Source organism: Streptomyces sp. NPDC020807 (assembly GCF_040641575.1).
Taxonomy (GTDB): domain Bacteria; phylum Actinomycetota; class Actinomycetes; order Streptomycetales; family Streptomycetaceae; genus Streptomyces.
On the sequence record NZ_JBFADU010000030.1, the window covers coordinates 1 to 56445 of the forward strand.

Below are 56445 nucleotides of genomic sequence, written 5' to 3' on the forward strand. Positions count from 1 at the left end.
GGCCGCCCTCGGGCGGCGGAGGGGGCGGCGGGGGCGGCTCGGGCGGAGGCGGCGGGGGCTCCCCGGGAGGCCCGGGCGGCGGCTCGCCCGGCGGCCCCGCCGGTGACGGCTCCGGCGGCGGGTCCCCGAAGGGCGGCGGCCCCTGGTGGCGCTCCGTACCGAAGGTCGCCTCGGCCACCGCCGTCCTCGTCGCGGGCGTGGCCCTGGCCGTGGTCCTGACCAACCAGCCCGGCGACAAGGGCGACACCTCGGGCTCCGGCGGCGGCGAGGTCTTCCTGCAGAACGCCTCGGCCTCGGGCCCCGACCCGTTCACCCAGTCCACGGCCCGCACCGACGGAGGTTCCGCCTCCCCGGCCTCGCTGCCGCCGCGCTCCTCGTCCGCCGAGGCCGGCACCCCGAAGGTCTCGGGAGCGGCGCCGGGGCTCTACGGCGGCACACAGAACGTCGCGAGCTGCAACGTCGAGCAGCAGGTGCGGTTCCTCGCCGCCGAACCCGCGCGCAACGCGGCCTTCGCCTCGGTGCTGAGCATCAAGCCCGACCAGGTCCCGGGCTACCTGCGCTCCTTGACGCCCCTCCAGCTCCGGGTGGACACCCGGGTGACGAACCACGGCTTCAAGGACGGCGCCGCTACGACGTACCAGGCGGTGCTGCAGAGCGGGACCGCCGTCCTCGTCGACGAGCGGGGCATGCCCCGGGTGCGCTGCGCGTGCGGCAACCCGCTGACCGAGGCGGTCGCCCAGAAGGCGCCCCGGACCTCGGGCACGCCGTGGCAGGGGTACGACTCGAGCCAACTCGTGGTCGTGGCGCCGTCGGTGACGGTCGTGAACGTCTTCGTCGTGTACGACCCCCAGGACGACGACTGGTTCGCCCGGAAGCACGGCGACCACGGGCGGCACGACAAGCCGACCCCTCCGCCGCCTCCCCCGCCGACCCGTTCGACGTCGCCGTCCGTCTCGCCGTCGACGTCGCTGTCCCCCTCGCCGTCGGAGTCGACCCTGTCGCCGATCCCGTGCGTGACGGTGACCGGTACGGAGACGCCGGAGGCCCGGAACGGCATCACGCCGTCGCCGTGCCCGTCGACGCTCTCGCCGACGCCGTCCACGTCGACGCCGTCCACGGACTCGTCCTCCCCGTCCACGGACTCGTCCTCGCCGAGCTCGCCGTCCGACTCGACGAGCCCGTCCGACGAGTCGCCGTCGACGGACTCGTCGGAGCCCTCGCCGCAGTCGCTGGCCCCGGAGTCCGGCCCCGCGACGGACGGCTCGTCCTCGGCCGCCGGTACGGAGTCGCAGCCCGCGCCCCGCTCGGCGTCGCCGCTGTCCCCGTCCCCGCTGTCGCCGACGCTGACGCTGTCGACCTCGCCCACCCCGACGGGGACGGCGACGACCTCGTCCTCGGCACCGGCACCCGGCCCCGGCCCCGGCGGCGCCGCTGTCGCCTGACGGGCCCGAGGAGACGCCCCTAGCGCGCGTCGCGTCCGCGCGGCGCGCGCAGGGCTCGGAGCCAGGCCCCGATCGACCGGGGGCCGAAGGTGCGCTCCTCGGCGCGCCGCTGCCACATCCGCTCGTCGCGGTCGGTGAACTGTCCTGACACCGCTCGTCTCCCCTCGTGATGGTGCGGCCTTGCGGGCCACCGAGAGGAACTCTGTACTCTGATTGGCCCGGACAGCAGAGCCAATGAGGAGTGATTGGCATGGCAGTGGCACGCGTGGTCCACACAGCGGACCGGACCCTGACGGGCCGGCAGCTCGCGTCGCTCCTCACCCGTCCCGCCGAGGGCCGCTTCGGCTACCGGGACCTCGCGCGGGCCGTCCGGGAGGCGCTGCTCGACGGCCGTGTGGCGCTGCGCCTGCGGCTGCCGGCCGAGCGTGAACTCGCGACGGTCCTCGGGGTGAGCCGCACGACGGTGACGGGGGCGTACGACCTGCTGCGGGAGAGCGGGTACGCGCACAGCCGCCGGGGCGCGGGGACCTGGACCGCGCTGCCGGACGGGCAGGTGCCGACCGCGCTCGGCGGCGCCCTGCAGGACGACGCCGGGGCGACGATCGACCTGGCCCTCGCCGCGCCGCACGCTCCGGCGGAGGAGCTCGCCACCGCGCTGGCGGCGGCCGCCGCCGAGCTGCCGCGGTACGCGGGGACACAGGGTTACCACCCGTTCGGACTGCCCGTCCTGCGGGCTGCCATCGCCGACCGGTACACGGCCAGGGGTCTGCCGACCCTGCCCGAGCAGATCCTCGTCACGACGGGCGCGCAGCAGGCGCTCTCGCTGGTCCTCACGCTGCTCGGCCGGTCCGGCGACCGGGTGCTCGCGGAGAACCCCTCGTACACGAACGCCCTCGACGCGATGCGCGGGCGGATGCTGCGCATCACGCCGGTGCCGGTGACAGAGACAGGCTGGGACTCCGGGCTCGTGGACGCGGCGCTGCGGCAGACGGCGCCGCGCCTGGCCTATCTGATCCCGGACTTCCACAACCCGACGGGGCACGTGATGCCGCCGGAACAGCGGCGGGAGCTGGCGCGGTCCGCGCGGGCCACCGGCACGTGGGTGGTGGCGGACGAGACGCTGACGGACATGTCGCTTGACGTGCCGCCGCCGGTGCCGTTCGCGGCGGCGGCGGGCGGGGGCGACGGGGAGCAGATCGTGTCCGTCGGCTCGCTGAGCAAGAGCTGCTGGGGCGGGCTGCGGGTGGGCTGGGTGCGGGCGGCCTCACGGGTGGTGACCGAGCTGGCGCGGGTGCGGATCACGGCCGACCTGTCGGGTTCGGTCCTCGACCAGCTGGTGGCGGTCTCGCTGATCGGTGCGCTGGACGGGATCCTGCCGCGGCGGCGCGAGGAGCTGCGCGGCCGGCGGGAGGCGCTGGCGGCGGCGCTCGCCCGGCACGTGCCGGAGTGGCGGTGGGTGACGCCGCCGGGCGGGATGTGCCTCTGGATCGACCTGGGCCGCCCGGTCGCCTCGACCGTGGCGACGCGTGCGCTGCGGCACGGGGTACGGGTGGAGGGCGGCGCCCGGTTCGGGGTGGATCCGGGGACGCACGAGCACCGGCTGCGGATCCCGTTCACGCTGCCGGAGGAGGTCTACGAGCCCGCCGCCGAGCGGCTGGCGGCGGCCCTGGAGGGGGTGCCGGGCCGGTTCGCGGATCCGGCGCTGCCGGACTGGGTGGCCTGAGGGGCGGGAACGCCCCACGGAGCCGTCGGGTCGCCCGTCCCCCGGAGTTATTGGGATGCCCGTCCCGAAAAGTGCCTGTACGGTCCACGGGGTGAAACCGCTGACCGACAAAGAGATCCGCTCGTCCTTCGTGAACTGCACCAAGGGCGAGGCGGCGCGCATGAAGCTGCCGCTCGACTTCGCCGAACTCCCGTGGGAGGACCTGGACTTCCTGGGCTGGGTGGACCCGGGGGCGCCGCTGCGCGCGCATCTGGTGCTGCCCCGCGAGGACGGTCCGGTCGGTGTGAGCCTGCGGGTGCCGGCCACCGGCCGGACGAGCGCGGTGAAGTCGAGCATGTGCCAGGTCTGCATGACCGGGCACGCGTCCTCGGGCGTCACGCTCCTCGTCGCGCCGCTCGCCGGGGCCAGGGGCCGCGAGGGGAACGCGGTCGGGATCTACTTCTGCGCCGACCTCGCCTGCTCGCTTTACGTGCGGGGCAGGCGGCAGCCGAAGCTGCGCGGGCGGCGCCACGAGGAGTCGCTCACGCTCGACGAGCAGGTCGCCCGGCTCACGGGCAACCTGGACGCCTTCGTGAACCGGGTGACGGCGGGCTGAGCCGCCGCCACCGGTCCGGTGGCCCGCACGGTCAGCGGAAGGCCTGCTCGCCGGTGAGCGCCTTGCCGATGACGAGGGAGTGGACCTCGCTCGTGCCCTCGTACGTGAGGACCGACTCCAGGTTGTTGGCGTGGCGCAGCACCGGGTACTCCAGGGTGATGCCGTTGGCTCCGAGGATCGTGCGGCACTCGCGGGCGATGGCGATGGCCTCGCGGACATTGTTCAGCTTGCCGACGCTGATCTGGTCGGCGGTGATGCGGCCCTCGTCCTTGAGGCGGCCGAGGTGGAGGGCGAGCAGCATGCCCTTGCCGAGCTCGACGGACATGTCGGCGAGCTTCTGCTGCGTGAGCTGGTAGGACGCGAGGGAGCGGTCGAAGACGACGCGGTCCCTGGCGTAGGAGATGGCGGTCTCCAGGCAGTCGCGGGCGGCGCCGAGGGCGCCGAAGACGATGCCGAAGCGGGCCTCGTTGAGGCAGCCGAGCGGGCCGGAGAGTCCGCGGGCCTCCGGCAGCATGGCGTCGGCGGGGAGCCGGACGTCCTCGAACACGAGCTCGCTGGTGACGCTGGCGCGCAGCGAGAGCTTCATCTTGATCTCGGGGGCGCTGAAGCCGGGGGTGCCGGCGGGGACGAGGAAGCCCCGGACGCCGTCCTCGGTGCGGGCCCAGACGACGGCGACGTCGGCGACGGAGCCGTTGGTGATCCACATCTTGGTGCCGTTGAGCACCCAGTCCGAGCCGTCGCGCTTCGCATTGGTGCGCATCGAGCCGGGGTCCGAGCCCGCGTCGGGCTCGGTGAGGCCGAAGCAGCCGATGTACTCGCCCGCGGCCATCTTCGGCAGCCAGCGCTGCTTCTGCTCCTCGGAGCCGTACTTCCAGATCGCGTACATGGCGAGGGAGCCCTGCACGGAGACGAGGGAGCGCAGGCCCGAGTCGACGGCCTCCAGCTCCAGGCAGGCGAGGCCGTAAGCGACGGAGTTGGTGCCCGCGCAGCCGTAGCCCTCCAGGTGCATGCCGAGGACGCCGATCCCGCCGAGCGTGCGGGCGAGCTCGCGGGCGGGGATCTCGCCCTTCTCGAACCAGCCGGCGACGTGCGGGCGCAGCTCGCGGTCGGCGACGGCGCGCACGGTCCGGCGGATCTCGCGCTCCTCGTCGGTGAGCAGCCCGTCGATCGCGAGCAGATCGAAGGGGTGGACGGGGGTGGACGGCGACTTCACGGACGGCCTCCTGGCGACGGGCTGGCAACACCGAGTGGGCAACGCGGCGAGCGGCAGCCTAGCGGGAGATCGGATATTGGATCCAGTATTGAAAATCCCCCGGCCGCCCCCTACGGTCCCGATTGGATCCAATATTCGGATCCCATGTTCGGATCCAATTTTCTGGATCCGATCCCCCTGGATCCCATCACCTGGATCCGATCTGCGGAGAGCGAGGAACCGACGCATGCGCGCAGACCAGCCGGAGACCCCCGAGGCGCCCGCCCCCGAGGCGCCCGCCCCCGGGGCGCTGTCGGGGATCGTCGTCGCCGACTTCGGCCGGGTCCTCGCGGGCCCGTACATGACGATGCTCCTCGCCGACCTGGGCGCGGACGTGATCAAGATCGAGCGGCCCGGCTCCGGCGACGACACGCGCGCGTGGGGCCCGCCGTTCGCGGGCGGCGAGGCCACGTACTTCCTCGGGGTGAACCGCAACAAGCGCTCCGTCACGCTCGACCTCACCGATCCGGACGACCTGGCGACGGCCCGCGCGATCGTCGGCCGCGCGGACGTGCTCGTGGAGAACTTCCGTCCCGGGACGATGGAGAAGCTGGGGCTCGGGTACGAGGACGTCCGCGCCGGCAACCCCGGGCTCGTGTACTGCTCCGTGACCGGCTTCGGCACCGCGGAGGGCGCCCGTCTGCCCGGGTACGACCTGCTCGTGCAGGCGATGGGCGGCCTCATGAGCGTGACCGGCGAACCGGAGGGCCCCGGGACGAAGGCCGGGGTCGCCCTCGTCGACGTCATCACCGGCCTCCACGCGGGCATGGGCGTCCTCGCCGCCCTGCGCCACCGCGAGCGCACCGGCGAGGGCCAGCGGGTCGAGGTCTCGCTGCTGACCTCGCTCCTCTCCGCCCTCACCAACCAGGCCGCCGCCCACCTCGGCGCCGGGGTCGTGCCGCGCGCGATGGGCAACCGGCACCCGAGCATCGCCCCGTACGAGGTCGTCGAGGCCCGGGACCGACCGCTCGCCCTCGCGGTCGGCACCGACCGGCAGTTCCGCACGCTGTGCGAGCGGCTCGACCTGCCCGCCCTCGCCGAGGACGTCCGCTTCGCGACCAACACCGCCCGGGTCGCCCACCGCGAGGAGCTCCTCGCGGCCCTCGCGGGACCACTGGGGACCCGTACCGCCGACGAGTGGTTCGAGGAGCTGACCGCCGTCGGCGTGCCCTGCGGGCCCATCAACGACCTGGCCGACGCCTTCGGCCTCGCCGACCGGCTCGGGCTCGCCGCGCGCGTGCCCGAGTCCGCCGCCGGACCCGGCCAGGTCGCCAACCCGATCGGCCTCACCGCCACCCCCGCGGCCTACCGGAGCGCTCCGCCGCGCCTGGGCGAGCACACGGACGCGCTGCTCGCCGCGCTGGGGCGGCCCGCGCGCACGCCCTGATCCGTAGGAAGATGGGGGCGTCGGCGACGGGAACCGCCGACGCGCGACGCGAGGGAACGGAAGGTCACAGGCGATGAGCAGCGCGGTGCAGAAGCGGCGGCCGCAGACCGCCCAGCAGTTCGTCCTGGAGGAACTGCGGCGCGCCATCACCAGCGGGGAGCTCAGGCCGGGCGACCAGATCCGCCAGGAGACGCTCGCGGCCCGCCTCGACGTGAGCCGGGTGCCGCTGCGGGAGGCCCTGAAGTCCCTGGAGGCCGAGGGCCTCGTCGTGCACCGCATACACCGCGGGTACTTCGTCGCCGAGCTGTCGCTGGCGGACCTGGAGGAGATCTACCGGATCCGCGAGCTCCTGGAGACCGAGGCGGTCCGGACGGCCGTGCGGCGCATGCCGGACGGCACGGTCGACGCGCTCGAGGCGATCCAGCGGGAGGTGGAGCGGGCGGCGGCGGACGGTGACGTGACCGCGATGGCGGCGGCGAACCGGCGGTTCCACTTCACCCTCGTCGAGGCCTCGGGGATGCCGCGCCTCATCCGGCTCATCGCGACGCTGTGGGACTCCACCGACGCCTACCGCTCGCTGTACTACACCGAACTCGCCCACCGCGAGCAGGCCGTGCACGAGCACCGCGCGGTGCTGTCGGCGCTGCTTCACGGCGACGAGGACGCCGTCGTGCGCTGGCTGGACGAGCACCGCGCCCACGCCGTGGCGGCCCTGCGCGAGGTCCTGGACCTGGACCGGGGCTGACGCCCGCGCGGGGTCCCGCCGTTCCACGTCGCGCGCCGGACGTCTTACCCTGACGCCTCGACGCGAGGAGGAACCATGGCGCGGATGCCGTCGACCGAACGACGTGCACAGCTGGTCGAGGCGGCGATCAGGGCGATGACCAGGGACGGGGTCGCGCGGACGACCACCCGGTCGATCTGCGCCGAGGCGGGGGTGTCGCTGAGCGTCTTCCACTACTGCTTCGACTCCAAGCAGGCGCTGCTCGAAGCCGCGATCCAGGCGATCAACGCCACCTACGTGGCCCGGGTCAAGTCGGCGGTGGAGCCGAAGGCGACCCTGCGCGAGACGGTGCGGGCCGGCCTGCGGACGTACTGGGAGCACGTCACGGCGCATCCCGGGGAGCACATGCTGACGTACGACCTCACCCAGTACGCCCTGCGCGAGCCGGGGTTCGAGCATCTGGCACGCGCGCAGTACGAGCAGTACATCGCCTCGGCCGCCGTCCTCGTCGACCGGGTGCGCGAGACGCACGGTGCGGGGAACCGGCTCCCGGCGGACGTGGTCGGCCGCTACCTGGCCGCGGCGATCGACGGGCTCACCCTCCAGTACCTCGCGCTCGGGGACGAGCAAGGGGCCCTCCACAACCTCGACATGACGGCGGATCAGCTCGTCGCCATGCTGGAGGAGTGACGAGCTCCCGGCCACCTTACCCATGAGTCACTTTCCCAACAGGTCATTTGACCCGGACTCTTGACTCACTGGCTCCGCACCGGGATTCTCGGGTCGCCCGGCACACCCCCCAACGACCGGAGGCCTCAGCCGACATGACCCCACCCTCATCGCGGAGTGCGCGCAGAAGAGCCTCTCTTCTCGCCCTCCTCCTCGCACTCGCCGCCGTGCTCTTCGGCTCCGGCCCGGTCCCGGCGGTCGCCGCCGGATCGGCGACCGGCGCCTGGTGGGAGCCGGTCTCCCGGCCCGCCCAGGACTCCGGCATCAACGTCACCGGCACCCCGTTCAGCGGCACCGACGCCAAGGGGAACGTGCGCGGCTTCGTCGACGCGCACAACCACCTCATGTCCAACGAGGGCTTCGGCGGCCGGCTCATCTGCGGCAAGACCTTCTCCCCGGCCGGCATCGCCGACGCGCTGAAGGACTGCCCCGAGCACTACCCCGACGGCTCCCTCGCCCTGTTCGAGAACGTCACCGGCGGCGCGGACGGCAAGCACGACCCGAACGGCTGGCCGACGTTCAAGGACTGGCCCGCGCACAACTCGCTGACCCACCAGCAGAACTACTACGCCTGGGTCGAGCGCGCCTGGCGCGGCGGTCAGCGCGTCCTCGTCAACGACCTGGTGACGAACGGCCTCCTCTGCTCGATCCAGCCGCGCGACCGCGGCTGTGACGAGATGGAGGCGATCCGCCTGGAGGCCCGCAAGTCCTACGAGCTCCAGGACTACATCGACGGCATGTTCGGCGGCCCCGGCAAGGGCTGGTTCCGGATCGTCACCAGCGCCGACCAGGCCCGCCAGGTCGTCGAGCAGGGCAAGCTCGCGGTCGTCCTCGGCGTGGAGACCTCCGAGCCCTTCGGCTGCAAGCAGATCCTCGACGTCGCCCAGTGCTCCCAGGCGGACATCGACCGCGGCCTCGACGAGCTGTACGGGCTCGGCGTCCGCAGCATGTTCCTGTGCCACAAGTTCGACAACGCCCTGTGCGGCGTGCGCTTCGACTCCGGCATGATCGGCACGGCCGTCAACATCGGCCAGTTCCTGTCCACCGGCACGTTCTGGCAGACGGAGCAGTGCGCGGGCCCGCAGCACGACAACCCGATCGGCAACGCGGCGGCACCCGTCGCGGCCTCGAAGCTGCCGGCCGGGGTGAGCGTGCCCTCGTACGCCGACGGGGCCCAGTGCAACAAGCGCGGCCTCACCAGGCTCGGCGAGTACGCCCTGAAGGGCATGATCGACCGGGGGATGATGCTGGAGCTCGACCACATGAGCGTCAAGGCCGCGGGCCGGGCACTCGACATCCTGGAGTCGCAGGAGTACCCGGGCGTCCTGTCCACGCACAGCTGGATGGACATGGACTGGACCGAGCGGCTGTACCGTCTGGGCGGTTTCGCCGCCTCGTACATGCACGGCGCGCAGGGCTTCATCGGCGAGGCGGCCCAGAAGGCCGACCTGCGGAAGAAGTACGGCGTCGGCTACGGCTACGGCACGGACATGAACGGGGTCGGCGGCTGGCCCGGCCCGGTCGGCGCCGACGCGCCGAACGCCGTGAAGTACCCCTTCCGCAGCGCCGACGGCGGCTCGGTCATCGACCGCCAGGTCACCGGCGAGCGGACCTGGGACCTCAACACCGACGGCGCCGCCCACAACGGCATGGTCCCGGACTGGATCGAGCAGATCCGGCTCAGCGGCGGCCAGAGCGTCGTGGACGAGCTCGCCGGTGGCGCGGAGTCGTACCTGCGGACGTGGCGGGCGACCGAGAAGCACGAGCCGGGCGTGAACCTGGCGGCGGGCAGGCCCGCTTCGTCGAGCTCCTCCGAGTGGCACCCGTGGATCAGCTACGCGGCCGGCCGCGCGGTCGACGGCGACACGGACAGCCGCTGGGCGAGCGACTGGTCGGACGACCAGTGGATGCAGGTGGACCTGGGTGCGGTGCACCCGGTCGGCCGGGTGACCCTGGACTGGGAGCGGGCGTACGCGCGCGCGTACCGGATCGAGGTGTCGGAGAACGGCTCGGACTGGAAGCAGGTCTGGTCGACGGACGCCGGTGACGGCGGCTACGACACGGCGACGTTCGCCTCGACGCCCGCCCGGTACGTACGGATGCACGCGGTGGGCCGTGCGACCCAGTGGGGTTACTCGGTCTACGAGATGTCCGTGCACCGGGCCTGAGGCGCCCGGCCACCGCGCCCGACGCGCCCGGAGTCCGGACGCGTCGGACGCGGCGCTTCCGTCTCAACTCCCGGAGGGTCCGGCCCAGTCGGCGGGCACCCGGGCGAGCCGGACGCGCTGGGGGTGGTCACCGACGTCGACGGTGGCCACCTTCCGGCCGGTCGCGAAGTCGATCGCGGTCACCCGGTCGGCGCCGCTCTCGGAGATCACGCAGGACGCGCCGTCACCGCTGACGGTCGCCCAGTACGGCTTCGAGGCCTCGACGAGCGGCCCCTCCTCGAGGGTCTTCCGGTCGACGACGGTGGCGTAGTCGTCCATCGTCCCGGCGACGCACAGCTTCGCGCCGTCCGGGCTGACGGACAGGCCGTGGTGACGGGAGTCGTTGACCCAGGCCGTGCGGTCCGGGTCGGTGGCCGGGTTGCCCGGGAGGTACTTGGCCCGGGTGATCCGGTCGGCCTCGATGTCGTACTCCAGGAAGCCGCTGAGGAAGGAGACCTGGAAGTACAGGGTCTTCTCGTCCGGGGTCAGGACCAGCGGCCGTACGGCGTCGGAGAGGTCGTCGCGGCCGAAGGCGTCCAGGCGGTCGCGCATGTCGATCACGCGGACGGTCTCGAAGGTGGCGGCGTCGACGACGGTGATGCGGCGGTCGCCCTTGGTCCAGTCGAGCCAGGGCGCGTCGAGGGCGGTGGTCACCTCCCCGATCGACATGTTCCACAGACGGCCGTCGGAGGTGAAGACGTTCTCGTGCGGCTTGTCGCCGGTCGCGAAGGAGCCGACCTGGCGGCCGGTGGCGATGTCCAGGACGTGGACCCTGTTCGCCGTGGAGGCGGAGACGGCGACCCGGGTGCCGTCGGGCGAGACGGCCATGTGGTCGGCCCGGTAACCGGCCACGGGGAAGCGCCAGTTGATCCGTCCGGTGCGCAGGTCGAGGGAGACGACGTCGGCGAAGCTGGGGCGGGAGACGACCATGGCCGTCCCGTCGGGGGTCGCGTACATGTCGTCGACGAACTGGTCGTGCCCCTCGCCCGGCCCGCTGCGGACACCGAGGAAGAAGGCGAGCTTGACGGGGTTCAGGTAGATCTCGCGCAGTCGTTCCGCCTTGTCGGGGACGACGTTCACGCGTCCGACGCGGCGGAAGTCGCCGCGGGCCTCGATGACGTCGGCCGTTCCGTCCCAGTTGTTGCCGACGAACATGACCTCCCGCAGGCCGGCGGGGGCCGCCGCGCCGGTGGCGCCCGTGTCCACCGCGCCGGTGGCGGCCGTGCCCGTGGCTCCGGTCGTCGCGAGCAGGGCGAGGGCCAGGGCGAGGGCGCCGCCGAACCGGCGGCGACGGGGAACGCGAGGGGACTCCATGGGGACCTTCTTCCTTGGCGGGACCAGGACTTACCCGAAGTAACCATGGGCATGACAAGTAAGGCAACCCGTCGTACCGACACCGCGCGCCCGATGCGGGATCATGGAGCCAGGAACACCGAAGGGACGGAACGGACGATGAGGCACCGCAGTGTCGCCGACCTGATGACGCCGACCGCGGTCGCCGTGCAGCGCGGGACCTCGTTCAAGGAGATCGCGCGGCTCCTCGACGAGTACGGCATCACGGCCGTCCCGGTCGTCGACGAGGACAACCGCCCCGTGGGCATCGTCTCCGAGGCGGACCTGCTGCGGCGGCACAGCACGAAGGACGGCCCGAGCACGGCCGAGGCGATGATGTCCGCCCCCGTCAGGACCGCCCGCCCCTCCTGGACGGCCGTCGAGGCGGCCCGCCTCATGGAGCGGCACCGGGTGAAGCGGCTGCCCGTGGTCGACGCGGACGGGCGGCTGATCGGCGTCCTGAGCCGCAGCGACCTGCTCCAGCTGTTCCTGCGGCGCGACCGCTCGATCCAGGAGGAGATCCGCGAGGACGTCGTGGTCCGCATCCTGCGCCTCTCCCCGTCCGCCGTCCACATCGAGGTCGACGAGGGCGTGGTGACGCTCAGCGGCACGCTGGAGCGGCCGGAACTGGGGCCGATCCTGGTCCGGCTCTGCGAGACGGTCGACGGCGTGGTCGAGGTCGCCGACCGGATCGCGTACGAGGCCGAGGGCGGGCAGCTTTCCGTCTAGGGGGCAGCCCCCTGGGCGCGAACCACCTCGGGGACCGCCCAGGAGACCACCCGGAAGACGGCCCGGGGGACCGCCCAGGAGACCGCCTAGGAGACCGCCTCCGGCCAGCCGTATCCGGGACCTGTCCGCCTGGGCACCGTGTCCGCGCCGGCGGCCTCCATCTCGCGGTCGGCCTCCCGCATGAGCTTGCCCGCCAGGTCCTTCATGGCCCGGCCGGCGGCGAGCTCGTCACCGATGGCCGGGACGTCCCTGTCCGAGGGGTTGCAGCGGGCGGTGCCGTGACCGGTGTAGGTCGTCGCGCCGGTCTTCAGCCGCGCCTCGGCCTCCGTCCTGCCGCCGTCCTCCACGAGCTCCACGCCGACCGTCCACTCCTGCTTCCGTGTCATGGCGCGCCTCCTCAGCTGTCGCGCTACTTCCAGCATCCGCCCGCCCAGGCCGCGACGCACGACCTCGCGGGGCTGCCGCCGCCGGCCACGCCCGGTCCCGCGAGGTGTCGCGGGGTCTCGCGGGGCTCCCGCCGGGCCGCCCCCAGACCCACGTTGCATGACCATGCAGGATGATGCATACTCTTCCTATGTCTAAGGTCCTCACCTCCCTTCCCGCCGGCGAGCGCGTCGGCATCGCCTTCTCGGGCGGCCTCGACACCTCCGTCGCGGTCGCGTGGATGCGTGACAAGGGCGCCGTCCCCTGCACCTACACCGCCGACATCGGCCAGTACGACGAGCCCGACATCGCCTCGGTCCCGGGCCGCGCCAAGACCTACGGTGCCGAGATCGCCCGCCTGGTCGACTGCCGCGCCGCGCTGGTCGAGGAAGGCCTCGCCGCGCTGACCTGCGGCGCGTTCCACATCCGCTCCGGCGGTCGCGCCTACTTCAACACCACGCCGCTGGGCCGCGCGGTCACCGGCACGCTGCTCGTCCGGGCGATGCTCGAGGACGACGTGCAGATCTGGGGCGACGGCTCGACGTTCAAGGGCAACGACATCGAGCGGTTCTACCGTTACGGGCTGCTCGCCAACCCGCACCTCCGGATCTACAAGCCGTGGCTCGACGCCGACTTCGTGACGGAGCTCGGCGGCCGCAAGGAGATGTCGGAGTGGCTCCTCGCCCACGACCTCCCCTACCGGGACAGCGCGGAGAAGGCGTACTCCACCGACGCCAACATCTGGGGCGCCACGCACGAGGCGAAGACCCTGGAGCACCTGAACACCGGCGTCGAGACCGTCGAGCCGATCATGGGCGTCCGCTTCTGGGACCCCTCGGTCGAGATCGCCACCGAGGACGTCACGATCGGCTTCGACCAGGGCCGGCCGGTGACGATCAACGGCAAGGAGTTCTCCTCCGCCGTCGACCTCGTCATGGAGGCCAACGCCATCGGCGGCCGCCACGGCATGGGCATGTCGGACCAGATCGAGAACCGGATCATCGAGGCGAAGAGCCGCGGCATCTACGAGGCACCCGGCATGGCCCTCCTGCACGCGGCCTACGAGCGTCTCGTGAACGCGATCCACAACGAGGACACCCTCGCCCAGTACCACAACGAGGGCCGGCGTCTCGGCCGCCTCATGTACGAGGGCCGGTGGCTCGACCCGCAGGCGCTCATGGTCCGCGAGTCCCTCCAGCGGTGGGTCGGCGCGGCCGTCACCGGCGAGGTGACCCTGCGGCTGCGGCGCGGCGAGGACTACTCGATCCTCGACACGACGGGCCCGGCGTTCAGCTACCACCCCGACAAGCTCTCCATGGAGCGGACCGAGGACTCGGCGTTCGGCCCGGTGGACCGGATCGGCCAGCTCACCATGCGGAACCTGGACATCGCCGACTCGCGCGCCAAGCTGGAGCAGTACGCGACCATCGGCCTGATCGGCTCGTCGAGCCCGGCCATCGGCGCCGCCCAGGCCGCCGCGACCGGCCTGATCGGCGCCATGCCGGAGGGCGGCGCCGAGGCGATCGCCTCGCGCGGCGAGGACTCCGGCGACGACGAGGCGCTGGACCGCGCCGCGATGGAGTTCGGCACGGACTGACCCGTACCCCCTGACCGGGAAGCCCGCCCCGCGCGCACCGCGCCGGGCGGGCTTCCCGCGTTCCCGCAGGTCCTCGCGGCCCGGGCGGGGCGGGGCGGGGCGTTTCCGCGAGCCGCCCGCGCCCCGCCCCCCTCCGGCCGTACGGTCGTGGGGACGGGACAGCTCACCGAGGAGGACGTCCGATGCGCAAGGTCACGTACGCGATGGGTGTCTCGCTGGACGGCTACATCGTGGGGCCGGACGGCGGGTTCGACTGGACGGACCCCGACGACGAGGTGTTCCGCTTCTGGATCGACGAGATCCGCGGGGTCGACGTCCACCTCCTCGGCCGGCGGCTGTACGAGACGATGCTGTACTGGGAGACGGCCGCCGAGGACCCGACGCTCGACGAGGCGAACCGTGAGTGGATCGGGCTCTGGAACCCGCTCCCGAAGGTGGTGTTCTCCCGCACGCTGACGGAGGTTCAGGGGGCGGCGGTCCTCGCCTCCGGCAGCCCGGCGGAGGAGATCGCGCGCCTGCGGGCCGAGCCGGGTGGGGGCGAGATCGCGATCGGCGGCGCGACGCTCGCCGCCGAGGTGGCGGCGGCGGGGCTGATCGACGAGTACCGGACCGTGGTCCATCCGGTGCTCGTGGGCGGAGGCATCCCGTACTTCCCCCGCGAGGAGCGCCGGGTGGACCTCGAACTCGTGGAGACCCGCACCTTCCCCAACGGGGTCGTCTACCTCCGGCACCGGGTGGCGGGCAGCCCTTCTGGGACCATGGGCGGGTGAGCGACACAGAGGCGAGGACGACCCCGGACAGCGGCGGGCCGGCCGCGCGCAAGCGCCGTCGGCGGGATCCGGAGTCGACGTACGCGGCGCTGCTCGACGCCCTGCTCCAGCTGGTCTCGGAGAGCGGCCGCGAGCCCACCCGGAAGGCCATCGCGGACCGGGCGGGAGTCTCCGAGCGGACGGTGTTCGTGCACTTCGCCGACCGCGAGGCGCTGTACGTGGCGGCCGCCCGCCGCCAGGCGGAGCGCTGGCGCGCGCACGCGGAGCGCGTACCTCCGGAGGAGGCGACCGACCGCAAGGTGGGGGCGCTGGTGGCGCAGCGCGCGCGGATGTACGAGCTGATGACGCCGATCCGGCGGATCGGGCTCGGGCTGGAGCCGGACTCCTCCGGTCTGCGCGGGGTGATGGAGGAGGGCGACGCCTGGTTCCGTTCGGACGTGGCGGCGGTCTTCGCCCCGGAGCTGGCGCGGGTGCCGGACGCCGAGGAGCCCGGCGGGGTGCTCGACGCGGTGGAGGCCGCCGCGTCCTGGGCCGTCTGGGACCACCTGCGGTCGCGCCGGGGCCTCGACGAGGGGGCGTCCCGGGCGGCGATGTCCCGCACGCTGCGGGCACTGCTTCCCGCGGCGCCCTGACGGCGCCCCGAGCACTCCTCGAGCGCACCCCCGCACACGCCCTGCGCACGCCCCGAGGCGCACCCCGCACACGCCCCGCACACGCACCCGCACCCGCACCCGCACCCGCACCCGCCCATGACCTCATCACGCCCTGTCACCGCCCTGGCCCCCCGACCGGATCGCGCCAGGGGCGCCGTCCAGTTCGCGCCGCCGAACCCTTGACTCGTATTGCAGTCCGACTGCAATAGTGGGCGTCCTCACCGAGAAGGGCGTGACACTGCCATGACTCCCATGAACCGGCGCGGCTTCGTCGCGGCCGCGACCGCGATGGGCGCGGCGGCCGCCGCCGTCTCCCTGAACCCGCAGACCGCCCGGGCGCTCGCCGAGAGCGGGCGGCCGCCCCGGGGGACGCGGACCCCGACGCGTACCGACGGCCTCCCGTACGAGGACGAGACCGACTTCGCCGACGCGGACCGCGGGTTCGTCGCCGCCTTCACCGGCGGCCCGATCGTCAACGCGGCCGGCAGGACGGTCTGGGACCCGTCGGCGTACGCCTTCGTCGGCGAGGCGGAAGAGGCGGAACGGCCCCCGGACACGGTCGACCCGAGCCTCTGGCGCCAGGCCCGGCTCCTCTCCCGTCAGGGCCTGTACCGCGTCACGGACCGGATCTATCAGGTCAGGGGCCTGGACCTGTCGAACATGACGATCGTCGAGGGCGACACCGGCATCATCGTCATCGACCCGCTCATCTCGGCGGAGACCGCCGCCGCGGCCCTGCGCCTGTACCGCGAGCACCGCGGCGACCGCGCCGTGCGGGCCATGATCTACACCCACCCGCACGTCGACCACTTCGGCGGCTGCCGCGGCGTCCTGCCGGACGGCGCCGGGGACGTCCCGGTCCTCGCCCCCGAGGGCTTCATGGAACACGCGGTCAGCGAGAACGTGTACGTCGGTACGGCGATGGCCCGCCGCGCCGCCTACATGTACGGCTCCACCCTCCCGAAGAGCGCGAAGGCGCAGGTCGGCTGCGGCCTCGGCCTCACGGTCTCGCTCGGTACGGTCGGCCTCATCGCGCCGACCCGGCTCATCGGCACGACGGGCGAGGAGGTCGTCCTCGACGGTGTCCGCGTCCGGTTCCAGATGACGCCGGGGACCGAGTGCCAGGAGGAGATGAACTTCCTCTTCCCCGACCTGCGCGCGGTCTGCATGGCGGAGAACGCCACCCACACCATGCACAACATCCTCACGCTGCGCGGCGCCCAGGTCCGCGACGCGCACGCCTGGGCCGGCTACCTCACCGAGTCGATCGGCCTGTACGAGGGCGTCGCGGACGTCGCGTTCGCCTCGCACCACTGGCCGACCTGGGGCAACGAGGCCATCGTCGGCCTGCTCACGCACCAGCGCGACCTGTACGGGTACCTGCACGACCAGACGGTCCGGCTGATCAACCGGGGCATGACCGGCATCGAGATCGCGGAAACGTTCCAGCTGCCGCCGCAGCTCGAAGGCGTCTGGGCCAACCGCGGCTACTACGGCTCACTGAGCCACAACGTGAAGGCGGTCTACCAGCGGTACATGGGCTGGTTCGACGGCAACCCGGCCCACCTCTGGGAGCACCCGCCCGTCGAACAGGCCCGGTTCTACGTCGAGTCCATGGGCGGCCAGGCCGCCGTCCGCGCCCGCGCGCGGCACTACGCCGACCGCGGCGAACTCCGCTTCGCCGTCACCCTCCTCAACCACGCCGTCTTCAACGACCCGGACGACGCGCGCGCGAAGCGCCTGCTCGCGGGGGTCTACACCCGCCTGGGCCAGGCCGTGGAGAACGCGGTCTGGCGGAACTTCTACCTGACCGGAGCCCAGGAACTCCTCCGGGGCATCACCCCGCACGCCACCGCCGCCCTCGGCCCCGACATGTACCTGGCCCTGACCGTCGGCCAGATCATCGACAGCATGGCCGTCCGCGTCGACGGCCCGAAGGCCTGGTCGCTCCGCATCGCCATCGACTGGCGCATCGGCCCCGACCACTGGCACCTCCGCCTGGCCAACGGCCTCCTCACCTGGACGAAGGACACCACCCCCGCGCCGGACGCGGGGCTGACGATGACGATGACGAAGCCCCAGCTCATCGCCCTCCTGGCGGGCAAGGGCGCGACGGGCGTCACGATGACCGGCGACCGCACCCTCCTCCCCCGGCTCCTGGCGGTCCTGGAGGCCCCGGCCGCGGAGTTCCCGATCGTGACCCCGTGAGCCCCCGCGCGCCCGGACCCGGTCGCGCTCAGTCCGCCAGGGGGGCGGTGAGCGCGGCCAGGTGCGCCGCGTAGGCGTCGAGGGCGACGAGGGCACGGTCGTCGTCGCGGTCGATCAGCCAGTTGAGGGTGAGGCCGTCGAGGAAGTTCAGGCCGAAGCGGGCCAGGACGGTCACGTCCGTGGTCCAGGCGACTCCGGCCTGGCGCGCGACGGCTTCGAGGTGGTCGACGTTGGCGTCGAGGTAGCGCTCGTACTGGCGGCGGGCCACGTCCGCGAGGCCGGGCTCGCGGAGCGCGTACTGCGTGAGCTCGTACGTGAGCTGGTGCTCGTCGGGGTGGGCGCGGATGTGGTCCCAGTAGGCGTGCAGGGTGGCGCGGACGACCTCGGGCGCCGGGGTGCCCGGGGCGAGCGGGACGAGGGGGGAGGCCAGCGAGCCGAGCAGGATCCGCTCGATCACCCCGTGCAGCAGCTCCTGCTTGGAGCGGAAGCAGTAGTGGAACGCCCCGAGGGGAAGTCCCGCCTCGCCCACGATGGCGCGGGTGGTGGCCCTGGCGACGCCGTCGCGGATCATCACGCGGAGGGCGGCCTCGACCAGCTGTTCGCGGCGCTCGTCGGCCGACTGGCGGGCCATGGGTCCTCCCGGGGGCGGCTTCTCGTCGTGGCGGGTGCGGTCAACGCACACGGGTGCGGTCAACGTATACCGGTCGGCCCACCTTTTCCCGGTCGTGCGTCCAGGTCAACCGTCCTGAACCCTTGACTTGGACAACCGTCCAGGTCCACGCTGCCGTGGACCGCGCCGCCCCGACGGCGCCTCTTCCGTCCATCGAGAGGACTTCCGGGCATGACCGAGGTGTGGCGCAACTGGTCGGGCAGCGAAGAAGCACGGCCCGTCCGGGTCCTGCGGCCCGGCAGTACGGAGGAGGTGGCCGCCGCCGTCGGGACGGCGGCCTGCGAGGGGCTGCGGGTCAAGGCGATCGGCTCCGGCCACTCGTTCAGCGGCGCCGCGGTCGCCCCCGGCGTCCAGCTGCGCCTCGACGGCCTGTCCCGGCTCCGCTCGGTGGACCCCGACACCGGCCTCGTGACCGTCGACGCCGGGATGCCGCTGTGGAAGCTGGGGCCGCTGCTCGCCTCCCACGGCCTGGCCCTGGAGGTCATGGGCGACATCGACCGGCAGACGGTCGCCGGGGCCGTCTCGACCGGGACGCACGGCTCGGGCCTGCGCTTCGGCGGCATGGCGACCCAGGTCCACGCCCTGAAGCTGGTCCTCGCCGACGGCACGGCCGTCCGCTGCTCGGCCGACGAGCGGCCCGAGCTCTTCCGCGCGGCGCGGGTCGGCCTCGGGGCCCTCGGCGTGATCACGGAGGTCACGCTCCAGTGCGTCGACGCGTTCGCCCTGCACGCCCGCGACACGGCGGTGCCGGTCGCCGAGGTCCTGGACCGGGTGGACGAACTGACCGAGAGCAACGACCACTTCGAGTTCTTCTGGTTCCCGCACAGCACGACCGCCCTGACCCGCCGTTTCACCCGCCTGCCCGCCGACGCGCCGCTGAAGCCGATCGGGACCCTGGCACGCCGGATCGACGAGACGGTCAGCGGCCTCGGCTTCGACGCCCTGTGCAGGGTCGGTACGGCGGTCCCGGCGCTCGTCCCGCCCATCGCCCGTTTCGCGGCGCGGGCGATGTCCGCGCGGGAGTTCACGGACCACTCCGCCCGCGTCTTCGCCTCGCCCCGGGACGTACGGTTCCACGAGGGCGAGTACGCCATCCCCCGGGAACACGCGGTCGACGCGCTCCGCGAGATCAAGCGGTGGATCGACACGACCGGCGAGCGGGTCTCGTTCCCCCTGGAGGTGCGGTTCGCGGCGGCCGACGACATCACGCTGTCCACGGGGAACGGGCGGGAGAGCTGCTACATCGCCTTCCACCAGTACCACCGCATGCCGTACCGCCGGTACTTCGACGCGTGCGAGGCGATCCTCGGCGAGTTCCGCGGGCGCCCGCACTGGGGCAAGATGCACACGCTCGGCGCCCGGACCCTGCGGACCCGCTACGACGGCTTCGACGAGTTCGTGGCCCTGCGCGACGCGCTCGACCCGACCGGCCGCTTCGCCAACCCCTACCTGGACCGGGTGCTCGGCGTCGCCCCGGACGCCGTACCCGTCACGCCCGCGCCGTGAACGCGTCGAGGGACTCGGGCAGGGTCTGACCGCCGTCGACGGTCAGGGTCTGCCCGGTGATGAACGCCGCCTCGTCCGAGGCCAGGAAGGCGACGGCGTGGGCGATGTCCGCCGACTCCCCCAGCCGGCCCAGCGGGATCGACGCCGCCATGGTGCGCAGGTACTCCGCGCCGAGCCCCTCCAGGCCCTCGGTGCGGACGTTCCCCGGCAGGACGGCGTTCACGGTGATGCCGAGCGGGGCCAGTTCCAGCGCCGCGCCCCGCAGGAACCCGAGCTGGCCGGCCTTGCTCGCCCCGTAGTGGGACCAGCCCGCGTACCCGGTGGCGGGGCCGGTGATGGAGGACGTGAGGACGACCCGGCCCCTGCCCGCCCGCTCCATGGCGGGCAGGCAGGCCCGGACGGCGAGCATGGAACCCCGCAGGTTGACGGCGAGGACCTCGTCGATGTCGGCGGCGGTCATCTCGCGCAGGGGCTTCTCGGGGAAGATCCCGGCGTTCGCACAGAGGACGTCGACGTGGCCGTGCCGCCGCTCGGCCTCCGCCGCCATCACCTCGGCGGCGTCCGGGTCCCGCAGGTCCGCGCCGATCCCCGCGACGCGCCCGCCCGTGGACCGCGCGAGCTCTTCGGCGACCTCACCGGCCGTCGCCGCGTCCCGGCCGGTGAGCAGCACCGAGGCGCCGTGGCGCGCGAGGAGTTCGGCGATCCCGCGGCCGATGCCGCGGGTGCCTCCGGTCACGACGACCGACCTCTCGTGCCAGGGGGTGGTGCGGGTCATGGCTGTCTCCCTCGTCGACGGCGGCACACGACAGCCCCGGCACACGGCAGTTGCGGCACAGGGCGGTCGCGGCCCGCGGCAGTCGTGACACACGGCAATCGTGGCACCGTAGCCGAAGGACCGGCCGCCGGGTCACCGGCAGCCGGTCGGCGGGACCCGCGCGGACGCGTCGGGATCGGCGCGGACGCGTCGGGATCAGCGGTTCTGCAGCGCCTTGACGTTGTCGCCGAAGGACCACCCCTTCGAGCCGTCCCAGTTGACGGACCACGTCATCAGGCCCTTGAGCTGGCCGTTGAACGTGTTCCACGCCTGGCTGACCTGACTGGGCGCCATGTAGCCGCCGCCCGCGCCGGTCTGCGCCGGCAGGCCGGGCACCTGCTGGTCGTACGGCACCTTGATCGTGGTGCCCTGGATGGTCAGGCCGTTGTTGAGGCAGGTGGTCTGGGCGGCGAAGCCCGCCACGGTGCCGGCCTGGTACGAGTCGCCCGAGCAGCCGTACATGCTGCCGTTGTAGTACTGCATGTTGAGCCACCACAGCCGGCCGTTGTCCACGTACTTCTTGACGATCGGCAGGTACGAGCCCCAGATGGACCCGTAGGTGACGCTGCCGCCGGTGACGTACGCGGTCTCGGGCGCCATCGTCAGGCCGAAGCCCGCCGGCATCCTGGCGAGCACGCCGTCGATGATGCGGATCAGGTTGGACTGGGAGGCGGACAGCGTGGTGATGTTCCCGCTGCCGGACAGACCGGTCTCGATGTCGATGTCGATGCCGTCGAAGTTGTACTTCTTGAGGATCGGGACGACCGTCTCCACGAAGCGGTCGGCGACCTTGCTCGACGACAGGTCGATGCCCGCCGCCGCGCCGCCGATGGACATCAGGATCGTGGCGCCCTTCGCCTTGGCCGCGCACATCTCCGCCGGGGTCGACACCTTCACCCCCACGTCCATGCCGTCCTCCCACAGGACGGTTCCGTCCGAGAGGATGACGGGGAAGGCCGCGTTGATGACGTTGTAGCCGTGCTGGGCGATCCGGCTGTCGGTGATGGGGATCCAGCCCATGCCGGGGTGGACGCCGTTCGAGGCGCCGTCCCAGTTCTCCCAGTACCCCTGCAGCACCTTGCCGGTCGGCTTGGGCTTCGTGGCACAGGTGGCGTCACCCGGCGGGTCGGTGGGGGGCTGGGTGGTCGGCGGCACGGTGGTGGGCGGCGGAGTCGTGGGCGGTGCGGTGGTGGGCGGCGGAGTCGTCGGCGGGGTGGTCGTCGGGGGCGTGGTGGTGGGCGTGGGTGTCGTGCCGCCGGGGCCGGTGAGCGACACGTCGTCCGCGAGGTACGCGGGCTGCCCGTACCAGCCGTGCAGGTAGACCGTCACCGACGTGGTGTTCGCGCCGGTCGTGAAGTCGACGCCGAGCCGGCTGTACGAGGAGGAGCCGGGCGTCCAGGTCTGCGGCTCGCTGCCGGCGCCGGTGCCGGTGGCGCCGAGGTAGACGTAACTGCCCTGGACGAAGGCGCTCAGCGTGTACGTCGAGTTGGGCCGCACGCTGACCGTCTGGCTGCACCGGGCGCTGTCCTGGCCGGACGGCGTGCCCTTCAGCGCCGAGGAGCCGGAGTGCGTCGGGCTGCTGACGGCCGCTCCGGAGCCGTTGGTGCAGGTCCAGCCCGAAAGGCCGCTCTCGAAGCCGGAGTTGAGAACGAGGTTGGTGTCGGCCGCGTCGGCCGGTCCGGAACCGGCCAGGGTGACGCAGGCGCCGATGACGGTGGCGGCGCTCACCCCGGCGAGCGTGCGGATCAGGGCGGTCGAGGCGCGGCGAGTCCGGACGACGGCCGAATGCCCGCCGTCCGCCTCGGGCAGCGTACGGGTCCTCCGACGGAACATGCTGGGCTCCATTCTCGCCACGCGCCGTGGGCGCGAGCGTGCGTGAGCGTGCGTGGGGGGCGTTGAGGGGTCGTCGGGGGACGTGGACGCGCGGCCCCCGGGTGCGGCGGGAGAGATGCGGTGCGGGGATCGACGGGATCGTAGGAGGGGTGCAGGGGCCCGTCAATAGGTCTGGACCAAAGGTGAACGACGACCGGCAGCCCCTCTCCCCGCAACGCGCCGGTGCGCCACCGCGCCCGCCCGCCGATAATTGCGTCACCATGCGCAGGGGCGGGTGGCAACCACCGCAGGCCGCACCTGATACCAGCCTCACCAGGAGGTATCCGTGAAGATGCTCATCAACGTGCCCGAGACCGTCGTGGCCGACGCGCTGCGCGGGATGGCCGCCGCGCATCCCGAGTTGACCGTCGACGTGGAGCGTCGGGTCGTCCTGCGGCGGGACGCGCCCGTGGCCGGGAAGGTGGCCCTGGTGTCGGGCGGCGGATCCGGGCACGAGCCGTTGCACGGCGGGTTCGTGGGGCCGGGGATGCTCGACGCCGCTTGCCCCGGAGAGATCTTCACGTCGCCCGTTCCCGGGCAGATGGTGGCCGCCGCGGCGGCCGTCGACAGCGGCGCCGGTGTGCTGTTCGTCGTCAAGAACTACACCGGCGACGTCCTCAACTTCGAGATGGCCGCGGAGCTCGCCGAGGACGAGGGGGTGCGGGTCGCGCGGGTGCTCGTCGACGACGACGCGGCCGTGACGGACAGCCTGTACACGGCGGGGCGGCGCGGGACCGGGGGCACCCTGTTCGTGGAGAAGATCGCGGGCGCCGCCGCCGAGGAGGGGGCGCCGCTGGAGCGGGTCGAGGCCGTCGCCCGGAGGGTGAACGAGCGGTGCCGGTCCTTCGGGGTCGCCCTCAGCGCCTGCACCACGCCGGCCAAGGGCAGTCCGACCTTTCAACTACCGCCTGGTGAGCTGGAGTTGGGAGTCGGCATCCATGGCGAACCGGGGCGGGAGCGGCGGGCCATGATGACCTCGCGGGAGATCGCGGACTACGCCGTGGACGTCGTCGTCGACGATCTTCGGCCGCGCGGACCCGTGCTGGTGCTGGTCAACGGGATGGGCGGCACGCCGCTGCTCGAACTGTACGGGTTCAACGCCGAGGTGCAGCGGGTCCTCGGCGAGCGCGGGATTCCCGTCGCCCGGACGCTCGTCGGGAACCACGTGACCTCCCTCGACATGGCCGGCTGTTCCGTCACCCTCTGCGAGGTCGACGAGGAGCTGCTGCGGCTCTGGGACGCGCCCGTGCAGACGGCCGCCCTGCGGTGGGGACGGTGAGCGGGATGACGGAGGGTCTCGACGCCGGGTTCGCGGTGCGGTGGCTGACGGGGGCCGCCCAGGTCGTCTCCCGCGAGGCCGACCGGCTCACGGATCTCGATTCCGCCATCGGCGACGCCGACCACGGCGCCAACCTCAGGCGCGGGTTCGCCGCCGTGGCCGAGGTGCTCGCCGAGGAGCCGCCCCCGACGCCGGGGGCGGTGCTCGTCGCCGCCGGGCGGGAGCTGATCTCGACCGTCGGCGGGGCCTCGGGGCCGCTGTACGGGACCCTGCTGCGGCGCGCCGGGAAGGCACTCGGCGAGGATGCGGCCGTCGGCCGGGAACGCTTCGCGGAGGCCCTCGGCGCCGGGGTCGGTGCCGTGGGACAGCTCGGCGGGGCGCAGGTGGGGGACAAGACCATGCTGGACGCGCTCGTTCCGGGCGTGGAGGGGCTGCGGACGTCCTTCGAGGCGGGGCGGGCGGCCGCCGCGGCCGGTGCGCTGGGGACCGTACCCCTGCGGGCGAGGAAGGGCCGGGCCAGTTATCTGGGCGAGCGGTCGATCGGGCACGAGGATCCGGGGGCCGCCTCCTCGGCGCTGCTGCTCGCGGCGCTCGCCGACACCGCCCGGGCGGAGGGTCTCTCGTGAGCGCGGGGACGCCGGCGCGGGTGGGCATCGTGCTCGTCTCGCACAGCGCGGCCGTCGCCGCCTCGGTCGCCGAGCTCGCCCGCGGCCTCGCCGGCGGCGGTGACACCGCCCCGATCCGGCCGGCCGGCGGGCTCCCCGACGGGGGTCTCGGGACGAGTGCCGCCCTCGTCGCCGAGGCGGCGGAGGCGGTCGACGGCGGGGCCGGGGTGGCGGTCCTCGTCGACCTCGGCAGCGCGGTCCTCACCGTGAAGGCGCTCCTCGCCGAGGGTGACGAACTCCCGGCGGGCACCCGTCTGGTGGACGCGCCCTTCGTCGAGGGCGCGGTCGCCGCGCTGGTGACGGCGAGTGCCGGCGGGGACCTCGACGCGGTGGCCGCGGCGGCCTCGGAGGCGTACGCGTACCGGAAGGAATGAGCGGCGCCCGGGAGGGCCGGCCGCGAGTGCGGGGAGTGACCGGGAGGGCGCGCCCGGTGGCGGCCGTGTTGTGATCGGGCAGGTCAACACACTAATGTCGCAGGGCCTTGGTGTACGGGAAACCGGTGCGGTACCGGTGCGGCCCTCGCCACTGTGATCGGGAGTTCCGGCTCCACACCCGGGGGGGACAGCCCTCCCGGGCAAGCCACTGGACCGTCGTGGGAGACCGCCTCGGTGTGGGAAGGCGGAGTCGGGACGTATGACCGTCAGCCAGGAGACCGGCCGGGGCGCGTTGTCCATCCACGAGGTGCTGGAGAGGGTCTCCCAACCATGCATATAGCCGAGGGGTACCTACCCCCCGTCCACGCCGCCGCCTGGGGCGTCGCGGCCGCCCCGTTCGTCGTCCACGGGGCCCGCGCCCTCACCCGAGAGGTGCGCGCGAACCCCGAGTCCACTCTGCTCCTCGGCGCGTCCGGCGCCTTCACCTTCGTCCTCTCGGCACTCAAGCTGCCCTCGGTGACGGGAAGTTGTTCCCACCCGACCGGTACGGGCCTGGGCGCGATCCTCTTCCGGCCGCCGATCATGGCGGTCCTGGGGACGATCACGCTCCTCTTCCAGGCCCTCCTGCTCGCCCACGGCGGGCTGACCACGCTCGGCGCGAACGTCTTCTCGATGGCGATCGTCGGGCCGTGGGCGGGGTACGGGACGTACCTGCTGGCCCGCCGGTCCGGCGCGCCGCTGATGGTCGCCGTCTTCCTCGGCGCGTTCGTCGCCGACCTGTCGACGTACTGCGTCACCAGCGTCCAGCTCGCGCTGGCCTTCCCCGACCAGGGCAGCGGCGTCCTCGGCGCGCTCGCCAAGTTCGGGTCCATCTTCGCCGTCACCCAGATCCCGCTGGCCGTGAGCGAGGGTCTCCTGACGGTCCTCGTGATGCGGCTGCTCACGCAGTCCAGCAAGGGCGACCTGATCCGGCTCGGCGTCCTCTCCCGGAAGGCTCCGGAGCGTCCCGCGGAGGAGGTGACCGCGGCATGAGCTCCCCGCGTGTCAGCAAGAACACCAAGATCAACGCGCTGCTCCTGCTCGTCGTCGTCGCGCTCGCGGTCCTTCCGCTCGCGCTCGGCCTCGGCGACCACAAGGAGGAGCCGTTCACGGGCGCGGACGCCGAGGCGGAGACCGCGATCACCGAGCTCCAGCCGGACTACGAGCCCTGGTTCAGCCCGCTGTACGAGCCGCCGTCCGGGGAGATCGAGTCGGCGCTCTTCGCCCTCCAGGCGGCGCTCGGCGCCGGTGTCCTCGCGTACTACTTCGGCGTCCGGCGCGGCCGGCGGCAGGGCGAGGCCCGCGCGCGGGCGGAGCTGGCGTCCCCGGTACCGGCCTCCCCGGCAGCCCCCTTGGTCCCGACCGCCCCGGCAGCGTCCCCGGTACCGGCCTCCCCGATGCCGGCCGAGGCCTCCGACGCCGTCGGCAAGGACGCGTAACCGCCCATGCTCCCCATCGACGCGGCGGCGCACAGCAGCCGCTGGCGCCGTCGGCATCCCGCCGAGAAGGCGCTGCTCGGCTTCGGCCTGACACTCTGCGCGGTCTGTCTGCCGCCGTGGCCCGGCGCCGTGCTCGTGGCGGCGGCGACGCTCGCCGTCCTGCTCGGGCCGGCCGCCGTGCCGGGCCGTCAGCTGTGGCGGGCCTTCCGGGTCCCGCTGGGCTTCTGCGTCACGGGCGCCGTCCCGCTGCTCTTCGAGGTCGGCGGGGAGCGCGGGTTCGTGGCGCTCGCGCCGGGCGGGCCCGGCCACGCGGTGGAGCTGCTGCTCCGAACCGCGGCCGCCTCGCTCGGCGTGCTGCTCTTCGCGTTCACCACGCCCGTCTCGGACGTGCTGCCCCGGCTCGTCCGGGCGGGCGTGCCGGCGCCCGTGGTGGACGTGGCGCTCGTGATGTACCGGATCATCTTCCTGCTGCTCGACTCCCTGACCAAGATCCGGCAGGCGCAGGCGGCCCGCCTCGGGCACACCACCCGGGCGGCGACCTGGCGTTCGCTGGCGGGTCTCGGCGCGACCACGTTCGTCCGTGCCTTCGACCGGGCGCAGCGGATGCAGTCGGGCCTCGCCGGTCGCGGTTACGACGGGACGCTGCGGGTCCTGGTGCCCGCCGCCGCGGTGTCGGTCCGGTTCCTGACGGCGACGGGCGCGCTCCTCGCGGGGCTCGTCGCCCTCACCCTCGTACTCGAAAGGTTCCTTCCGTGAGCAGCAGCACCTCCCGCCCGCCGGTCCCCGTCGTGGAGCTGGCGGGGGCGGGCTTCGCGTACGAGGACGGTCCCGCGGTCCTGTCGGACGTCGACTTCGCGGTGCCGGAGGGCCGGGCCATCGCGCTCCTCGGACGCAACGGCAGCGGGAAGACGACGCTCCTGCGGCTGCTCAGCGGCGGTCTGCGCTGCGGGAGCGGGTCGCTCCTGCTGGACGGGTCGCCGGTGGCGTACGACCGGAAGGGGCTCACCCGGCTGCGGACGACCGTGCAGCTCGTGGTGCAGGACCCGGACGACCAGCTTTTCGCGGCCTCGGTCGGCCAGGACGTGTCGTTCGGGCCGATGAACCTCGGTCTGTCGGAGGACGAGGTGCGGCTCCGGGTGCGCGAGGCCCTGGAGGCGCTGGACATCACGGCCCTGGAGGACCGGCCGACGCACCTGCTCTCGTACGGGCAGCGCAAGCGCGCCGCCATCGCCGGCGCGGTGGCGATGCGCCCCCGGGTGCTGATCATGGACGAGCCGACGGCGGGGCTCGACCCGCACGGGCAGGAACGGATGCTCGACGCGCTGGCGCGGCTGCGCGCGGCCGGGACGACGGTGGTGATGGCGACGCACGACGTGGACCTGGCGCTGCGCTGGGCGGACGAGGCCGCGGTGCTCTCCCCCGCCGGGCTGCGGACGGGACCGGTCGCCGAGCTGCTCGCGGACCACGCGCTGCTGGACGCGGCGCGGCTGCGGCGGCCGTGGGGGGCGTCGGTGGCGCGGCTGCTGCGCGGGCGGGGGCTGCTCGCGCCCGGGGAGGCCGCGCCGCGGACTCCGGAGGAGCTGGACGCGTGGTCGGAGGGGCTTCGGGCGGGGGTCGGCCCGTTTGCTACTGAGTAGTAGACGTCACGTCGCGGATGTTCTGCAACTAGTTGCAGAACGGGGGGAGGCTCACCTAGAACTAAGGGGACGATCCTGCGCGAGGAGGCGCCCCGAATGACCCCGTACCCGCACCTGCTGAGCCCGCTCGACCTCGGGTTCACCACCCTGCCCAACCGGGTGATCATGGGTTCGATGCACGTCGGCCTGGAGGAGACGGAGCACGGCTTCGAGCGGATGGCCGCCTTCTACGCGGAGCGCGCCCGCGGCGGCGTCGGCCTGATCGTCACCGGCGGCATCTCCCCCAACGAGGCCGGCCGCCCCTGGGACGGCGGCGCCAAGCTGACGACCGCCGACGAGGTCGCCGAGCACCGCCTGATCACGGACGCCGTGCACGCCGAGGGCGGCCGGATCGCGATGCAGATCCTGCACTTCGGCCGGTACGCGTACCACCCCGCGCTCGTCGGCCCCAGCCCGATCAAGGCGCCGATCAGCCCCTTCGTGCCGAACGAGCTCACCGACGCCGAGGTCGAGCAGACCGTCGAGGACTACGCCCGCTGCGCCGAGCTCGCCAAGGAGGCCGGCTACGACGGGGTCGAGGTCATGGGCTCCGAGGGCTACCTCATCAACGAGTTCATCGCCGCCGCCACCAACCAGCGCACCGACCGCTGGGGCGGCTCGTACGAGAACCGCGTCCGCTTCCCGCTGGAGATCGTCCGCCGGATCCGCGAGCGGGTCGGCGAGGAGTTCATCCTCGTCTACCGCCTCTCCATGCTCGACCTGGTCCCCGGCGGCTCCACCCTGGAGGAGGTCGTCCGGCTCGCGAAGGAGATCGAGGCGGCCGGCGCCACCATCATCAACACCGGCATCGGCTGGCACGAGGCCCGCATCCCCACCATCGCGACCTCCGTGCCGCGCGGCGCCTACACCTGGGTCACCAAGAAGCTGATGGGCGAGGTCTCCGTCCCGCTCGTCACCTCCAACCGCATCAACACCCCCGAGGTCGCCGAGGAGATCCTCGCCGACGGCCGCGCGGACCTGGTCTCGCTCGCCCGCCCCTTCCTCGCCGACCCCGGCTTCGTCGCGAAGGCGGCGGCGGACCGCGCCGACACCATCAACACCTGCATCGGCTGCAACCAGGCCTGCCTGGACCACACCTTCAACCTGAAGATCACGTCCTGCCTGGTCAACCCGCGCGCCTGCCACGAGACCGAGCTCGTCCTCTCCCCCACCCGGCTCGCCAAGCGGGTCGCCGTCGTCGGCGCGGGCCCGGCCGGCCTGTCCTGCGCGGTGTCCGCGGCCGAACGCGGCCACGACGTCACCCTCTTCGACGCCGCCGCCGAGATCGGCGGCCAGCTGAACGTCGCCAAGCAGGTCCCGGGCAAGGACGAGTTCGAGGAGACCCTGCGCTACTTCCGCGTGCAGCTCGCCGAGCACGGCGTCGAGGTCCGCCTGAACACGTACGTCTCCGCCGCCGACCTCGCTTCGTTCGACGAGGTCGTCGTCGCCACCGGCGTCACCCCCCGCACCCCCGAGATCCCCGGCGTCGACCACCCGAGCGTCGTCAGCTACCTCGACGTGCTGCGGGACGGCGCGCCGGTCGGCGAGCGGGTCGCGATCATCGGCGCGGGCGGCATCGGCTTCGACGTCGCCGAGTTCCTCACGGACGGCGGCGAGGGCGCGAGCCAGGACCCCGAGACGTACTTCCGCCAGTGGGGCGTCGACACCTCGTACGAGAACCGGGGCGGCCTGCGCGCCCCCGAGCGCCCGGCCCCGCCGCGCCAGGTGCACCTGCTCCAGCGCAAGACCTCCAAGGTCGGTGCCGGGCTCGGCAAGACCACCGGTTGGATCCACCGCACCGAGCTCAAGCACCGGGGCGTCGCCATGGTCGCGGGCGTCTCGTACGACCTCATCGACGACGAGGGCCTGCACCTGACGATCGACGGGGAGCGGCAGCTGCTGCCCGTGGACACGGTCGTCCTCTGCTCGGGCCAGGACCCGCAGCGGGGCCTGTACGAGGAGCTGGTCGCCGCCGGGCGCACCGCGCACCTCATCGGCGGTGCCGACGTGGCGGCGGAGCTGGACGCGAAGCGGGCCATCGACCAGGGGACGCGGCTCGCGGCCGCACTGTGACCGGCGCGCCTGCCCGTATCGGCGCACCCGCCCTCATCGGCGCGCCTGCCTAGGATGCGTGCATGTCCCTCCCGCACGCGATCCTGACGGCGCTGCTCGAGAAGCCGTCCTCCGGCCTCGAACTGACGCGTCGCTTCGACAAGTCGATCGGCTACTTCTGGTCGGCGACGCATCAGCAGATCTACCGCGAGCTCGGGAGGCTGGAGGAGGCGGGGCACATCCGTGCCCTGCCCTCCCGGGTGCCCGCGCGGGGACAGAAGAAGGAGTACGAGGTCCTGCCGGCCGGCCGGGCGGAGCTGGGCGACTGGGTCGGCAGGCCGGAGGACCCGAAGCCGCTGCGGTCCGCCCTGCTGCTGCGGATGCGGGCGGCGGCGATGGTCGGCTCGTCGGGACTGCGGGCGGAGCTGGCACGCCATCTCGACCTGCACCGGGCGCAGCTGGACGAGTACCTCGCGATCGAGGAGCGGGACTTCCCTGCGGAACGTCGACGCACCGAACCGGATCGGCTGCGGCACCTCGTGCTGCGGGGCGGGGTGGATCTGGAGCGGTTCTGGGTGGAGTGGCTGACGGCGGCGCTGCGGGACCTGGACGGTCTCGGCGCCGGGGCTCCCGAGCCCGACTGTTAATGGGAATCGTTTTCATATAACGTGGATCCCATCACCCCCCATCGACGGAGGTCCTGTCCCCATGGCCGTGCCCAAGCGCAAGATGTCCCGCTCCAACACCCGCCACCGCCGCTCCCAGTGGAAGGCGAGCACCGTCCAGCTCGTGCCCGTCACGGTCGACGGCGTCGTCCACCAGGTCCCCCAGCGCCTCGTGAAGGCGTACGAGCGGGGACTGCTGCGGCCCGAGGGCTGATTCACTCCCCTGCGCCCCCGTTCTCGCCCCTCCGATCCGTGGATACTGGGCAGTTGTGCATCCACGAAACGAAGGGGTTGGTATGGCCGACGACTTGGGGCACCGCGCAGCACGCCACGCGGTGGTCATCGGGGGAAGTCTCGCCGGACTCCTGGCGGCGCGGGTCCTCGCGGACCACGCGGAGAAGGTCACGGTCGTCGAGCGCGACCGGTTCCCGGAGGGGCCGGAGGACCGGCCCGGCGTGCCGCAGGGACGGCACGTCCACGTCCTCATCCAGGGCGGACACCAGGCGTTCGACGAACTCCTTCCCGGCTTCACCGACGAGCTGCGGGAGCTCGGCGCGCCCAAGGTCGGCGTGCCGGAGGACATGGTGCAGTGGCAGAACGGCCGGTGGTTCAACCGGAGCGCCCCGACCGTGCACTTCTACGGCGGTCCGCGCGCGCAGCTCGAATGGCTGCTCCGCAAGCGGGTGTTCGCGGATCCGCGCATCGAACGGATCGAGGGCCACGAGACGGTCGGCCTGACCGGCGACTCCACGCGCGTCACCGGGGTACGCCTCCGGGAGCGCGGCACGCGCGCCGGGAAGGAGACCCGGGTCCTGGAGGCCGACCTCGTCGTGGACGCCTCCGGCCGTTCCACGAAGGCACCGGACTGGCTGGCGGCGATCGGCGCGGAGGCCCCGCGCGAGGACACGCTCGACACGGGACTCGCGTACAGCACGCGGATCTACCGGGCCCCGGAGAAGGCCCTCGGCAGCGACGCCCTCGGGTACTTCATCGTGCCCAACCCCACCCACCGGTACGGCACGGTGGTGCTGCCGCTCGGTGACGGCCACCACGTGGTGACCCTGTCGGGCCTCCGGGACGACCAGCCGCCCACGGAGGAGACGGCGTTCGAGGAGTACGCGAAGCGGATGCCGCACCCGGTCATCAGCGAGTGGCTGGCGACCGCCGAACCCGTCTCGTCGGTCCACGGCTTCCGGAACACGGCCAACGTCCGCCGCCGGTACGACCTTCCGGGCCGCCGTCCGGCCGGCTTCCTCGCGACCGGCGACGCGCTGTGCTCCTTCAACCCGATCTACGGGCAGGGCATGGCGGTCGCGGCGCTCACCGCGCTGGCCCTGCGCCGGGCGCTCGCGGACCCGAAGCGCAAGCCCACCACCCGGCGGGTGCAGCGCGCCCTGCTGGCCGCCTCCCAGCAGGCGTGGGACATCTCGGCGGGGTCCGACAAGAAGATGCCGGGCGCCGTCGGCGAGGCGGCGAAGGCCGGGCCCGCGGACAAGGTGGCCGGCTGGTACCTGTCACGCCTCCTGGAACGGTCGGCGGGCGATCCCGCGCTCGGCGCCGTCTTCCGCTCGGCGCTCCACCTCTCCGTGCCGATGAAGGCGCTCTTCGCGCCGTCGGTGGTGCGCTCGGTGCTGTTCGGTCCGGTGCCCGAGTCCCCCGCCGAGCCACCGCTGCGGCTCGACCGCGCGTAGGACGCGTCCGCCCGTACACCCGTACGAGTGAAGGAGGCGGCCCGGCGCCCCCCCTACGGCACCGCCTGCGGGGTTCCGGGCCGGTCCCCGTCAGGCGCCGGGCGCCGCCGTCACCATGCCCGCGGCGATGGCGGCGCCGAGGGCCGCGTAGTCGTCGGCGTTCTGGCCCGCGTAGGCGAGGGAGAAGTCGGCGATGGCGCGGTCGAACACGTCCGAGCCGCCGAGGTAGGCGGCGATGGCGATCCGGTCGCCGGAGCGGGCGTGGGAGCGGGCCAGGGCGCGGCCGCAGAGCCGGGCGTAGTCCCTGAGGGTGGCCGGGGACATGGTCTCGACCTCGGCCGAGCCCTTCATGTCGCGCAGCTGGCGCCAGTAGAAGTGCCGCTGCTCGGGCCCGGTCATCCAGCCGAGGAAGATGTCGCTGGCCGCCTGGGTGAGGCGCTGTCCGGCGACGACGCGGTGCCCCTGGTGGTCGTACTGGGTCGACGGCAGGTAGGGCTCCAGGACGGAGCGGACGGCTTCCTTGATCTGGAGGATCAGCGGGTCGCCCGCGTCGCGGCCTTCGAGCAGGAGGACGAAGCAGCGGGTGCCGACGCTGCCGACGCCGACGACCTTGCGAGCGGCCTCCATGTAGTGGTGCCGGTCGAGCAGCACCCGCCGCTCGTCGGCGAGCGAGCTGCGGTAGTCGCTGAAGATCTTGCCGAGGGTCACGCGGTCGAGATCGGTGACCCGCTCCAGGAGCGGCGGGTCCTCGGCGATGTGCCGGACGCCGGAGGCGTCGGTCTCGGTGAGCTTGGAGAGGGCCTGGAGGCTGGTGCGGCGGCGCGCCTTGGCGAGGTTGCGTTCGAGGCGGGCGCGGTCGGCCTTGCGGATCACGGGGAGCAGGTCGTCGGCGGCTATCCGCTCGTACCAGACGGCGAGTTCGCCGAGGCCCGCGAGGTGACGCATGGTCGTGCGGTAGGACTCGGCGGCGACGAGCGCGGCCCGGTGGGCCTTCGGCTTCGCGCTGCCGTTCTGGAGGGCGGCCACGGCGACGCTGGCGGCGAGCCGCTTCACGTCCCATTCGAAGGGGCCCGGCAGCGTCTCGTCGAAGTCGTTCACGTCGAACAGAAGCGTCCGTTCGGGTGAGGCGTACACCCCGAAGTTGAGGAGGTGGGCGTCGCCGCAGAGCTGGACGGTGAGGCCGGTGTGCCGCTGGGCGCCGAGGTCGGCGGCCATGACGGCGGCCGCGCCGCGCAGGAAGGCGAAGGGGGAGACCGCCATCCGGCCGTACCGCAGGGGGACCAGATCGGGCAGTCGGTCCACGCACTGCCGTTCCAGGACGGTCAACGGGTCCGGGCGCTGGGAGGAGGGGATCCAGCGGCCGTGCGAGGAACGGGACACGCGCTTCCGTGCCGCCCGCCCTCGTGCCGCTCGCTCCGACGGTGTCGTCATTCGGCCTCACGCGTCCCTTCCGCCGCCGCGGCCTTGTCCCCGCCGCCTGGACCCCATTACAAGGCGCGGCGCTCGTTTCGGCCACTCTGACGGGCTCACCTAGCGAAATGGTTTAGACCAATGATAGGAATGAGTGCGATCACCGAGACGACCCTTGCGGTCACGCTGTGCTTGAGAGAGGGTTGATCATGGCCGAGCCCGATGCCGAAGGGGCGGACGTGCCGCTCTACCTCCGGGTCGCCGCCGTCCTGCGCGAGGACCTCGCCCATCGGCGCATCTCCCCCGGAAGCCGGCTCCCTTCGGAGCGGTCCCTGTCCCAGCGGTACCACGTCAACCGCCAGACCGTCCGCAGCGCGCTCCAACTGCTGCGCGAGGAAAGGCTCGTGGTCACCGACCGGCGCGGCACCTTCGCCGCCGCCACCGACGTCGAAGCGGAACCCGCCACCTGGACGGACGCGCCCGCCGTGCCCGCCGGGGCCGCGGGGCCGGTACGCGCCGCCCGGCGGCCCACCTTCCCCGGCGGCCCCCGGGTGAGCGAGTCGCTGATCCGGGCCTCCCTCACCTGGGAGCCGCCGCCGACCCCGCTCACCTCGCGGCTGCTGCTCGCGCCCGGCGAACCGACGCTCGTCCACCGGCACCTCGTGCTCGGCCCCCAGGGCGCGGCCCTCCAGCGGGCGGTGTCCTGGTTCTCCCGGCCCGCGCTCGCCGAGATCCCCCAACTCGCCCGCTACCGGCGGGTCAAGGACGGCCACCACCAGCCGGACCTGCGGCTGCTCTACCACTGGATGCACCAGGCGGGACTGCGCGTGACCCACCGCGAGTCGGTCGGCGTCCCGCCCGGCCAGGGCGCCGCGACGGCGGCGGGCGGCGCGGCCCGGCTGCTCGTCCACCGGGTGGTCAGCGACCAGCACGGGCGCGCCCTGGAGATCACGGACATCGACTTCTCCGCCCAGTCGGCCGCCTGGACCTACGAGTTCAGCGCCTGACGCCGGCGTCCGTGCCCGCTACGGAGTCGTGACCAGCGGCCTCGGCGCGGTCGGCATGCCGTTGCCGATCGCGAAACCCGGGTGCGGGGGCTGGTTGTAGGCGGTGTTCTGCCAGGCGAGACCCGTGCGGTACATGGTGTCGTGCAGCAGGGTCGTGATGCGTGTGCCGGTCTCGTACGGGGTCGCGTAGATCCGCAGGGCGGTGTTGTCGGTCGTCCGCCACACGACCTCCTCGCGCCAGTCGCCGAGGATGTCCCCGGACAGCACCGGAGTCGCCTTGGTGCCGTTGTTGGACGCCACCGAGGCGCCGGTGAGGAGCCGTGTGTCGGACGCCGTGCCGTACTTGTCGATGTGGGTGCCGTCGAGGAGTTCCCGGGTGGTGTCGCCGTCCCACCAGCTCAGGAAGTTCGTGGACGAGGGTTTGCGGCCCTTGGCGCCGCCGCCCTCGTCCCGTACGGAGGAGTCGGCGGACGACCACACCTCGGCGCCGTCGTTCCCGGCCCAGATGTCGCCGGCCACGCCCCGGCCGTTGTCGCAGCAGGCGGCGAGCTGCCAACGGACGGCCCCGTTGGCGGGGTTGACGTACAGCGCCGAGGGCTGGGAGGTCGACTCGGAGACCTTGAAGTACTCCAGGCCCGGCGTGCCCGGGTCGAGGTCGCCGAGGTGCTGGGCGTCGCCGTGCCCGGTCCTCGTGGTCCACAGGCCGGTGCCGTTGTCGTCGACGGCCATCGCCCCGTACACGATCTCGTCCCTGCCGTCCGCGTCGACGTCGCCGACGGAGACGCTGTGGGAGCCCTGGCCGTCGTACCCCTTCCCGGCGTTGGTGGAGCTCGACGAGTCGAAGGTCCAGCGGCGGGTGAAAGCACCGCCCCGCCAGTCCCAGGCGGCGATCACGGTCCGCGTGTAGTAGCCGCGCGCCATGATCAGCGAGGGGCGGGATCCGTCCAGGTAGGCGGTGGCGGCGAGGAAGCGGTCGACGCGGTTTCCGTATCCGTCGCCCCAGGAGGAGACGGTGCCGCGGGCGGGGACGTACGAGGTCGTGCCCAGGGCCGCGCCCGTGCGGCCGTCGAACATGGTGAGGTACTCGGGTCCGCTGAGCACGTACCCGCTGCCGTTGCGGTGGTCGGCGCCGGCGGAGCCGATGACCGTGCCCCGGCCGTCGACCGTCCCGTCCGCCGTCTTCATCGCGATCTCGGCGCGGCCGTCGCCGTCGTAGTCGTAGACCTGGAACTGCGTGTAGTGCGCGCCGGAGCGGATGTTGCGGCCGAGGTCGACGCGCCAGAGCCGGGTGCCCTCCAGGGTGATGCCGTCGACGACGGTGCTGCCCGTGTAGCCGGACTGGGAGTTGTCCTTGGCGTTGGTGGGCTGCCACTTGAGGACGAAGTCGAGGTCGCCGACGCCGTCGAGGTCGCCGACGGAGGCGTCGTTGGCCTCGTAGGTGTACGCGACGCCGTCGGGTGTCGTCCCGCCGGCGGGCGGGGTGATCGGGACGTCCTTGTAGCCGGCGCGGAACTGGACGGCGCGCGGGGAGTCGGCCTGCTCGACGCCGCCGACGACGGCGCGGACCGTGTAGTCGGCGGAGTCGGCGGCGCCCGTGTCGAAGAAGTTCGTGGAGGCCGTGACGGGCGCCGGGTTCACCTTCGTACCGGCTCGGTAGACGTTGAAGGCGACGGCGTCGGGGTCGGTGCCGAGCCAGCGCCAGCTGACCAGGTTGCCGGTGGCGGTGTGGACGCTCACCACGCCCCGGTCGAGCCGCTCGACCTGCCGCGCGGTCGCGGCGGCGGCGGTTCCGGTGGTCGCGGTGAGCGCCGCACAGGTCATGACTCCGGCGAGGAGCGCGGCGGGGAGGGTGGAGCGGGGGTACTGCACGTGTCCTCCTGCGGGGGGGGGAAGGGTGCCGTTGCGTACCCCCAAGTCGCCGCCGCTCCGCGGGAGGTTGCCCGCCGCGCGCCCCGCGGGGTCAGTCGGCGTCGCGCGGGTCGAAGGAGCGGGTGTCCACTGTCAGCGGCCGGGGGAAGGCATCGGCGACCGACTCCCAGCCGGTGAACTTGAAGTTGGTGGACTCCCGTTCGCCGTCGGCGGGGGTGGCCTCGCCGTCGTGGGTGATCAGGAGGCCCTTCGGGAACGCGGTGCCGAGGGGGACGTTGACGACGGTGCTGCCGTCGGAGTGCTGGACGCCGTCGGTGGCGGGGCCGTCGCCGATCGCGAAGGAGCCGAGGTAGGTGTGGTCGTCCTCGCGGTCGTAGACGGCGAAGGTGTTGTCGCCCTGGCTGGAGGCGAGGACGTAGCCGGCGCCGTCGGCGGCGTGGTAGACGGTGACGCCCTCGGCGTCGGCGCTCAGGTGGTCACCGCCGAAGCCGGGGTCGTGGGCGGTGTCGAGGACGCACTCCTCCTCCTCGGTGTCGTACGTCCACGGGGTGCCGTACTCCCGCACGCGGTCGAGGAGCTCGGGGTCCTCGAACCCGTCCCCGTCGTCGTCCAGCTCCACGCGCCACAGGCCCACGGCCTCCTGGGCCGCGTAGAGGACGTGCTCCTCCTGGTCGACGGCCATGCCCTCGACCTGGGGGCGCTCGCCGGGGTCGGCACAGGGCCGCCAGGAGGTGCCGTCGGGGAGCGTGAAGGAGGCGGGAAGGTCGAGGGTGTCCTCGGTGCGGTAGCCGACGCGACCGCCGACGTCCTCGAGACGGAGCAGGCGCAGGCTCGTCTCCTCGCGGCGCGAGACGACGATGTACGCCTCGTCGTCGTCGCTGTAGGCGGCGAGGCCGTAGGCGGTGCGCTGGTCGTCGACCTCGGTCTCGTCGGCGGCGAAGACCGGCGCGACGCCGGCGGCGGTGACGTCGCGGAGCGGGGGCCGCCCGGCGGCGACGGCGGCGGGATCGATGGCGTAGGCCCGGACGCGGTCCCGGCCCCGGTCGCTCACGAGCGCCAAGTCGGTCTTGCGGCCGCCGAGTTCGAAGCCGTACACGACGTCGACGTTGTTGAACCGGCCCGCGGCGGCGTCTTCGCCGGGCGCCTGCGGCGCCGCTATGTGCTGGATCCGGCGCCCGTCGAGCCCGTACACGTCGAGCCCGCCCTCCTTGAGCGCGGCGACGACGAGGCTGCGCCCGGGCCGCGTCGGGTCGACCCACACGGCGGGATCGTCCGCGTTGGCGTTCCCGCCGGCCTCGTCGTCGTACACGGCGGGCGTCTCGGCGCGGGCGGTGACGGTGACGGGACCGGCGACGGGTGCGGCGGGGACTGCGGTGACGACCGCGAGGGCGGCGGCCAGGACGGTCAGAGCGGAGGCGCTCACAGGACTCCTCGATGGCGTGAGGCGTGCACGAACGCCCGGACGCTACGGCCGGAGGATGGCCCGCCGGAGTCGGCGCCGTGAACGCGGGATGCACGCCCGGCACAGGGGGTTCGTCGCCCCCTGGTCGCACCCGGATCGTCCCCTGACCGCCTCCCTAGACGATGCCCTCCGCGATCTCGGCCTCCTCGCGGGCCGTGCCGTACGGGGTCGGGGTGCCGTACGAGCGGCGGGCGACGTACCACCAGACGCTGGACAGGACGAGGACGACGGCCAGGGCGATGACGGCGTAGTTCATCGTGTCGACCGTGACCGGGGACTTCTGCGGGAGGCAGAAGAGGACGGTCACGACCGCGACCCAGACGACGGCGATCCAGCCGATCGGCTTGCTCCAGCGGCCGAGGCTCCAGGGGCCGGGGACGAAGCGGTCGCCCTTGCGGAGGCGGAGGTAGATCGGGATGGCGTAGGCCGGGGTGATGCCGATGACGTTGATCGCGGTGACCGCGCCGTACGCCGTGGCGGAGTAGAGGGAGGGGATCGCGAGGACGGCGGCGACGCCGACCGAGAGCCAGACCGCCGCCACGGGCGTCTGGGTGCGGGTGCTGACCCTGCGCCAGATCGCCGAGCCCGGAAGGGCGTTGTCGCGGCTGAAGGCGAAGACCATGCGGCTGGCGGCGGCGACCTCGGCGTTGCCGCAGAAGAGCTGGGCGGCGATGACGACGAGCAGCAGCGCGCTGGCACCGCCGGTGCCGAGGGCGTCGAGGAAGATCTGGGCGGGCGGGACGCCGGTGGCGCTGTTCTGCGTGGCGGCGTAGTCCTGGATGGCGAAGGTGAGTCCGGCGAGGAGCGCGAAGCCGGCGATCCAGGAGACCCAGATGGAGCGGACGATGCCCTTGGCGGCGGCGACGGAGGCGTTCGAGGTCTCCTCGGAGAGGTGCGCGGAGGCGTCGTAGCCGGAGAAGGTGTACTGGGCGAGGAGCAGGCCGATCGCGGCGACGTACAGCGGGTTGGCCCAGCCGGTGTCGTTGACGAACTCGGTGAAGACGAAGCTCGCGGACTGGTGGCGGTCGGGGACGATGGCGAGCGCGCCGACGATGACGGCGACGCCGCCGAGGTGCCACCAGACGCTGATCGAGTTGAGGACGCTGACGAGGCGGACGCCGAAGAGGTTGAGGACGGCGTGCAGGAGCAGGATCGCCAGGAAGATCAGGAAGGTGGAGCCGGGCGTGGGGGCGAAGCCCCACTGGAGGTTGAGGAAGGCGCCGGTGAAGAGGGCGGCGCCGTAGTCGATGCCGGCGATGGCGCCGAGCAGGCCGAGCAGGTTCAGCCAGCCGGTGTACCAGCCCCAGCGGCGTCCGCCGAGCCGGTCGGCCATGTAGTAGAGGGCGCCGGAGGTGGGGTAGGCGCTGGTGACCTCGGCGAGCGCGAGGCCGACGCAGAGGACGAAGAGGCCGACGCCGGCCCAGCCCCAGAGCATGACGGCGGGGCCGCCGGTACCGAGCCCGAACCCGTAGAGCGTCATGCAGCCGGAGAGGATCGAGATGACGGAGAAGCTGATCGCGAAGTTGCCGAAGCCGCCCATGCGGCGGGCGAGGACCGGCTGGTAGCCGAGCTCTCTGAGCCGCGCCTCCTCGTCCGGGGCGGACGACGGCCGGCGTATCGACTCGTTCGGGGGCGCGTTGGTCGCCATGGGGGTTACCTCCGGGGGACGGGGAAGGGGGGAGCGGGGCGGGCGGGGAGCGGGGTGGGCGTGGGGTGTGAGCTGGGCGTGGGGGCCGGCAGTCGGGGGTCAGCCGCTCAGACAGCGGCTGCGGGCTCGGAGGAAGAGCTCCTCGGCCGCCGCCCGGTCGTCGGGGCGCTCGGTCCGGTACGCCCACGGGATCGTCGTGTAGTACGGGCCGAGCGCGTCGAAGACCCGGGCCGCGTCGGTGAAGCGGAGGGCTCCGTACAGCGCGTGGGCGAGGTGGTTGAGGTCGAGGAGGGAGGCCTCGTCGGTGGCGCAGAAGAGGTACCAGGCGTCGAGGGCCCGCTCGGCGTCGCGTACGGCGTCCTCGGCGACCCAGTGGAGGTCGAGCGCCTTCTCGTGGCCGCGCTCGCGCCGGTACCGCTCGACGCGCACGTAGAGCGGAAGGGCGTGCAGGGCGGAGCCGAGGGGCGCGGAAGTGGCTGCCCACTGGGCGTAGTTGAAGGCCTCGGAGAGGGGGCCCGGGCTGCGCGCGTACACGAACTGGAGCATGCGGTGGTGCGCTTCGCGGTTGTACGGGTCGCGCTTCTCGGCCTCGGCGAGGAGGCCCCAGGGGCCGGGCGCCAGCATGGGCGCGGGCGGCGCGAGACGGTGCTCGGGGACGGAGCGGCCCGCTTCGAGGGAGGCGAGGGCGAGGAGGCCCACCCAGGGGACGGGGTCGGCGGGGACGAGCTCGGCGGTGTCGCGGCAGGCCGTCCAGGCCTCCTGCCACAGCTCGCGGGTGCGGGCGTGTCCGGCGCGGTGCGCCCGGAGCGCCCGTTCGACGGCGACCCGGCAGTGCATCACGGCGGCGGCGACGCTGCCGGGCTGTTCGGTCCGCCAGATGTGGACGACGTCGGTGCCCGCGGCGACCGTCGCGAGGACCTGGGTGCGCCGGGTCCAGCCGTCCCAGCCCGTCGTCTCGTCGAGGAGCCGCGCCATCGCCACCCAGCGGCCGGTGCGGAGGTCCTGGACGGCGCCGCGTAACGCGTGGTCGTGGCCGGCGGGGTGGTAGACGGGCCGGAAGCCGTGCGGCGCCATCAGGGGGCGGGACGTGGTGTGGGCGACATGGGTCCTCGGTGGATGGTCCTCGGGTGAACGGCTTCGGGGTACGGAGAGTGGCCGGGGGTGCCCCCTCCGTTGATCGGCGATCACTATAGAGGGCGCTGGAGGCGCTCACTCCACTCTCTTTTCCGACAGTAACTATTCGGACAGCAACTGCTTCTGACCTTCTGTCAGGCGACTTCGCCGAACCTGACGGTCTTCTCCCCCGCCCCTTGACGCCGGTTCCCGCCGCGGGCACCCTGACCCTTTTCGACGATCGGACGATCATCCTCCGATCCGGCGACAGGAGCAGCACGATGACCGGCGGCCCGATCCTCGCGGTCGACCAGGGCACCTCGGGCACCAAGGCCCTCGTCCTGTGTCCGGAGCGCGGGGTCATCGGCAGCGGCACCGCGCCGGTCCGGCCCCGCTACCTGCCGGGCGGGCTGGTCGAGGTCGACCCCCGTGAGCTGTACGACTCCGTCGTCCGGGCCGGGCGCGCGGCCCTCGCCGAGGCCGGCACGGAGGTCGAGGCCGTGGGGCTCGCCAACCAGGGCGAGACCGTGCTCGCCTGGGACCCCGCCACCGGCGCGCCGCTCACCGACGCGCTCGTCTGGCAGGACCGCAGGGCCGCCGGGATCTGCGACGAACTCGACGGCCACGCGGAGCGGTTGCGCCACCTGACCGGCCTCCCGGTCGACCCCTATTTCGCCGCGCCCAAGATGGCCTGGATCCGCCGTCACGCGACCGGCGCCGGAGTGGTCACCACGAGCGACGCGTGGCTCGTGCACCGCCTGACGGGCGCGTTCGTCACCGACGCCGCGACCGCGGGCCGGACCGGGCTCCTCGACCTGGACACGGTCGCCTGGTCGGAGACGGCCCTCGACCTCTACGGCCTCGGCGGCGAGCGACTCCCCCGGGTCGTGGACTGCGACGCCGCGGTCGGCACCACGACGGCCTTCGGCGCGCCCCTGCCGGTGACCGGGCTCCTCGTCGACCAGCAGGCCGCCCTCCTCGCGCAGAGCGCGAGCGACCCGGCCGCCGCCAAGTGCACGTACGGCACGGGCGCGTTCCTGCTCGCGCAGACCGGTCCGGAGCCCCGGCGCGGGGACTCGGGCCTGGTGAGCTGTGTCGCCTGGCGGCTCGGCGGCCGGGTCGCCCACTGCCTGGACGGGCAGGTGTACACGGTCGCCTCGGCCGTCCGGTGGCTCACCGACCTGGGCGTGATCGGGGGCGCCGAGGAGCTGGACCCGGTCGGAGGCGGAGTGCCGGACGCGGGCGGCGTCACGTTCGTGCCGGCGCTCGCGGGTCTGGCCGCGCCCTGGTGGCGCGGTGACGTGCGGGGCTCGCTCACCGGTCTGGGCCTGGACACCACGCCCGGCCACCTGGTGCGGGCGCTGTGCGAGGGCATCGCCGCGCAGGTCGTGGAGCTCGCCGCGGCGGCCGCGGCGGACCGGGGCGCGCCCCTGACCTCGCTGCGCGCCGACGGGGGTCTGACCCGGTCCGCGCTGCTCATGCAGACCCAGGCCGACCTGCTCCAGCTCCCCGTGGAGGTCTCGTCCCTGCCGGACGCGACGGCGCTCGGCGTCGGCGCGGTGGCCCGGCTCGGCCGGTACCCGGGGCTCGCGCTCCGGGAGGCCGTACCGGAGTGGAAGCCCTCGGCCGTGTACGAGCCGCGGATCCCGGCCGACGAGGCGGCCTCGCGCCTCGGCCGGTTCCGTACGGAGGTGTCGGCGCTGCTCGCGCGGGGCGGGGACACGGAGTGAGCGTCACGCGCGGCGGACCCTTGCCCGGCGGCCGGGAGGCCGCGTACGACGTCGTGGTCGTCGGCGCGGGGGTCGTCGGCTGCGCCGTCGCCCGCGCGCTCGCCCGCCACCCGCTGCGGGTGGCGCTCGTGGAGGCCGCGAACGACGTCGGAGACGGCACGTCGAAGGCGAACACCGCCATTCTGCACACCGGTTTCGACGCGGCTCCCGGCACGCTCGAAGCGCGACTCGTCCGGGAGGGGCACCGCCGGCTGGGCGCGTACGCCCGCGAGGTGGGCATCCCCGTCGAGCCGCTCGGCGCGCTGCTCGTCGCGTGGGACGCGGAGCAGCTGGCGGCGCTCCCCCGGCTCGCGGAGAAGGCCGTCCGCAACGGCCACCGTACGACCCGGATCCTGACCGCGGACGAACTGCGGTCACGCGAACCCCACTTGGCGCCGGGCGCGCTGGGGGCCCTCGCGGTGCCCGGCGAGTCGGTGATCTGCCCGTGGACGACCACCCTCGCGTACGCGACGCAGGCGGTCCGCTCGGGCGTCGACCTCCACCTCAACTGCCGCGTGGAGCGGGTCCGAACGGACGCGTCGGGGCACCATCTCACCACCGCGCGGGGCGAGCTGCGCAGCCGACTCCTCGTGAACGCCAGCGGGTTGTACGCCGACGCCTTCGACGCGCTCATGGACCGGCGGGACTTCACCGTCACCCCGCGCCGCGGACAGCTCCTCGTCTTCGACAAGTTCGCCCGCGCCCTGGTCCGGCACATCCTGCTCCCCGTCCCGGGCCCCCTCGGCAAGGGGGTGCTCGTCTCGCCCACGGTGTACGGGAACGTCATGCTCGGCCCCACCGCCGAGGACCTCGACGACAAGACCGCCACCGGCACGACCGCCGACGGGCTCGCCGGGCTCCGCGAACAGGGCGGCCGGATACTTCCCGCGCTGCTCGACGAGGAGGTCACGGCGGTGTACGCGGGCCTGCGCGCCGCCACCGGCCGGGAGGACTACCGAGTGGCGGCGCATCCCGGCCTCGGGTACGTGACGGTGGGCGGAATCCGGTCCACCGGGCTCACCGCGTCCCTCGCCATCGCCGAGCACGTCCTCGGCCTCCTCGCCGACTGCGGGCTCGACCCCGGGCCCGAGCGCCCGCTCGTCCCGCTGCGCGTGCCGAACCTCGGCGAGGCCTTCCCGCGTCCGTACCGGGACGCCGAACTCATCTCCTCGGACCCGGAGTTCGGCGCGATCGTCTGCCACTGCGAGCGGGTGACCCGGGGCGAGGTCCGTGCCGCGTACGCCTCGACGATCCCCCCGGCGGGACCGGAGGGACTGCGGCGCAGGACCCGGGCGCGCGGCGGGCGCTGCCAGGGCCACTTCTGCGGCGCGGAGCTGCGGGCGCTGGGCGAGGAGTACGGGAAGGGGGCCCGGTGAACCGTACGGTCGACGTCCTGGTGGTGGGCGCGGGTCCCGCCGGGCTCGCGGCGGCGGAACGGCTCGCCGCGGCGGGCGCGGGCCGCGTCGAGGTCCTGGAGCGGGAGCGCGCGGCCGGTGGCGTCCCGCGGCACTGCGCGCACGCGGGCTTCGGCGCGGACGGGCGGGGCCGCGCGCTGTTCGGCCCTGCGTACGCGCGCCGCGCGGTCCGGGCCGCGGTGCGGGCGGGCGCGGCCGTCCGCACCGGCGTCTCGGCCACCGGCTGGGCCGGTCCGCTGACCCTCGACGTCACCGCGCCGACCGGCCTCGAACGGATCACGGCACGGGCCGTGCTCCTCGCGACCGGCGCACGCGAACGGCCGCGCAGCGCGCGGCTCGTGCCCGGGACGCGTCCGGCCGGGGTGATGACGACCGGCGAACTCCAGCAGGCAGTGGCCCTGTTCGGGCAGCGCGTCGGCCGACGGGCCGTGGTGGTCGGCGGCGAACCGGTCGCCCGGCGCGCGGTGGAGGTCCTGCGGGCGGCGGGGGCGGAGGTGGCGGCGGTCGTCACCGACCTGCCGCGCACGCCCCCCGGATTCGGCACGGCACCGGTCCTCACCGGCGCCACGGTCACCGAACTGCTCGGGCGCGGCCGGCTGACGGGAGTCGCCGTGCGGACGGCCGACGGCCGGAGTCTCGTCCTGCGCGGCGACACGGTCGTCTTCACCGGCGACTGGATCCCGGACCACGAACTGGCCCGCGCCGGGGGCCTCGCCCTGGCGCCGGGCACGCGCGGACCGCTGACCGACGAGGCCTTCCGCACGTCCGTGCCCGGCGTCTTCGCGGCGGGCAACCTGCTGCACGGGGCGGAACCGGCGCGGGTGGCCGAGGCGGAGGGGCGCGCGGCGGCGGGCGCGGTGCTCGACGCGCTGGCCGGACGCTCCACGCCTGCGGCGTCGGTGACCGTGACGGTGGAGGGACCCCTGCGCTGGGTGACCCCCGGGCTGCTGGGCGCGGGGTCCGGTGCGGGGATCGGTCCGGGGGTCGGCCCGGGGTTCGGTGCGGGGGTCGGCCCGGGGTCTGCTCCGGGGATCGGTCCGGGGTCCGGTGCGGGGATCGGTCCGGGGTCCGGTGCGGGGATCGGTCCGGGGTCCGGTGCGGGGATCGCGCCCCTCCTCGTACGCCCCGGGCTGCCGCTCACCCGGCCGGTCCTGACCGTCACCCAGGGCGACGCGCTGGTGCGGCGGGAGCGGCTGCCCGCGAACCTCGTCCCCTGGCGCTCGGCGCGGCTCGGGCCGGCGTGGACGCGCGGGCTCGACCCTGCGGGCGGCCCGGTGGTGGTCCGCGCGGAAGCCTGAGCCCGCTGCCACACTGGACGGCATGACGGGCAAACGCAGCGCGGGTCTCCTCGTCTTCCGCCGCACGGCGGGCGGGGGCGTCGAGGTGCTGATCGGTCACATGGGCGGCCCCTTCTGGGCGTCGCGGGAGCACGGGGCCTGGTCGATCCCCAAGGGGGAGTACGAACCGGACGAGTCCCCCGAGGCGGCGGCGCGCCGCGAGTTCCTGGAGGAACTGGGCCACCCGGCCCCGTCCGGCCCGTGGATCCCCCTGGGCGAGACCCGCCAGAGCAGCGGCAAGACGGTGGTGGCCTGGGCTGTGGAGGGCGACCTCGACCCGGCGGGGGTGATCCCCGGCACGTTCACGATGGAGTGGCCGCCGCACTCCGGCAGACACCAGGAGTTCCCGGAGATCGACCGCGTCGCCTGGCACACACCGGAAGCGGCGACCCCCTTGCTCGTGACGGGCCAGCAGACCTTCCTGGACCGCCTGACGGAGCACCTCGCCGGGGGCGGGTGAGCCCCTGTCACCGACGTGCCCCGACGCGCCCGGGCGGGTGGGCCCGGCCCCGCTCTCCGACCCGTTGTCAGACCCATGCGCTTAGGTGGTGGTGCCGAACTGTCGAGAGGGAGCCCGACATGATCACGATGACCGCGACCGAGCGCGCGGCGGCGCAGGCGTATCTGCGGCTGCTCGAGTCCACCCAGGCCGTTCTGACCGACCCGGACCTCGTCCCGTACGCCGGGGTGATGCTCACCTCGCCGATGGCCGAGGCCGACGCGGCGCTCCGCGCGGCAGGGTTCTCGGGGAACGAGGACCGGTTGCTGCGGCTCGTCTCCTCGCTGCGGGCCTCTCCGGCGGAGGTGTGGGGGCGGGCCGGGTAGCCGGCCGGGCCGTCGGGCCCGGTCGCGGCTGCGGCCGGTCGCCCCGCCGCACCGTCAGGCCGCCAGGCGGACCGGGAGTTTCCGCACGCTGTTGCCGACGAAGCCGGAGTGGCGCGTCAGTTCGGCCTCCGGGACCGCGAGGTCCAGGTCCGGGTAGCGGGTGAAGAGGGACTCCAGGGCGATCGCCGCCTCCATGCGGGCCAGGGGGGCGCCCAGGCAGTAGTGGGGGCCGTGGCCGAGCGAGAGGTGCTTGGTGGCCGTGGCGCGCGTGAGGTCGAAGCGGTCCGCGTCCGGCCCGTGCGCCTTCGTGTCCCGGCCCGCCGCCGAGTACCCCGCGAGGACCGGCGTGCCCTTCGGGATGACCGTGCCGTCCACGGTCAGGTCCCTCGTCGGGTAACGGAACGGGAAGTAGCTCACCGGGCTGTCCCAGCGCAGCGTCTCCTCCACGACGTCCGCCCACGTCGCCCGGCCGTCGCGCACCAGCGCGAGTTGTTCGCGGTGGCCGCACAGCGCCCGTACGGCGTTGGTGACCAGGTTGAGCGTCGTCTCGTGCCCCGCGATGATCATCAACAGGAGCGTGCCGATCAGCTCCGGCTGGCTCAGCCGGTCACCGCCCTCGTCGCGCGCCGCGATGAGCGCGCTCGTCAGGTCGTCGCCCGGCTCCAGGGCCTTGGCTCCCGCGATGGCCGCCAGGAGCTCGACCAGTTCCCGGTTGGCCGCCACGGCCTGCGCGGGCTCCGTGTCCGTGGCGACGACCAGGCTGGAGAGGTGGTGCAGCCGGTCCTGATGGGCCGGGTCCACACCGAGCAGTTCGCAGATCACCCCGAGCGGCAGCGGCAGCGCGTAGTGGCGCCGCAGGTCCGCGACGCCTCCCCCGGCCTCCGCCGCCTCCGCGAGCCCGTCGAGGAGCCCCGCCGTCACCGCCTCCACGCGCGGCCGCAGCTCCTCGACCCGGCGCGCCGTGAACGCGCTGCTGACCAGGGCCCGCAGCCTGCGGTGGTCGGCGCCGTCCGCCGTCGTCATGCCGGGCACCGTCGCGAAGGTCCGCAGCGGCCAGCCGTCGGGTATCCGGCCCTCCGTCAGGGCCGTGAAGTGCTGCGGGCCCTTGGCGACGTCGGGGTGGGAGAGGAAGTCGCGCAGGGCGTCGTGGCCGAGCACCGCCATGCCCTCGATCTCGCCGGGCAGGACGACCGGCGCCACCGCGCCCTCGGCGAGCAGCCGGGCGTTGGCGGCGTGCGGGCAGCCGCCGGCCGGGTCCATGCGATGGGCCGGCCGGCCGGGGACGGCGCTGTGCGGGGTGTTCAACGAAGGCTCTCCTGACTGCGGAGGCGGGCCGATGTGGCCCGCGAGCGGTCAGATCCTACGGTCAACGCCGTTCGGATCCGATGGAGTTCGGGTACGGGTGCCCGCCGCCTCGGCCGTACGGTGCTCCGCGTCGGCGCCGCGGCCCAGGAGTTCCGCGAGGCCGCGACGGGTGGCGGCCACGATCACCCGCTCCCCCGCGTGGAGCACGCGGTCGGGGGCGAGCCGCCAGTCACGGTAGCCGGGGGCGTCCGACGACAGGAAGCGGGGGCGGCGGGGGCCGGTGCGGGCGCCGTTCCTGGCGCCCGTGTCCGTGCCCGCGTCCGTACCGGCTCCCGCACCCGTCGCCGCGCCGGCTCCCGCGTCCCCACTCGGGCCGTGGGGGACGCCGTACGCCCCGTCCGGGTCCGGTCCGCCGCCCCTGCGGTCCAGGGCGACCACCCGCCACGCCCCCGGCCGGAACGCCTCCGCCACCGTGCGGCCCTCCAGGAGCGGGTGGGCCGCGACGTCGACCGCCGCGAAGAGCAGGACCCGGCGCTCGACCGGTACGGCGCCGAGGATCTGGCGGCCCATCATCGCCCCCGCGAAGGCCGGTGCGGCGAGGTGGGAGACGCTCCGGCTGCGGGTACGGGCCTCGGGGTGCGCGGCGCGGAGGGTGCGGTAGACGGCCGTGGAGAAGTCGTCGTCGTACAGCCGCAGCACGACCCGCAGGCCCGGGGCGACCGACCGGGCCGACAGCGCGGCCTCCAGGTTGGTGATGTCGACGCTGGTCAGGGCGAGGAGCGCGTCGGCCCGGTGGATGCGGGCGGCTTCGAGGACGCCCTCCTCGGTGACGTCGCCGATGACCGTCGGCACCCGCAGCCTTCGCGCGACGGCGATGCCGCGCGCCTCCGGGTCGGACTCGACGCACACCACCGCGATGCCCATCCTGCGCAGCCGCGTGAGGACCCGGGTCCCGACCTTGCCCAGGCCGAGGAGCACGACGTGGCCGGTGAGTCCGCGGGACGGGCGGCGCAGGGACGTCGCCGAACGGAAGGTGCCCATGCCTTCGAGGAGGGCGGCGACGATCACCGGGAGCAGCAGGAGCCCCACGAACCCCGCGAGGATCTGGAGGAGCTGACGGCTCACCGGGTCGTCGACCGCCGGGTCGCCGATGGCGAAGACGTCGAGGAGCGTGAGGTAGGCGGCGTGCAGGGGGTGGTCGCCGGTCATGAGGGTCAGGGCAAGAGCCAGGCCCACGACGGCGGCGACCGCGCCCGCGAGGGACCAGCGCAGGCGGCGCGGGAACAGCGAGCCGACCGGCAGGCCCGAGCCGCCGAAGCGCCGTGACGCCGGAGCGGGGCCCGCCGGGCGTACCGCTTCGAGCGTCACCGTGGCCCGGCCGGCCGCCGCCGCGACCGTACGGTCGTCCGGGAGGAGGCGCGGGCCCGCCTCGCCGCTGTGCTCGGAGCCCTCCCAGCCGGCCGGGTCCCGCGCGGTCGCGGAGAGCAGCGCGAGCGTGCAGAGTCCCAGGTCGGGCGCCTCGCCCGAGGCGGAGGGGAGCCGTTCGACGGCGTGCAGCAGCAGGCCGCCCGCCTGGACGACCTTGCTGGAGCCGGTCACGGCCGCGGCGGCGAGGCCCGGGGCGGCGGTGTCCACGTCGGAGAGGACGGTGGTGACGGCGTCCGTCTTCTCGGGGTCGAGGCCCGGTTCGGCGACGGCCGCGGCCTGGTCGAGGAGGGTGGCGAGGTGCTGGCCGAGCCTGCGGTTGTAGAGGCGGATGACCAGGCGCAGCCTCGGGTTGAGGCGGCGGGCCGTGAGGGCTGCCCGGATGTTGGTCTCGTCGTCCTCGTGGACGAGGGCGAGGGCGGCGGCGCGCTCGACGCCCGCCTCCGTGAGGGCCCGGTCGTCGGCCTCCCCCGACTCGACGACCCGCAGGCTCCCGACGGGCTCGCTGCCGTCCGATCCGCCACCCGGGCCTGCGCCGGTCACGCCTGAACCGGTCGTGCCCGAGGCGGTCGCGCCCACGGCACCGACCGTCCCGGCCGCCCCCGCCGTACGCGTCACGGCCGCGGTGACGACCCGCCCGAACAGCGCCAGGGCCCGGCCCGTGCGCCCGGCGGGCGTCGGTTCGGCATCCGGCCGCGCGGGCACGAGCAGGGTGACCCGCTCGCCGTACACCGCCTGCAACTCTCCCGCGAGACGGTGGGCGAGGGCGTCGTCCCCGCAGACGATCATGTGCCCGGTGGGCCGGGTCGCACGGCTCTGCCGCTCCCCACGGGACGAGGGCCCGCCGAAGGCCCGCGTGGGCGGGGGCAGCAGCCCCCCGGTGAGCCCGAGACTCGCACGGACCCCCGCGACACTGGGCAACCCGAAGGGCTCGGACGCCCGCCCGGGCGCAGGCACAGGCGCCGGTGCGGGAGCCGGTGCGGGAGCGGGTGGACGGACGGGAGCGGGCGCGGGTGGACGGACGGGCGCGGGAGCGGGTGGGCGGACGGGCGCGGGAGCGGGTGCGGTACGGGGCTCGGGGGCGGCCACCCGACCCGCCGCCCCTTCGGCTCGGCCCCCGGGGCCGGCCTGACGGTCCGTCCCGTCGCCCGAGCCGGGCACGGAACCGGTTCCCTCCCCGCCGCTCGCGGCCGCATCGGCCGCCGCACCCGCGCCGGCCTCGCCCGCGGCCGAGCGGCCCGCAGCGCCGTGTGTCCGGCCTGCGGCGGACCCGCGTTGGCCGCGGCTGCCCTCGGCAAGGACCCCGTTGGCCGGACCCGCGCCCCTGGCACCGGAGGACCCGACGATCCCGTCGACGGCCGGTTCCCCGGGGCGCGGGTCCGGGGCGGCGGACCGGTCGGCCACCGGGTGCCGTGCTTCCTCCCCGCCGGTGCCCCGCGCCGAGGCCTCGGGCCGGGCACCGGCCGGACCCGGGGCGTCCGCACCGCCGGCGGACGGTCCCGGTGCTCCGGACCGGCCGGCGGACGGGGACGGGGCGCCGGACGGGGACCGAGCGCCGGACCCGTCACCGGCCGAGGCGGGAGCCTCGGGCGTGCCCGCCACCGGCGCCGGACCGTCGGACCGCCCGGCAGCCGTGGTCGAGGCACACGTCGCGGTCGAGGCGTCCGGGACGTCGGCGGGCCGGGCGGCCGGCGGCGCCGTGGTCGGCGGCGTGGCCGGTCGGGGTCCGTCCGAAGGCGTCCGTTCGGGCGACTCGGGCGGAACACCGTTGGCGGGGTTCGGGTGTGAGGACACGTCACCAGAATGCCCTGCCCCACTGACAGCCCGTGAGGGAGGGCGGGCCCCGGCGCTCCCCCGGGCGGACGCACGACGCGCCGCCGTACGTCGGAACCTCTACGCCGGTCGGCGCACTCCGCTCTGCGTGCCGCTCCCCGCCTCCCTACGGTGGCCGAATGATCGTCACGTCAGCTGCCCGTCATGCCGCCGCCGGGACCGCGGCGTTGCTGTTCGCGCTGCCCGCTCCGGCTGCCACGGCCTCGTCTCTCGTACCCGATCTCCTCCCCGCCGCACCCGCGTCCTCCGTCGGCGAGCCGACTCCGCCCGCCCGTCACTTCGTCGATCCGGCCCGGCTCCACCGGGAGGGCACGCAGGTGCAGCGGCTGCCGGGCGCGCCCGCCCTGCCCTCGGTGTCGGCGCTGTCCTGGGTGGTCGCCGACGCCTCGTCGGGCGAGGTGCTCGCCGCTCACGACGCGCACCGGAAGCTGCCGCCCGCGAGCACGCTCAAGGCCCTCTTCGCCCTCACCGCGCTTCCGCGCAACGAACCGTCCGAGCGGCACACCGTCGCTGACGCCGAGCTGACCGGCATCGGCGAGGGGAGCAGCCTGGTGGGGGTCAAGGAGGGCTACACGTACCAGGTCTCCGACCTGTGGAACGGGGTCTTCCTCAGTTCGGGCAACGACGCCGTGCACGTGCTGGCCGCGATGAACGGCGGCTGGGAGTCGATGTCCCGGCAGATGCAGGAGAAGGCCCGGTCCCTCGGGGCACGGGACACCCACGTCGTCTCCCCTGACGGGTACGACGAGCCGGGCCAGGTCTCCTCCGCGTTCGACCTCGCCGTCTTCGGCCGGGCCGGGCTCCAGGACCCGGCGTTCACGCGGTACTGCTCGACGGCGTACGCGGACTTCCCCGCGGGCTCGTGGTCGTACGGCATCGCCAACACCAACCGCCTGCTCACCGGTGCGGACGGCGTGGCCCGGTACCCGGGGCTCCTCGGAATCAAGAACGGGTACACGACCAACGCCGGCAACACCCTGATCTCCGCCGCCCGCCGGGGTGACAGGACCCTGGTGGTCTCCGTGATGAACCCGCAGTCCGGCGGGGGTCTCGCCGTGTACGAGGAGACGCGCGCGCTGCTCGACTGGGGCTTCGAGGCGGCGGGCCGCGTGCAGCCGGTGGGTTCGCTGCTGCCGGGGAAGGGGCGGGCGAAGGCCGTCGCGGCGAGCCCGCAGGCGGGCGGCGCGGCGGTGCGCGCGGCGAAGGGGAAGGGCGGAGCCCAGGCGGTGGTCACGGAGGCGGAGCGGGCCGGGGAGTCCGGGGACGTCAAGAAGGTGGGGGAGGTCGCGGACCTCAGGGACACCGGGGAGGCCGGAGAGGTCGGGGAGGTCGCCGCGGGCTCCGAAGCCGACGTCCTCGAAACCGCCGCCGATGACACCGGGGCGGTCTCCGCCACCACCGCCCAGGATTCCCCCTCCGGGCTCTCGTACGGCTTCCCGCTCGCCCTCGTCGGCTCGGCCTGCGCTGCCGCGGTCGCCCTCTGGGCGTGGCGCCGGAGGACGGCCCACCAGGGGTGAGGCCGGGGCGTCTCCGGCACAGTTCGGCGACCGCCGCACGGTTCCGCTCCTACCGTTCCGGAGGACCGCCTTCCAGTCTTCCCCGAGGAGTGACGTGATGCCGGAGACCCCGCCGCCGGGCCCTGACCCGACCCTTGCCCTGCTCGTCGCCGACCGCTTCCGGGCGGTCAACGGCGACCACCCGATGTCGGCCGAGGACGACGCGTACGTCTCCGGCCAGTTCGTCGCCCTGGACGCCCTGTGCGCGGAACTCGGCCGCGATCCCGACGGCGTCCGTCGTCTCATGCTCGACGGGCTGCTCCCGCTGCCCGGGTATCTCCGCTCCGACGGCGCCGAGATGGTGCCCCGCGACCTGTTCCGACTGACCGAGGCGGCCGAAGCGGCCGGGGCGGCCGGGTCTCCCCGGGCGTGGTTCGTCGCGCACTGGGAGGACCCGGTCGCGGGCGCGGCCGAGTGGGAGGCCTACCTGAGCGGACAGTACGTGTGCCTCCACACCGTCACTCCCGCGACGATCCGCCGGAAGGAGGAGCTCACCGCCGAGATATCCGGCGCGGTCGCCTCCGCTCCCGACACGCCCACGCGCGCGTGGCTTCTCCGCCTCCACGCGCGCGTGGACGAGCTCGACGCGCTGGAGCCGGCCTTCACCGGCTACGACCGGCTCCGTTTCGGCGGGCCGACCTCGCGGGACACGTGCGTCGACGCGCCCCGGGCCCGTTTCCCGCTGCCGCCCGCCTAGGAGGCCCCAGAGGACGCCCCCCCCCGAAGGACGGCCCCCGGCGGGCGGGTCAGGCGCCGACGTACGCGGCCAGGTGCTCGCCCGTGAGGGTCGAGCGGTCGGCGACCAGCTTCTCGGGCGTGCCCTCGAAGACGACCTTGCCGCCGTCGTGGCCTGCGCCGGGGCCGAGGTCGATGATCCAGTCGGCGTGGGCCATGACCGCCTGGTGGTGCTCGATGACGATGACCGACTTGCCCGCGTCGACGAGCCGGTCGAGGAGCCCGAGGAGCTGTTCGACGTCGGCGAGGTGCAGGCCGGTGGTGGGCTCGTCGAGCACGTACACCCCGCCCTTGTCGGCCATGTGGGTGGCCAGCTTGAGCCGCTGCCGCTCGCCGCCGGAGAGGGTGGTGAGCGGCTGCCCGAGGGTGAGGTAGCCGAGGCCGACGTCGGCGAGCCGCTCCAGGATCTTGTGGGCGGCGGGCGTGCGCGCCTCGCCCTCGGCGAAGAACGCCTCGGCCTCGTCCACGGACATCGCGAGGACCTCGCTGATGTCCTTGCCTCCGAGGTGGTATTCGAGCACCTCGGCCTGGAACCGCTTGCCCTCGCAGTCCTCGCAGGGGGTGGAGACGCCCGCCATCATGGCCAGGTCGGTGTAGACGACGCCCGCGCCGTTGCAGGTGGGGCAGGCGCCCTCGGAGTTGGCGCTGAAGAGGGCGGGCTTGACGCCGTTGGCCTTGGCGAAGGCCTTGCGGATCGGGTCGAGGAGTCCGGTGTACGTGGCCGGGTTGCTGCGCCGGGAGCCGCGGATCGGGGACTGGTCGACGGAGACGACGTTCTCGCCGGCGGGCACGGAGCCGTGGACGAGGGAGCTCTTGCCGGAGCCCGCGACGCCGGTGATGACGACGAGGGCGCCGAGCGGGATGTCGACGTCGACGTTCTTCAGGTTGTTGGCGTCGGCGCCGCGGATCTGGAGCCTGCCGGAAGGCGTACGGACGCCGTCCTTGAGGGTCGACCGGTCGTCGAGGTGGCGGCCGGTGCTGGTGTCCGCGGCACGCAGTCCCTCGACGGTGCCCTCGAAGCAGACGGTGCCGCCGCCCGTGCCGGCGCCGGGGCCGAGGTCGACGACGTGGTCGGCGATGGCGATCGTCTCGGGCTTGTGCTCGACGACGAGGACCGTGTTGCCCTTGTCGCGCAGCCTCAGGAGCAGGTCGTTCATGCGCTGGATGTCGTGCGGGTGCAGGCCGATGGTCGGCTCGTCGAAGACGTACGTGACGTCGGTGAGCGCGGAGCCGAGGTGGCGGATCATCTTGACGCGCTGCGCCTCGCCGCCGGACAGGGTGCCGGCGGGGCGGTCGAGGGAGAGGTAGCCGAGGCCGATCTCGACGAACGAGTCCAGGGTCTGCTGGAGCGAGGCGAGCAGCGGGGCCACCGAGGGCTCGTCGAGGCCGCGGACCCACTCGGCGAGGTCCCTGATCTCCATGCGGCAGGCGTCGGCGATGGAGATCCGCTTGATCTTGGAGGAGCGGGCGCCCTCGCTGAGCCGGGTGCCGTCGCACTCGGGGCAGGTGGTGAAGGTGACGGCGCGCTCGACGAACGCGCGGATGTGCGGCTGCATGGCCTCCTTGTCCTTGGACAGGAAGGACTTCTGGATCTTCGGGATCAGGCCCTCGTAGGTGAGGTTGACGCCGTTGACCTTGACCTTCGTCGGTTCGCGGTAGAGGAAGTCCCGCATCTCCTGCTTGGTGAACCGGCGGATCGGCTTGTCGGGGTCGAGGAAGCCGGACTGGGCGTAGATGCCGACGGTCCAGACGTTGTCGGACTTCCAGCCGGGGATCGTGAACGCGCCCTCGGCGATCGACTTCGTGTCGTCGTACAGCTGCGTGAGGTCGATGTCCGAGACCTTGCCGCGGCCCTCGCAGTGCGTGCACATGCCGCCGGTGCGGTTGTAGGTCGCCTTGACCGTCTTGGTCTTGGCGTCGCCGCGCTCGACGGTGATGCCGCCGCTCGCGCGGACCGTCGCCGTGTTGAAGGAGTACGCGCTCGGCGGGCCGATGTGCGGCTTGCCGAGGCGGCTGAAGAGGATGCGCAGCATCGCGTTGGCGTCGGTGGCGGTGCCGACGGTGGAGCGCGGGTCGGAGCCCATGCGCTGCTGGTCGACGGTGATCACGGTGGTGAGGCCTTCGAGGACGTCGACCTCGGGGCGCGCGAGGGTGGGCATGAAGCCCTGGACGAAGGTGCTGTACGTCTCGTTGATCAGGCGCTGCGACTCGGCGGCGATGGTGTTGAAGACGAGCGAGCTCTTGCCCGAGCCGGAGACACCGGTGAAGACCGTCAGCCGGCGCTTCGGGATCTCGATGCTGACGTCCTTGAGGTTGTTCTCGCGCGCGCCGTGGACGCGGATCACGTCGTGGCTGTCGGCTCCGTGCGGCACGCTCGGCTGCGCGCTCTTCCTCGTGGCCATGCTGGTCGTGTCTCCCTCGCGTCGTACGGCCGTGCGGTGGTCCCGACGGTCACGCTATCGGGGGCACGGCGGCCACGCTTCTCGATTCGTGCTCGAACGCGGGGACTTTTCCGACCGGGGTGGGCTAGGGCCTGTCCGACCCTGATCCGCCGGACAGACCCTGGACCGCGCCACGGGCCCCGGAGACGTACCGCTCCGCCGCGCGGACCGCCTCGTGGGCCGTGCGCTCGCCCATCAGGACGCACAGCGTGTAGGTGGTGTCCTCGAAGCGGCGGCGGACCGAGAGGTCGCGCGGGCTGGCGAGGACGGATCTCTCCTGGGTGCGGTAGTGCCGCAGCAGGCGGTCGACCGTGTTCGTGTCGGGCAGCAGCATGATGTCCTCCTGTACGCCCCCTTCCGACCGTTCCCGTGTGGGCCCTTCCCCGTCCGGGCCCGTTCCCGTTGTGGGCCGTCCCATCCTCGCGGCGCCCCGCCACCGCCGCGACCCGCACGGTCACGGTGGGTGACGGCGGCGCGCCGCGCGTACGCGCCGGGGTGCGCCGCCGCCGACCTTGGCGGAGGGTCGGAGGCATGAACGGGAACGCGGGACAGCGGGTGGTCGTGACCGGAGCCACCGGCAACGTCGGTACGAGTCTGGTCCGGGCCCTGGCCCGCGAGCCGCGCGTCGGCTCCGTGCTCGGGCTCGCCCGCCGCAGGCCCGGCCTGGAGCTGCCCGGCGTCGAGTGGGCCGAGGTCGACGTCTCGGAGGAGGGCGACGCGCCGCGCCTCGCGCAGTACGTGGCGGAGGCGGACGCCGTCGTCCACCTGGCCTGGGCCTTCGG

49 protein-coding genes and 1 riboswitch (1 of these 50 only partly in view) are annotated in these 56445 nt (G+C 73.8%); of the genes, 33 read left to right on the forward strand and 16 right to left on the reverse strand.

Annotated features, from left to right (window positions below; all coding sequences use genetic code 11):
• On the forward strand, positions 1-1442 hold a 1442-nt coding region (locus AB0G79_RS29485; protein ID WP_360811760.1), incomplete at its 5' end, for a DUF6777 domain-containing protein.
• A 19-nt stretch (positions 1443-1461) separates the two neighbouring features.
• Here the strand turns inward: AB0G79_RS29485 and AB0G79_RS29490 are convergent.
• Positions 1462-1593 (reverse strand): hypothetical protein, encoded by a 132-nt coding sequence (locus AB0G79_RS29490; RefSeq protein ID WP_360811762.1) that lies wholly within the window; start codon positions 1591-1593, stop codon positions 1462-1464.
• Positions 1594-1692: 99 nt separating this feature from the next.
• Between AB0G79_RS29490 and AB0G79_RS29495 the strand changes: the two genes are divergently transcribed.
• Both AB0G79_RS29495 and AB0G79_RS29500 read left to right on the forward strand, forming a co-directional pair.
• On the forward strand, positions 1693-3165 hold the full coding sequence (locus tag AB0G79_RS29495) for a PLP-dependent aminotransferase family protein (protein WP_360811764.1): 1473 nt from the start codon (positions 1693-1695) through the stop codon (positions 3163-3165).
• 91 nt (positions 3166-3256) lie between these two features.
• The gene (locus AB0G79_RS29500) at positions 3257-3760 is read left to right on the forward strand and encodes an FBP domain-containing protein (protein ID WP_360811766.1); all 504 of its coding nucleotides are present in this window, start codon (positions 3257-3259) and stop codon (positions 3758-3760) included.
• A gap of 31 nt (positions 3761-3791) precedes the next feature.
• Here AB0G79_RS29500 and AB0G79_RS29505 read toward each other — a convergent pair whose 3' ends face one another.
• Positions 3792-4973 (reverse strand): acyl-CoA dehydrogenase family protein, encoded by a 1182-nt coding sequence (locus tag AB0G79_RS29505; RefSeq protein WP_360811768.1) that lies wholly within the window; start codon positions 4971-4973, stop codon positions 3792-3794.
• Positions 4974-5199: 226 nt separating this feature from the next.
• On the opposite strand from AB0G79_RS29505, the gene AB0G79_RS29510 reads away from it, so the two are divergent.
• From AB0G79_RS29510 to AB0G79_RS29525, 4 genes are all read left to right on the forward strand, one after another.
• Positions 5200-6399, forward strand: a complete 1200-nt coding sequence (locus AB0G79_RS29510; protein ID WP_360811770.1) for a CoA transferase — start codon at positions 5200-5202, stop codon at positions 6397-6399.
• Between the two features lie 73 nt (positions 6400-6472).
• A complete protein-coding gene (locus AB0G79_RS29515) occupies positions 6473-7144 on the forward strand; it encodes a GntR family transcriptional regulator (protein ID WP_360811772.1) in 672 nt (223 codons plus the stop codon).
• 75 nt (positions 7145-7219) lie between these two features.
• Complete coding sequence (locus tag AB0G79_RS29520; protein WP_360811774.1) at positions 7220-7813, forward strand: TetR/AcrR family transcriptional regulator; 594 nt, start codon at positions 7220-7222, stop codon at positions 7811-7813.
• Between the two features lie 134 nt (positions 7814-7947).
• Positions 7948-10020: a discoidin domain-containing protein gene (locus AB0G79_RS29525; RefSeq protein WP_360811776.1), complete on the forward strand. Its 2073-nt coding sequence runs from the start codon at positions 7948-7950 to the stop codon at positions 10018-10020.
• Between the two features lie 63 nt (positions 10021-10083).
• Here the strand turns inward: AB0G79_RS29525 and AB0G79_RS29530 are convergent, their stop codons facing one another.
• Positions 10084-11373 carry a YncE family protein gene (locus tag AB0G79_RS29530; RefSeq protein WP_360811778.1) on the reverse strand — a complete coding sequence of 430 codons (1290 nt, stop codon included), beginning with the start codon at positions 11371-11373 and terminating at the stop codon, positions 10084-10086.
• A gap of 138 nt (positions 11374-11511) precedes the next feature.
• On the opposite strand from AB0G79_RS29530, the gene AB0G79_RS29535 reads away from it, so the two are divergent.
• Positions 11512-12120, forward strand: coding sequence for a CBS domain-containing protein (locus AB0G79_RS29535; protein ID WP_360811780.1), 609 nt, complete (start codon positions 11512-11514; stop codon positions 12118-12120).
• 86 nt (positions 12121-12206) lie between these two features.
• On the opposite strand, the gene AB0G79_RS29540 is transcribed toward AB0G79_RS29535, so the two are convergent.
• Complete coding sequence (locus AB0G79_RS29540) at positions 12207-12506, reverse strand: DUF1876 domain-containing protein (protein ID WP_360811782.1); 300 nt, start codon at positions 12504-12506, stop codon at positions 12207-12209.
• Between the two features lie 188 nt (positions 12507-12694).
• Between AB0G79_RS29540 and argG the strand changes: the two genes are divergently transcribed.
• The 4 genes from argG (at position 12695) to AB0G79_RS29560 (ending at position 17771) form a co-directional block, all read left to right on the forward strand.
• Complete coding sequence (argG, locus tag AB0G79_RS29545) at positions 12695-14140, forward strand: argininosuccinate synthase (RefSeq protein WP_360811784.1); 1446 nt, start codon at positions 12695-12697, stop codon at positions 14138-14140.
• 182 nt (positions 14141-14322) lie between these two features.
• Positions 14323-14910 (forward strand): dihydrofolate reductase family protein, encoded by a 588-nt coding sequence (locus tag AB0G79_RS29550; protein WP_360811786.1) that lies wholly within the window; start codon positions 14323-14325, stop codon positions 14908-14910.
• The gene (locus AB0G79_RS29555; protein ID WP_360811788.1) at positions 14907-15542 is read left to right on the forward strand and encodes a TetR/AcrR family transcriptional regulator; all 636 of its coding nucleotides are present in this window, start codon (positions 14907-14909) and stop codon (positions 15540-15542) included. The genes AB0G79_RS29550 and AB0G79_RS29555 overlap by 4 nt, the downstream gene beginning before the upstream one ends.
• Positions 15543-15806: 264 nt before the next feature.
• Positions 15807-17771, forward strand: coding sequence for an alkyl sulfatase dimerization domain-containing protein (locus tag AB0G79_RS29560; protein WP_360811790.1), 1965 nt, complete (start codon positions 15807-15809; stop codon positions 17769-17771).
• Between the two features lie 28 nt (positions 17772-17799).
• On the opposite strand, the gene AB0G79_RS29565 is transcribed toward AB0G79_RS29560, so the two are convergent.
• Positions 17800-18402, reverse strand: a complete 603-nt coding sequence (locus AB0G79_RS29565; protein ID WP_360811792.1) for a TetR/AcrR family transcriptional regulator — start codon at positions 18400-18402, stop codon at positions 17800-17802.
• A gap of 210 nt (positions 18403-18612) precedes the next feature.
• Between AB0G79_RS29565 and AB0G79_RS29570 the strand changes: the two genes are divergently transcribed.
• Positions 18613-19947 (forward strand): D-arabinono-1,4-lactone oxidase, encoded by a 1335-nt coding sequence (locus AB0G79_RS29570; RefSeq protein WP_360811794.1) that lies wholly within the window; start codon positions 18613-18615, stop codon positions 19945-19947.
• Here AB0G79_RS29570 and fabG read toward each other — a convergent pair.
• Positions 19931-20722, reverse strand: a complete 792-nt coding sequence (fabG, locus tag AB0G79_RS29575) for a 3-oxoacyl-ACP reductase FabG (protein ID WP_360811796.1) — start codon at positions 20720-20722, stop codon at positions 19931-19933. The genes AB0G79_RS29570 and fabG overlap by 17 nt on opposite strands.
• Positions 20723-20917: 195 nt before the next feature.
• Positions 20918-22594, reverse strand: coding sequence for a glycosyl hydrolase family 18 protein (locus AB0G79_RS29580; protein ID WP_360811798.1), 1677 nt, complete (start codon positions 22592-22594; stop codon positions 20918-20920).
• A 325-nt stretch (positions 22595-22919) separates the two neighbouring features.
• Between AB0G79_RS29580 and dhaK the strand changes: the two genes are divergently transcribed.
• From dhaK to AB0G79_RS29635, 11 genes are all read left to right on the forward strand, one after another.
• Positions 22920-23912 carry a dihydroxyacetone kinase subunit DhaK gene (dhaK, locus tag AB0G79_RS29585; protein WP_360811800.1) on the forward strand — a complete coding sequence of 331 codons (993 nt, stop codon included), beginning with the start codon at positions 22920-22922 and terminating at the stop codon, positions 23910-23912.
• Between the two features lie 5 nt (positions 23913-23917).
• Positions 23918-24538, forward strand: a complete 621-nt coding sequence (gene dhaL / locus AB0G79_RS29590) for a dihydroxyacetone kinase subunit DhaL (RefSeq protein WP_360811802.1) — start codon at positions 23918-23920, stop codon at positions 24536-24538.
• On the forward strand, positions 24535-24951 hold the full coding sequence (locus AB0G79_RS29595; protein WP_360811804.1) for a PTS fructose transporter subunit IIA: 417 nt from the start codon (positions 24535-24537) through the stop codon (positions 24949-24951). Before dhaL ends, AB0G79_RS29595 begins: the two co-directional genes overlap by 4 nt.
• A 91-nt stretch (positions 24952-25042) precedes the next feature.
• Positions 25043-25253, forward strand: a riboswitch (cobalamin riboswitch).
• A gap of 28 nt (positions 25254-25281) precedes the next feature.
• Positions 25282-25983 carry an energy-coupling factor ABC transporter permease gene (locus tag AB0G79_RS29600; RefSeq protein WP_360811806.1) on the forward strand — a complete coding sequence of 234 codons (702 nt, stop codon included), beginning with the start codon at positions 25282-25284 and terminating at the stop codon, positions 25981-25983.
• A complete protein-coding gene (locus AB0G79_RS29605; RefSeq protein ID WP_360811808.1) occupies positions 25980-26429 on the forward strand; it encodes an energy-coupling factor ABC transporter substrate-binding protein in 450 nt (149 codons plus the stop codon). Before AB0G79_RS29600 ends, AB0G79_RS29605 begins: the two co-directional genes overlap by 4 nt.
• A 6-nt stretch (positions 26430-26435) precedes the next feature.
• Entirely contained in the window at positions 26436-27185 is a 750-nt protein-coding gene (gene cbiQ, locus AB0G79_RS29610; protein ID WP_360811810.1) for a cobalt ECF transporter T component CbiQ, read from the forward strand.
• Positions 27182-28066 carry an ATP-binding cassette domain-containing protein gene (locus AB0G79_RS29615; protein ID WP_360811812.1) on the forward strand — a complete coding sequence of 295 codons (885 nt, stop codon included), beginning with the start codon at positions 27182-27184 and terminating at the stop codon, positions 28064-28066. Before cbiQ ends, AB0G79_RS29615 begins: the two co-directional genes overlap by 4 nt.
• 96 nt (positions 28067-28162) lie before the next feature.
• Entirely contained in the window at positions 28163-30178 is a 2016-nt protein-coding gene (locus AB0G79_RS29620) for an NADPH-dependent 2,4-dienoyl-CoA reductase (protein ID WP_360811814.1), read from the forward strand.
• A gap of 62 nt (positions 30179-30240) precedes the next feature.
• Positions 30241-30804 (forward strand): PadR family transcriptional regulator, encoded by a 564-nt coding sequence (locus tag AB0G79_RS29625; RefSeq protein ID WP_360811816.1) that lies wholly within the window; start codon positions 30241-30243, stop codon positions 30802-30804.
• A 61-nt stretch (positions 30805-30865) separates the two neighbouring features.
• Complete coding sequence (gene rpmF / locus AB0G79_RS29630) at positions 30866-31036, forward strand: 50S ribosomal protein L32 (RefSeq protein ID WP_360811818.1); 171 nt, start codon at positions 30866-30868, stop codon at positions 31034-31036.
• An 82-nt stretch (positions 31037-31118) separates the two neighbouring features.
• Positions 31119-32513 (forward strand): FAD-dependent monooxygenase, encoded by a 1395-nt coding sequence (locus AB0G79_RS29635; protein WP_360811820.1) that lies wholly within the window; start codon positions 31119-31121, stop codon positions 32511-32513.
• Between the two features lie 90 nt (positions 32514-32603).
• Here the strand turns inward: AB0G79_RS29635 and AB0G79_RS29640 are convergent, their stop codons facing one another.
• Positions 32604-33944, reverse strand: a complete 1341-nt coding sequence (locus AB0G79_RS29640) for a DUF2252 domain-containing protein (RefSeq protein ID WP_360811822.1) — start codon at positions 33942-33944, stop codon at positions 32604-32606.
• Positions 33945-34132: 188 nt separating this feature from the next.
• Here AB0G79_RS29640 and AB0G79_RS29645 point away from each other — a divergent pair, with 188 nt between their 5' ends.
• The gene (locus AB0G79_RS29645) at positions 34133-34930 is read left to right on the forward strand and encodes a GntR family transcriptional regulator (protein WP_360811825.1); all 798 of its coding nucleotides are present in this window, start codon (positions 34133-34135) and stop codon (positions 34928-34930) included.
• An 18-nt stretch (positions 34931-34948) separates the two neighbouring features.
• Here the strand turns inward: AB0G79_RS29645 and AB0G79_RS29650 are convergent, their stop codons facing one another.
• From AB0G79_RS29650 to AB0G79_RS29665, 4 genes are all read right to left on the reverse strand, one after another.
• On the reverse strand, positions 34949-36751 hold the full coding sequence (locus tag AB0G79_RS29650) for a rhamnogalacturonan lyase (protein ID WP_360811893.1): 1803 nt from the start codon (positions 36749-36751) through the stop codon (positions 34949-34951).
• Between the two features lie 139 nt (positions 36752-36890).
• Positions 36891-38222, reverse strand: a complete 1332-nt coding sequence (locus AB0G79_RS29655) for a phytase (RefSeq protein ID WP_360811827.1) — start codon at positions 38220-38222, stop codon at positions 36891-36893.
• A 154-nt stretch (positions 38223-38376) separates the two neighbouring features.
• A complete protein-coding gene (locus AB0G79_RS29660; protein ID WP_360811829.1) occupies positions 38377-39909 on the reverse strand; it encodes an amino acid permease in 1533 nt (510 codons plus the stop codon).
• Positions 39910-40008: 99 nt separating this feature from the next.
• Complete coding sequence (locus AB0G79_RS29665) at positions 40009-40983, reverse strand: hypothetical protein (RefSeq protein ID WP_360811831.1); 975 nt, start codon at positions 40981-40983, stop codon at positions 40009-40011.
• Between the two features lie 320 nt (positions 40984-41303).
• On the opposite strand from AB0G79_RS29665, the gene AB0G79_RS29670 reads away from it, so the two are divergent.
• From AB0G79_RS29670 to AB0G79_RS29690, 5 genes are all read left to right on the forward strand, one after another.
• Complete coding sequence (locus tag AB0G79_RS29670; RefSeq protein WP_360811833.1) at positions 41304-42752, forward strand: FGGY family carbohydrate kinase; 1449 nt, start codon at positions 41304-41306, stop codon at positions 42750-42752.
• A complete protein-coding gene (locus AB0G79_RS29675) occupies positions 42749-44167 on the forward strand; it encodes an FAD-dependent oxidoreductase (RefSeq protein ID WP_360811835.1) in 1419 nt (472 codons plus the stop codon). The genes AB0G79_RS29670 and AB0G79_RS29675 overlap by 4 nt, the downstream gene beginning before the upstream one ends.
• Positions 44164-45504 (forward strand): FAD-dependent oxidoreductase, encoded by a 1341-nt coding sequence (locus AB0G79_RS29680; RefSeq protein WP_360811837.1) that lies wholly within the window; start codon positions 44164-44166, stop codon positions 45502-45504. Before AB0G79_RS29675 ends, AB0G79_RS29680 begins: the two co-directional genes overlap by 4 nt.
• A gap of 22 nt (positions 45505-45526) precedes the next feature.
• On the forward strand, positions 45527-46003 hold the full coding sequence (locus tag AB0G79_RS29685) for an NUDIX domain-containing protein (protein WP_360811839.1): 477 nt from the start codon (positions 45527-45529) through the stop codon (positions 46001-46003).
• Between the two features lie 128 nt (positions 46004-46131).
• The gene (locus AB0G79_RS29690; protein WP_360811895.1) at positions 46132-46368 is read left to right on the forward strand and encodes a hypothetical protein; all 237 of its coding nucleotides are present in this window, start codon (positions 46132-46134) and stop codon (positions 46366-46368) included.
• Positions 46369-46422: 54 nt separating this feature from the next.
• Here the strand turns inward: AB0G79_RS29690 and AB0G79_RS29695 are convergent, their stop codons facing one another.
• Together AB0G79_RS29695 and AB0G79_RS29700 are read right to left on the reverse strand one after the other, a co-directional pair.
• Positions 46423-47628: a cytochrome P450 gene (locus AB0G79_RS29695; RefSeq protein WP_360811897.1), complete on the reverse strand. Its 1206-nt coding sequence runs from the start codon at positions 47626-47628 to the stop codon at positions 46423-46425.
• Positions 47629-47721: 93 nt separating this feature from the next.
• The gene (locus tag AB0G79_RS29700; protein ID WP_360811841.1) at positions 47722-49887 is read right to left on the reverse strand and encodes an NAD-binding protein; all 2166 of its coding nucleotides are present in this window, start codon (positions 49885-49887) and stop codon (positions 47722-47724) included.
• 1163 nt (positions 49888-51050) lie between these two features.
• On the opposite strand from AB0G79_RS29700, the gene AB0G79_RS29705 reads away from it, so the two are divergent.
• Positions 51051-52448, forward strand: coding sequence for a serine hydrolase (locus AB0G79_RS29705; protein ID WP_360811843.1), 1398 nt, complete (start codon positions 51051-51053; stop codon positions 52446-52448).
• A 97-nt stretch (positions 52449-52545) separates the two neighbouring features.
• Positions 52546-53184 carry a DUF6058 family natural product biosynthesis protein gene (locus tag AB0G79_RS29710; RefSeq protein WP_360811845.1) on the forward strand — a complete coding sequence of 213 codons (639 nt, stop codon included), beginning with the start codon at positions 52546-52548 and terminating at the stop codon, positions 53182-53184.
• 49 nt (positions 53185-53233) lie between these two features.
• On the opposite strand, the gene AB0G79_RS29715 is transcribed toward AB0G79_RS29710, so the two are convergent.
• Both AB0G79_RS29715 and AB0G79_RS29720 read right to left on the reverse strand, forming a co-directional pair.
• Positions 53234-55624, reverse strand: a complete 2391-nt coding sequence (locus AB0G79_RS29715) for an excinuclease ABC subunit UvrA (RefSeq protein WP_360811847.1) — start codon at positions 55622-55624, stop codon at positions 53234-53236.
• 124 nt (positions 55625-55748) lie between these two features.
• Positions 55749-55997 carry a DUF5133 domain-containing protein gene (locus AB0G79_RS29720; RefSeq protein ID WP_360811848.1) on the reverse strand — a complete coding sequence of 83 codons (249 nt, stop codon included), beginning with the start codon at positions 55995-55997 and terminating at the stop codon, positions 55749-55751.
• A 197-nt stretch (positions 55998-56194) separates the two neighbouring features.
• Here AB0G79_RS29720 and AB0G79_RS29725 point away from each other — a divergent pair, with 197 nt between their 5' ends.
• Positions 56195-56445 carry the beginning of an NAD-dependent epimerase/dehydratase family protein gene (locus tag AB0G79_RS29725; RefSeq protein WP_360811850.1) on the forward strand. Its footprint extends 787 nt past the window's final position, so only the first 251 of its 1038 coding nucleotides appear in the window; its start codon is at positions 56195-56197; its stop codon lies off the right edge, out of view.

Bases quoted from the DNA above. Each gene is read 5' to 3' on its own strand.
- AB0G79_RS29605 (WP_360811808.1), top strand. From the start codon at position 25,980: ATGAGCTCCCCGCGTGTCAGCAAGAACACCAAGATCAACGCGCTGCTC.
- AB0G79_RS29645 (WP_360811825.1), top strand. From the start codon at position 34,133: ATGGCCGAGCCCGATGCCGAAGGGGCGGACGTGCCGCTCTACCTCCGG.
- AB0G79_RS29635 (WP_360811820.1), top strand. From the start codon at position 31,119: ATGGCCGACGACTTGGGGCACCGCGCAGCACGCCACGCGGTGGTCATC.
- AB0G79_RS29695 (WP_360811897.1), bottom strand. From the start codon at position 47,628: ATGGACCCGGCCGGCGGCTGCCCGCACGCCGCCAACGCCCGGCTGCTC.
- AB0G79_RS29495 (WP_360811764.1), top strand. From the start codon at position 1,693: ATGGCAGTGGCACGCGTGGTCCACACAGCGGACCGGACCCTGACGGGC.
- AB0G79_RS29650 (WP_360811893.1), bottom strand. From the start codon at position 36,751: ATGACCTGTGCGGCGCTCACCGCGACCACCGGAACCGCCGCCGCCGCG.
- AB0G79_RS29640 (WP_360811822.1), bottom strand. From the start codon at position 33,944: ATGACGACACCGTCGGAGCGAGCGGCACGAGGGCGGGCGGCACGGAAG.
- AB0G79_RS29625 (WP_360811816.1), top strand. From the start codon at position 30,241: ATGTCCCTCCCGCACGCGATCCTGACGGCGCTGCTCGAGAAGCCGTCC.
- dhaL (WP_360811802.1), top strand. From the start codon at position 23,918: ATGACGGAGGGTCTCGACGCCGGGTTCGCGGTGCGGTGGCTGACGGGG.
- AB0G79_RS29700 (WP_360811841.1), bottom strand. From the start codon at position 49,887: ATGATCGTCTGCGGGGACGACGCCCTCGCCCACCGTCTCGCGGGAGAG.
- AB0G79_RS29710 (WP_360811845.1), top strand. From the start codon at position 52,546: ATGCCGGAGACCCCGCCGCCGGGCCCTGACCCGACCCTTGCCCTGCTC.
- AB0G79_RS29670 (WP_360811833.1), top strand. From the start codon at position 41,304: ATGACCGGCGGCCCGATCCTCGCGGTCGACCAGGGCACCTCGGGCACC.
- AB0G79_RS29570 (WP_360811794.1), top strand. From the start codon at position 18,613: ATGACCGAGGTGTGGCGCAACTGGTCGGGCAGCGAAGAAGCACGGCCC.
- AB0G79_RS29535 (WP_360811780.1), top strand. From the start codon at position 11,512: ATGAGGCACCGCAGTGTCGCCGACCTGATGACGCCGACCGCGGTCGCC.
- AB0G79_RS29715 (WP_360811847.1), bottom strand. From the start codon at position 55,624: ATGGCCACGAGGAAGAGCGCGCAGCCGAGCGTGCCGCACGGAGCCGAC.
- AB0G79_RS29600 (WP_360811806.1), top strand. From the start codon at position 25,282: ATGCATATAGCCGAGGGGTACCTACCCCCCGTCCACGCCGCCGCCTGG.
- AB0G79_RS29620 (WP_360811814.1), top strand. From the start codon at position 28,163: ATGACCCCGTACCCGCACCTGCTGAGCCCGCTCGACCTCGGGTTCACC.
- AB0G79_RS29565 (WP_360811792.1), bottom strand. From the start codon at position 18,402: ATGGCCCGCCAGTCGGCCGACGAGCGCCGCGAACAGCTGGTCGAGGCC.
- AB0G79_RS29510 (WP_360811770.1), top strand. From the start codon at position 5,200: ATGCGCGCAGACCAGCCGGAGACCCCCGAGGCGCCCGCCCCCGAGGCG.
- cbiQ (WP_360811810.1), top strand. From the start codon at position 26,436: ATGCTCCCCATCGACGCGGCGGCGCACAGCAGCCGCTGGCGCCGTCGG.
- rpmF (WP_360811818.1), top strand. From the start codon at position 30,866: ATGGCCGTGCCCAAGCGCAAGATGTCCCGCTCCAACACCCGCCACCGC.
- AB0G79_RS29520 (WP_360811774.1), top strand. From the start codon at position 7,220: ATGGCGCGGATGCCGTCGACCGAACGACGTGCACAGCTGGTCGAGGCG.
- AB0G79_RS29540 (WP_360811782.1), bottom strand. From the start codon at position 12,506: ATGACACGGAAGCAGGAGTGGACGGTCGGCGTGGAGCTCGTGGAGGAC.
- AB0G79_RS29550 (WP_360811786.1), top strand. From the start codon at position 14,323: ATGCGCAAGGTCACGTACGCGATGGGTGTCTCGCTGGACGGCTACATC.
- AB0G79_RS29720 (WP_360811848.1), bottom strand. From the start codon at position 55,997: ATGCTGCTGCCCGACACGAACACGGTCGACCGCCTGCTGCGGCACTAC.
- AB0G79_RS29685 (WP_360811839.1), top strand. From the start codon at position 45,527: ATGACGGGCAAACGCAGCGCGGGTCTCCTCGTCTTCCGCCGCACGGCG.
- AB0G79_RS29690 (WP_360811895.1), top strand. From the start codon at position 46,132: ATGACCGCGACCGAGCGCGCGGCGGCGCAGGCGTATCTGCGGCTGCTC.
- AB0G79_RS29530 (WP_360811778.1), bottom strand. From the start codon at position 11,373: ATGGAGTCCCCTCGCGTTCCCCGTCGCCGCCGGTTCGGCGGCGCCCTC.
- AB0G79_RS29665 (WP_360811831.1), bottom strand. From the start codon at position 40,983: ATGGCGCCGCACGGCTTCCGGCCCGTCTACCACCCCGCCGGCCACGAC.
- AB0G79_RS29560 (WP_360811790.1), top strand. From the start codon at position 15,807: ATGACTCCCATGAACCGGCGCGGCTTCGTCGCGGCCGCGACCGCGATG.
- AB0G79_RS29515 (WP_360811772.1), top strand. From the start codon at position 6,473: ATGAGCAGCGCGGTGCAGAAGCGGCGGCCGCAGACCGCCCAGCAGTTC.
- AB0G79_RS29660 (WP_360811829.1), bottom strand. From the start codon at position 39,909: ATGGCGACCAACGCGCCCCCGAACGAGTCGATACGCCGGCCGTCGTCC.
- AB0G79_RS29580 (WP_360811798.1), bottom strand. From the start codon at position 22,594: ATGTTCCGTCGGAGGACCCGTACGCTGCCCGAGGCGGACGGCGGGCAT.
- fabG (WP_360811796.1), bottom strand. From the start codon at position 20,722: ATGACCCGCACCACCCCCTGGCACGAGAGGTCGGTCGTCGTGACCGGA.
- argG (WP_360811784.1), top strand. From the start codon at position 12,695: ATGTCTAAGGTCCTCACCTCCCTTCCCGCCGGCGAGCGCGTCGGCATC.
- AB0G79_RS29525 (WP_360811776.1), top strand. From the start codon at position 7,948: ATGACCCCACCCTCATCGCGGAGTGCGCGCAGAAGAGCCTCTCTTCTC.
- AB0G79_RS29705 (WP_360811843.1), top strand. From the start codon at position 51,051: ATGATCGTCACGTCAGCTGCCCGTCATGCCGCCGCCGGGACCGCGGCG.